The following is a 55437-nucleotide window of genomic DNA, read 5'->3' on the forward strand; positions in this document are numbered from 1 at the left end:
CGATAGCTGAGGACGCCACCAGGCAGCAGGTGGCTGACGATGGTCAACCAATGGCGCAACACAACCATTTCCGGGGGGCTGGCCAGGTTGCTGGTATAGACTCCCTGGTAGAGCTTGCGTAACTGCCCCGCGCTAGCTAACCGGAGAACTTTGCGGTCTGCCGCAGGGTCATCCTCACCAGTAAAGATAGTCTCTGGCAATGAAAGGTCGATTTTCTGTTTGATTCCCACGTCACACTTAACATACTTGTCTGAAATTCAACTCATTATTTCACAATTTGTCTGAAAAATGTATTAATCAGCAGATGAGGTTTGTCGGTTTCTAAGATGACTCAGCATAAACTGCTGGTCAAATTGTCTTGAAATCGTATGATTGAATCACTATTTGTCTGATTTATGTATTATTTTTCTAAAAAATGCGCATTTCGCTTATTTTCTAGCACCTGTTAATACATCACATAGAGGCTCAGTACCCTAAATACTGGGGGTCGGCCACAAAGATGTCGATATCCTTACTGGTGATGATCGTAGCGGAACATAAGCACCGTACCGCCGCCGAACGTCCAGAACGGATCCTGAAGACCTCCGATCGTTTGCGCCCCGTGTCCACTAGCGCCCGATTGACCTCATCGAGAATCAGCGGCGACCAGTGCAGCTTGATAACCCCCTGGTAGTCGAGGTAGATCAACAGCCCGCGCGTAGCGGCCGCGAACAGCGTATCAGCATCGGCAACGACAGGTATGCTCACGACGAGAGAATTTCCTCGTCCAGATCTTTGGACAAGAGCTTGAGCACCTTGGCCTGCCGCGTCCGTTCGGCTGCCTGCCAGCGGGTCACGGCGCTGCGCAGCACACGGCGCTGGTTACCGACCTTCTGATGCAATTCCACCGCGCCGGAGTCGATCAGCTTGGCCATGTATGGCCGGCTGACGTTGACGAATTGCGCCGCCTGCTCGGTGGTGAGAACCGGATCGTCGTTGTGAGCCGCCTTGTGATCTGTGGTTCGCAGTTGCACGGTTGCGCGGCCCAGCATTTCAATCAATTCTTGCGTGATGGCCTCGTCGGCTTCCTTGCTGAGCGTGACGTGGCGCCGGACAACGGACACGACAGGCTCCACGTCGAACGACAGTTCGAACACCGGCAGAGCACGCGCAGGCTCCGCGTGCACCCTGGCCGCCCGGCGGGGGGCCTGGGCAGTGCGCCGCTTGTCCGAAGGAGGGAAAGTTTGCTTGGTAGTCATGCTTGGAATGATAGCAGGAACTCGAAATTATCGAAACAGTCGAAACGCAATGAAAATCTTCCAGTAAAGCCGCGCTTGGGCCGCGCCCCCAACCGCCGATGACCTCGATTATCTGATCGTCCTTGCTTACCTCAAGGGCCAAAATGCAGGCATCAAGCGGCGCGGAAAGGCTTGGTCAGTTTTCCGGTCCGCGTGACGATGCCAGCGCGGTGGAGGAAGGACAAAGCGGCAGCTTTTGATGGCTTTCGCTGGAGCCTTGGTGCGCATGACGATTCCCCCCATCGCGCCAAAGCTAGAACCTGATCGCCACATTGGCCTTCAAGCCATGGTCGCGACCCTGGCCCGAAAGTTGGCCGGTATAAGCAAGACCGAAGGTTGCATCAGATGCGAGGCTTAGACTCAGGCCAGCCTCGACGACGGCGCTGTCGCGCGCAATCGGCGCTCCGGCAATTGAAAACGCCTCGCCCGCCGAGAAGGCATGTTTACTGGTGGGCGTGCGATTCCCGAACGCATGGCGCCATCCGGCCATCCCCGCAAGGGTGACGTCGAGACTGCCTAGCGCAAGGTGATGCGCGGCACGCATCCCCAGCGTGCTGAAGGTGACATCGGTGTTGCCGCTATTGCCCATCAGCGCCGCAGCGCCGCCCGTCTCGGTAACACGGCCGGTATGCAGGCTGACGTGGGCCAGATTGGCAAAGGGTTCGACACGGGTCTTGCCGACCTGCAGGCCATAGGCGAGCTCGCCGAAAACCTGGAAGGTGCCCGCCTCGTAATCGCCGGTCAGGCGCTCGTCGATGCCGGGGATGGCGACCGACCGGGCAGTATCGAGCTTGTGCCAGCTATAGGCCGCGCCCGTCCGGAAGGCGATATCGCCCCATTGTGTGCCGCCATACAAGCCCAGATGATAGTTATCGATTTTGGCGGAAGACCGGCGCGCATCGGCGCCAAGGCTCGCATGGCTGTAGCCGCCCAGCACCCCGATCCGCCAGTCGCCCGCCGGGCGATCGGCAGCGATTAATAAGCCGCCTGTCGAGCGATCAAGGCCGGCCGCATTGCCATTGCCGTCAGTCTCGCTCCAGGCGCCAAAGCCATGGGACCAGAACACCGGGCCGGCATAGTCCGCCGGGACTTGTGTTGGCGCCGAGCCCGACCCATAGGCCAGGACTGGGCCCGCCGATGCGCCCGCCTTGCCGAAGGCGGCACGCAAGCGGTCATTGGCCGCGTTGCGGATAAAGCGGCTATCTTCGATCAAGGCTGACTTGGCCGACGCATGGATCTCGCCGGACAAGGCGTCAAAACCGGCGCGAATGCGATCAGGCTGATCGGCCGAGCGCACGATGGCGTCATAGACCGGATGGGCAGCGTCCAGGCCCATGCTATCGATGCCGCCGGCTGTAGCGCTCTGGTTGCGGGTGAGCGCCGCCGATGCAAAACGACGCTCGTTGCGAGCCAGCTCCAGACCGATGGCGCCGGCGCCGTAGTCATACATCAGCCTGGGCGTGAGGAAAGCGAAGTCCGAGACGACCTCATCGAAGCTTCCTTCAAGCGCGGCAGCCGACAGAATGGTGTACGTTGAGCGCAAGCCGTAAGCGCCGTCGGCCCCGATATGGGCCACCGAGCCGCCGTTAAGCGTGGCTTTGCCGGTCACGTTGATCCGATCGCTGTCGGCGCCAAATGGGTTGACCTCGACGGCATAGATCGAGCCGGCCTCGAAGGTCAGGTCGCCGTCGACCGTCAGCGTGCCGATGGAGTTGCCCGGCGCCAGCGTGCCGCCCGAGGCGATCGCAACCTGCGAGCCGGCGCCCGCGCCCACGGTGCCGGAGCCGCCGAGTGTGGCGCCCGAGCGTACGGCGAGCGAACCGCCCAGCGCGCCGCCGCCCTCGCCCTTGCCAACGAGCAAGGCGCCACTGGCAAGCGTCGTCGTACCGGCGAAAGCCGCGCTATCGCCCGTCAGCAGCAAGATGCCGTCGCCGGCGAGCGTCAGCCTGCCATTGCCCGAGATCCGTCCGCCATAAACGGCGTTGGCAGCGTCGGCGAAGGTCAGCGCCGTGCCCGCCCCATCGAGCAGCACATTGCCGCTAAAGCGGGCGGCCGCTGTCTGGAGGCCGCCTTCGGCGACGGTCCAGTCCAGCGTCGATCTGCCGTCAAGGGCAAGAACGCCTGCCCCATCCTTGACCATGCCGCCATTCGCGCCACCCAAGCCGGTGATGTCACCGGCAAAGCGGGCGTCATCGGCCTGGATGAAGGTCACCGTGCCGGCATTGCTAATGTTGCCGGAGAGGGAATTCGCGTCTCCCAAAACCGATCCCTCCTCGACCCGCGTATTGCCATAGGCGTTGGCGCCGGCCAGCCACAACGCCCCAGCGCCGCGCTTGACGAGATCGCCTTGGCCGACAAGGTTGCGATCGAGATAGAAATCATTGGCGGCCTCGACGATATCGAAGCCGCCCCCGCGCGAGCCCCAGGCAATGTCGCGCGCGGTGTCGTTAAAATCCGTGCCGGTGACCTGTAGCACACCGCCATTGAAGGCCAGCGCGCCGTCCTCATGGCCCAGGTTGGCATCGTTCGAGACGGATAGCACGCCGCCGCTGATCGTGGTGCCGCCCGCATAGCTGTTGGCCCCGGAAAGAATCAGCGTGCCGGCTTCGGTCTTGGTGATGCCGCCCGCGCCGGTAATGCCGGCTGCGATCTCGGCGCGCTCGGCCAGGACACGAATCTCCGAGCCGCCCGCCGCCGTTTCCAGTGTACCGACCCCTTGCAGCCGAAAGCCCTCATCGACGAACTGCAGCCCCGCAAAGCGCTGCGCGCCCACGACGTCGATGACCCCGCCGTTGACGCCACCCGGCTCGTTCTTGAAAGCGGCATGGTTGCCCGCCCAGGCAACCGGCAGGTCGCCGCCCTGATTGAGCCACCGGGTGTCGGTGCTGTTCCAGTGTCCGTCCCCGCCCTGCCAGTGCTGCAGCGTGTCGTCTCCGAGCGATGCCGAAACAAAGAGATCGACCTTCCCGCCGCCCGCCTCGATCTCATACAAACCGGGAACACCATAAGGCACGGCGCCGACCTCCAGGCCGTTGTCGGTCAGTTCACCGCCATAAGTCATCAGGCGGTAGTAGCCCAGGCGCGCCGCGCCGTCCGATGGGCTGGCGCCTTGCGCCAGATTGAGGGTTCCATCCAGTCGAAGGTCGCCTGTTACAACGAGGCGATCGCTGCGGCCGGCGGCGGGATTGTCCACGGTCGCCGGCGCGCCCAGTTCGTAATCGAGGATCGCGCCCGATGAAAGCGCAAGATTCCCGTGCACCGTGAGCGCGCCGATTGCGTTACTGCCCGGCGCCAGAATGCCGCCGTCTTCGACCGTCGCGTTGCTCACAGTGCCTGAGCCGCCAAGCGTGGCGCCGGACTTGACGGCCACCTGCGATGAAGGCGCAATCGTACCGTCGACGATCAAGGCGCCGGCTTCGACGGTGGTCGCGCCCAAGTACGTATTGGCTCCTGAGAGTGTGAGCGTACCGGCGCCAGTTTTAGTAATACCGCCCAGGAAGCCACCCGCTATATCGCCGCTCAGGGTCAGATGGTGGCTGCCATCGATCGTTAACTTTCGCATGAGCTGAACCCGGTTGGCAAGCGCAAGATCCCCGCCGGCCCGCAGAACGCCGTTATCAGAAGATCCGCCCACGATTATCTGGCTCGATGAAAGTGCCTTGTCGTGCCCGACCTCGACCGCGGCATCGTTAATATATGTTTCACCCAAATAGATATTGACGCCATTGAGCGCCAGCGTGCCACCCTCTGCGTAAACCCCGCTCAAACCGCTGATTTGACCGTTCAACGTTAGCTTGCCGGCGCCGTCCTTTATGAGTCGGCCGCTGGAACCGGTGATATTGCCATCAAAGACGGTATTGGCGCTCTGACCAACATCGACAAAGGCGTCGCCCATATCGAGCGTGCCGCCGCCGCCCGAAAGCGACGACATCGCGCGGCCAAGGGCATAGTTTGCATCGGTCAGGTCAAGCGTGCCGCCATTGATGACATACACGCCATCGCTCACCCACGCTTCGTTCGTGCCCACGCGCAAGATACCGGCTTCGATGGTGGTGGCGCCCGCGTAATCGTTTTGCCCCGACAGCGTCAGGATGCCCTCACCGGACTTGGTCAAACCGCCAGAGCCTTGCAGATCCGCCCCGATGCCGATGTTATGGCCGTTGCTGTCGATGAAGGCCCCGCCCGCGCCGATGGCGACATCGCCGGACCTGACGTTGCGCAAGAAATCAGCTTCGTCGCCCGTTGCGCGCAGGATTCCACCGTCAAAATTGATGTTGCCATCGCCCGCGCCCACCTCCAGAAAACCCATGGCCAATGCTCCGCGCCGCCCATCCGAACCGGCAAGCGTCAGGTGGCCGATTCCGCCATAGCCCGTGACGGGAAGTCCACCCATATAGACATGGGAAGCCGTGACCAGCCCCCCATCTTCGACGGTCAACGTTCCCGTGCCGATATGACCCAAGGCGATATTTCCCGTCGCCGCCAGACTGGACCCGACTCCCGAAACCTGAGCCACGCCCACTGCGCCTGCGCTATTGGTACCCATCGTAATGCTGTCGCCAGCCGATACCGATGCGCCATCCAAAATGGCAAGTGTGCCTTGACCGACATTTCCAAGGTATAGGCGAGAGGCGTTATGCCAACTCGCCCCCTCGCCTATAACGGTGACCTCACCGACAGCACTGGCAAGATTGCCAACGGTTCCTTGCATATTGCTGACCTTGCCTGCGTTGCGAATCAGCAATTCGCCACTTGTGCCGCTATGGCCTATGGCCAGGTTTCCGCTGATCTCCCAGGGGCTGGGCTGTGTGCCGGCGCCGCCCCCCGCAGGGTCCGATCCATCGACGATTTCGTGCCCGCCGTTGTCAATGACTACGCTTTGCGCCTGTGCGGCGGGCAACACCGCCAGCGCCAAAGCGCATAGGCCGGCGCCTGCCGCCGCTTTGCGCCTGTCAGATCCTCGGGCATGTTCCGAAGCCACCTGATAGGTATCCCGCGCATGGTTAAAGACTATTCGGTGAATCCGATTCATGAACATCCCCAGCGACGTGATTCCTTACCCATCAATTGGAATCGCCACTATAAGGGCAACGGCATGCGCGGAGTCGTCGCTGCGTTTCACAAAAATCGTATTTGCATCCCAAAGGCGCGGCTCAGGGGAAGCGCGACGAGTCAGCGCGCCCCATTATCGATTCGAGGCCGCCCTCGCATCGCTCGGGCTCATGCCAAAACGTTTGCGAAACATGCGGCTGACATTGGGCCAGTCATAGAGGCCGCAGCGCTGTGCCAGGGCATAAATAGGCACATTGCGCGCATCCTTTTGAAGCAGGCGCAAAAACTGCTGAAGGCGAAGCTCGCGAACATAGCCTTGCACGGATAATTCATTGCCGTCGAAGAGCCGGTAAAGCGTGGAGCGCGAACAAGCAATCGCGGCCGCTACCGCGTCCGGATCGAGATCCGGGTCGGTCAGATGACGCCTTATGTAGCGTTGCGCGGCGGCAAACAGCCCCGCGCTAAATCGCTGCGTTCCCCGCCGTGTCATCAAGAAGGCGGCCTCGATCGTAGTCAGGGCAAACGACTCGGAGGCATCGAGCAAGGCGAGCTGTTCAATAGGGTCCAAGCCCGCTGCCATCCTGGGAAACTGCTGCAAATGATCGCGCAGCAGCCCGGCCAAGCGGGAATTGGCCAAGGCCGAATTGATCTGGGCCGGCGCGGGCGGCGTACCGGGAAACATCGATTCAAGCAAGGGACGGGAAAGATCGAGCTGGACGAATGCGTGCCGGGAAAGGCGCAGCGATGTCGGGTGGGACCCGTCGAGCAGGAAGAATCCGCCCTTGGTGATCGTCGCAGCCTCGCCGCCGTCATAGGCGCACTGCGCCTGCCCATCCAGCATGAGAATCAACGTCAACTCGTCAAACGACGCATTGCGGATGCTGCGTGCAGTCAAATGTGCGCTTAAGCCATCCGCTTCGGTATAGTGCATCTCGCCAGTCGCTGTGGCCAGCGAGGTGACTTTTGCCCGGAAATCCTTGCGCTGTTGCTCGCCGGGCGAGTCGACACTGAAGCTGCGGATGACGTCACTGACCCAGAAGTCGAAACGCGCGGCAGGCTCGACATCTTCGGTCGATATGTCCTGAAACAGACGCCGCTCAGGCCGCCCTTGCGAAAAGGAATGATGTCCCACAATGCCTTCCTCCCGACTTTCCTTTTTGTTAGTGGCAGGGTTTCAAATAGGCGCATGGTCGTCGCTGCGGCAACCATGCGCCCTCAAGGCAGATTGCTCAGTGCCTTCTATGTTTTCGGGGCATGATGCTTCAGCGACTCCGCCATGCGAGTCTGCCAGCCGGCTCCTGTGGCCTTCCACCGCGCTAATACTTCCGATGGCAAACGCAAGCTGACAGCCACCTTTGGGTTGTCCAGCTTCGGACGGCCGCGCTTGACCAGCTTGTCGCCCTGGTACAAGTCAGCTTTCTCAAAAAATTCCTCTGTCAATCCAGGCGCGTCATCCGGGTCAGCCCAGGTGCTGCGCGTATTTCGCCTGTTCGCGAGCATTTGCTTTCCTCGTACTGATAATGCGGCGTGCTCTGCCGCGCGGTGTCCAGATCAGAACGACCATGCGCCGATCAAGCACTCCGATGGTGATGAAACGCGGTTCGGGATACGGCAAGCGCGCGTCTTGTCCTCGTTGATTATTGTATATACGAAAAAATAGTGCGGTCAACAGTTCGGGAGCGTCCTAGCGGTAAGCTCATCTCGCCTGGCGGCAAATTCAGGCGCGGTTCTCTCCTGCTGACGGTAGATACTACCTGGCAAGGTGGGCGCTATACGTTTGCACCTGACCATCCAAAAGCCCCATGCAGGTACATGGCTTGCTCCATTATTCGCAATAGCATGGAGGTGCTGCATGAGGCTGCTACAACTGGGCACGACTCTTCTTTTTGCGCTCGCCCTGGTTCCCGGCGGGGCTCACTTGCTGGAGCTGCTGAGCAAGATGGCTCTGGGTCGCCATTCCTACCTGACCGTTCAGCAAATTTATCGCGGCTGGAATCTGCTGGGGGCAGTATTGATTGCGGCGCTCTGCGCCGGCCTGGCGTTGACGGCCATGTCGCGCCGGCAAAAAGCGCCGTTCAGGCTGGCCCTGGCGGGTTCAGCGCTATTGGCGGCCACTCTTGGCATCTTCTTCATATGGATTTTTCCTGTGAATATCGCCACCAGCAACTGGACGGTGGAGACCGGGAACTGGATGGAGCTGCGGCGGCAATGGGAATATTCGCATGCGCTCAATGCCGTGATAACTTTTGCCGCGTTGGCCTGCATAACGAGCTCATGCTTAGCCTGGAACGAGGAGCGTCGATAGCGACCGCTGTACTGGCGCGAATCTCACCCGCCAGTCCTCCAGAATTGCATACTTGCGTTTGCGTGCGCCAATTCTGGTCTGGACTGGCATATGGCCAACATTTCACTTGGCGTGCGCCGCCACGATGGTTTCGGCGATATTGCGCGGCGCTTCCGCGTAATTGCGGAATTCCATCGTGTAGGTGGCCCTGCCCTGCGTCGCCGAGCGCAGCGTGGTGGAATAGCCGAACATTTCGGACAGGGGCACGACGGCCTTGATGGCCTTGCCGCCGCCGCTGAGCTCGTCCATGCCCTGCACCATGCCGCGCCGCGAGGACAGGTCCCCCATCACGTTGCCCGCGTAGTCTTCCGGCGTCTCGACTTCCACGGCCATCATGGGTTCGAGGATCACGGGGCCAGCCCGCTTGCAGGCTTCCTTGAAGCCGAAGATGGCGGCCATCTTGAACGCCAGTTCGGACGAGTCCACATCGTGGTAGGAACCGAAGGTCAGATGCACTTTGACATCCACCACTGGAAAGCCCGCCAGCACGCCGGTCGCCAGCGCTTCGACCACGCCTTTCTCGACTGCAGGAATATATTCGCGGGGCACCACGCCGCCTTTTATTTCATCGAAAAACTCGAAGCCCTTGCCCTGCCCGTTGGGTTCGACCGTCAGCACCACGTGGCCGTACTGGCCCTTGCCGCCGGACTGGCGCACGAACTTGCCTTCGACATCCTTGACGGCCTTGCGTATGGTTTCGCGATAGGCGACCTGCGGCTTGCCCACGTTGGCTTGCACGCCGAACTCGCGCTTCATGCGGTCCACGATGATGTCCAGGTGCAGTTCGCCCATGCCGGAAATAATGGTCTGGCCCGACTCTTCATCGGTGCGCACCCTGAATGACGGGTCTTCCGAGGCCAGACGCTGCAGCGCGATGCCCATCTTTTCCTGGTCGGCCTTGGTCCGGGGTTCGATCGCCTGGGCGATGACCGGCTCCGGAAACTCCATGCGCTCCAGAGTGATGATGGCATCGGCATCGCACAGGGTGTCGCCGGTCGTCACGTCCTTGAGCCCGACGCAGGCGGCTATGTCGCCCGCGCGGATCTCGTCGACTTCCAGGCGCTCGTTGGCCTGCATCTGCACAATACGGCCGATGCGCTCCTTCTTGCCTTTGATGGGATTGTAGACACTGTCGCCTTTCGACAGCACGCCCGAATACACTCGCACGAAAGTCAGCTGGCCCACATAGGGGTCGGTCATCAGCTTGAACGCCAGCGCGGAAAACTTTTCGGTATCGCTGGGCCGCCGAATGATTGTCTGCCCGTCATCGTCCACGCCTGCCACGGCCGGAATGTCCAGCGGCGAAGGCATCAGTTCGACCACGGCGTCCAGCATGCGCTGGACGCCTTTGTTCTTGAAGGCCGAGCCGCAGAGCATGGGCTGGATTTCACCCGCGATCGTGCGGATGCGCAGCCCGCGCGTGATCTCCTGCGTGCCAAGGCTGCCCTCTTCCAGGTATTTGTTCATCAGCGCTTCCGTGGCTTCCGCCGCGGCCTCGACCATCTTTTCGCGCCATTCCCTGGCCTGCCCGGCCAGTTCCGCGGGGATCTCTTCAAAAGAATAGGTCATGCCCTGGGTCGCGTCATCCCAAAGAATGGCCTTCATTTCGAGCAGATCCACCACGCCCTTGAACTGGTCTTCCGCGCCTATGGGTATGACGATGGGAACGGGATGAGCTTTGAGCCTGTCCACCATCATCTGCCGCACCCGGAAGAAGTCGGCTCCGACGCGGTCCATTTTGTTGACAAAAGCCAGGCGCGGCACTTTGTGCTTGTTGGCTTGCCGCCAGACGGTTTCGGACTGGGGCTGGACGCCGCCCACGGAGTCGTAGACCATGACCACGCCGTCGAGCACGCGCATGGAGCGCTCGACCTCGATGGTGAAATCCACGTGGCCCGGGGTGTCGATGATGTTGATGCGATGCTCCGGCAGGCTTCTATCCATGCCTCTCCAGAAGCAGGTCACCGCCGATGACGTGATAGTGATGCCGCGCTCCTGTTCCTGCGCCATCCAGTCTGTGGTGGCGGCGCCATCATGCACTTCACCCAGTTTGTGGCTGGCACCGGTGTAGAACAGGATGCGTTCGGTCGTGGTGGTCTTGCCTGCGTCAATATGCGCGGAGATACCGATGTTGCGGTAGCGCTCGATGGGTGTATGGCGTGCCATGATGGTCCTTCTGGATAGCGGTCGCCAGGTTCTGTTCGCAAGCCTGGGCCGGACGATTGCCCGGCATTGCAATATTACCATTGTACGGGTATTATCGTACAATCAATTTTTAGCAGACCTTAAACTGCCGCCTTGAACTGCAGGCCTTAAACTACCGCCTCGATTGAAGGCTGCTCATGGCCATAGCAGAGAGGACCGAATGATTCCAAACCACCCTGACCGCGACCAGATCCGCCTGGAAAACGTCCTGATCGCGCTGGGCAACCCCTTGCGCCTCGCCGCCATCCGAGTGCTTGCCCACGGCACCGAGCACGCCTGCGGCACCGTGCTGCAAGGCATATCCAAGTCCACCATGACCCATCATTGGCGCGTTCTGCGCGACAGCGGCGTAATCTGGCAGCGGCCCTACGGGCGCGTGAACCTGTTGTCGCTGCGCCGGGAAGACCTCGACGAGCGCTTTCCCGGGCTCCTGGACGCCTTGCTGGAAGCCGTGCAGAAGGACTCGGTGACGGTGGGGGCGATTTCCAGGCATCTGCCCGAAACCGTGATTTAAGCCTTTATTTGTTTTACACTAGATCAGCTAACAAGGAGCCTTTGTCATGAGCACAGCCCTCTCCCCCATCGTTTCGGAATTCGAAACCGAAGAACAAGCGGCCAGCTATGATCGCTGGTTTTGTGGGAGAGTGCGGGCAAGCCTCGCCGATCCTCGTCCTAGTATTCCCCATGACCAAGTGATGGCTCGCATGGATGCCATCATTGAAAATGCAGAAAAACGGCAGGCGGAACAGGAATAAAACATAGCGCTTCCTAAAGGTAGTGACTACAAAAAATAAGCCTACTAATAGGCACATGCCTGGCATATGGCCTGAACAAGATGCTGAAGATCTCCTGGCTTTCCACCGCTACTGACGACCTAGCGGAAATCATCACCTACATTGCCGAGCGTAGCCCGAAAGCGGCGAGAAACCTCAAAGAACGTATTCAAGACTCAGTGCTGCCGGTAGCGGACCACCCCTACCTGTATAAACAGGGTCGCGTACCAGGCACGCGAGAAATCGTCACGCATCCGAACTACATCATCATTTATCGGATCACCCACACGGACATCGAAGTCATCAACGTCCTGCACGCTCGCCGGGAATACCCCTAAACTGGCCCGACCTCGGCAAGTATCTTATTGCTCCTTTTGCGCATGGAATGTCTATCCACGTCAGGGCGGCGATCTGATCCAGTGGCTGGCCCTGGCCCATATGGCCAGGGCCAGCCGCGGGCTCAGGAATGCATCTGGCCGTAGCGGCCGCTATTGAAATCCGCGATCGCCTGGACGATCTCGGCCCGGCTATTCATCACGAAGGGGCCATGGCCAACGATGGGCTCGTCGATAGGCTCGCCGCTGAGCAGGAGCAGGCTCACATCGGTGTTGGCCTCGATCGCCACCTCGCTGCCCTCGCGGTCGAGCTGCACCAATTGCGCTTCGCGCGCAACCTCGCTGCCATTGACCAGCACCGTGCCATGCAGCACCACCAGCGCCAGCGCGCGGCCCGCCTTCACACTGAACCGGGCGGCGGCGCCCTGGTTCAAGCGCACATCCCAGACATCCATAGGCGTATGGGTGCGCGCCGGGCCGGAACGGCCGCCGAACTCGCCCGCGATCACGCGCACCCTGCCCGCGCCGGCGGGCAAGTCCACCGAAGGAATGTCCCGATCCAGCAGGGTCTGGTAGCCTGGCTCTGCCATCTTGTCCTTGGCGGGCAAATTGACCCAGAGCTGCACCATTTCCAGCGTACCGCCTTGGCGCGTGAACGCTTCCGAATGAAATTCCTCATGCAGGATGCCGCCGGCCGCCGTCATCCATTGCACATCGCCGGGGCCTATGCGGCCGCCGGCGCCAGTGGAATCGCGGTGCTCGACCTCGCCCTGGTAGACGATGGTGACCGTTTCGAAGCCGCGGTGCGGATGCTCGCCGACGCCGCGCGGGCGCGCGGCGGGGGTAAATTGCGCCGGGCCGGCGTAATCGAGCAACAGGAAGGGGCTCAGATGCGCGCCGTGACTGGTGTAACTGAACAGCGAACGCACTGGAAAGCCGTCGCCCACCCAGTGCGGACGCGGAGCGCTGTAGATGCCGAGTATCTTTTTCATGCCTGTCTATCTCCTGTATGCCGGGCGGCTGTCGCCGCGGACCATGGATAAATGATAAACATGGAACGATAATCCCGGTAGAGGGTAATATTTGATCTCAGTGTCCCATTTGAAGAACGACCCCCATGCAAGACTTGAACGATCTCTATTATTTTGTACAAGTAGTGGAGCACGGCGGCTTCGCCCCGGCCGGCCGGGCGCTTGGGGTGCCCAAATCCAAGCTGAGCCGGCGCATCGCCTTGCTGGAGGAGCGGCTGGGCGCGCGCCTGATCCAGCGCTCGACGCGGCGCTTCACCGTCACGGACATCGGCCGGACCTACTACACCCATTGCAAAGCCATGCTGGTGGAAGCCGAGGCGGCCGATGAGGCCATCGCGCTGAGCCATGCCCAGCCGCGCGGCATCGTGCGCATGGCCTGCCCCGTGGCGCTGCTCGATGCGCGCATCGGCGACATGGTGGCCGCATTCATGGCCCAGTGCCCGCTGGTGCAGATCCATCTGGAGGAAACCAACCGGCGCGTGGACCTGGTGGGTGAAGGCATGGACGTGGCCATCCGGGTGCGCCCGCCCCCTCTGCAAGACAGCGACCTGGTGATGCGCGTCCTGTCCGATCGCGGCCAATGCCTGGTGGCCAGCCCGTCCCTGCTGGCGCAGTCGGGCGCGCCCCAGGCGCCTGCCGACCTGGCCCGGCTGCCCAGCCTGGAGCTGGGCGCGCCGCAAAACGAGCATGTCTGGAATCTATTCGGCCCGGATGGCGCGCACGCCGCCATCCATCACCAACCGCGCCTGATCACACGCGCGATGCCGGCGCTGCGGGCGGCCGCCGTCGCGGGCGTGGGCGTCGTGCAATTGCCGACGATGATGGTGCGCGAGCAGATCTCCCGCGGCGAGCTGATCCAGGTGATACCGGGGTGGGCGCCGAGGCGCGAGATCATACACGCGGTATTTGCCTCGCGGCGGGGCCTGTTGCCCTCGGTCAGGGCGCTGATCGATTTTCTGGGGGATCGTTTCAACGAACTCAAAGAGGATTGACATACGCCATCGTTCGCGTGCGGAAAGCTATGCGCCGCTTGCCAGGCCACAGGATAGGGTAAGAAAATAGCAGGCGCGCGGCGTCAATGGCCTGGAATATTTGTGCCCGGAATATTTGAAATGATGGAACTGGAACCGTTACATATTCGTATCAGCGTCAGGGATCAAACCCTGCGTCTCGCTGGCGCGGCACAGAAAATCTACTATCCGATTTCAACCGCCAGGCTGGGAGTCGGCTGCGGCTTTGGGAGTTTTCGCACGCCCACGGGCTTGCACAGAGTTCGAATAAAAATCGGGGCCGGCCTGCCCATCAACAGCATCCTGGCCGCCCGGCGACCGACAGGAATGCTGCTGGATGACGAGCTTCAGCATAGCAATCCCGGTCGCGACTGGATACTGACACGCATTCTTTGGCTTGACGGCCTAGAGCTCGGAATTAACAAGGGAGGACTCGTGGATACTTTGCGCAGACATATTTACATCCATGGGACTGCGGACGAGGCATCAATAGGAAAACCTGCGTCACACGGCTGTATCAGGATGCGAAACGCCGACCTGGTGGATCTATTTGACAGAGTACAGAACGGCGTGCAAGTCGTGATAGAAGCGTGATCTCAGCAATAACGGTTCGCGAGAAAATATATATTTATTCGACACATATGCCTCCCCAGTGCTATGCTGCAATGCAACATAACAAGCTAGAACCGTCGATTTTGATCCTGGAGACGAGACAAGGCCATCTCTTTCGAGACAGGAGGCACTATGTTCTTTTCAAGACAGGGCCGGCGGACCATCAACCTGGGTCTGCAAGGCGGGGGCGCCCACGGCGCATTCACCTGGGGCGTGCTGGACTATCTGCTTGAGGACGGCCGCCTGGAGTTCGAGGGGGTCAGCGGCACCAGCGCGGGCGCGATGAACGCGGTCATTCTCGCCCATGGCCTGCTCGATGGCGGCCGCGACGGAGCGCGCGCTGCACTGCACAAATTCTGGGACGCCGTGGCTGAAGCATTGCCCTTCGACATGGCGCTGCAGAAGGCGGATGGACAGACGGTGACCCTGGCCCCCGCGCTCAAGCTGTGGCTGCACTGGACGCAATATCTCGCGCCGCATGAATTAAATCCCTTCGACCTCAATCCCCTCCGGGACATCCTCCTGGAGCAAGTCGATTTCGAGCGTTTGCGCGCGCACAGCCCGGTCAAGCTGTTTATTGCCGCGGCCAACGCCAACTCGGGCAAGGTGCGGGTGTTTCGCGGGCCTGAGATCGGGGTGGACGCCATCCTGGCGTCAGCCTGCCTGCCCACGGTGCAGCGCACAGTGCAGATCGATGGCGAGCCCTACTGGGATGGCGGCTATGTGGCCAATCCCGCCGTCTTCCCCTTGTTTTATGAATGCGCCGCGAACGACATATTGCTCGTGCTGCTGACTCCGCTGAAACACCAGGGCACCCCTCGCAGCGCCGAGGAAATCAAGAACCGGATACTAGAGCTGGGCTTCAATGCGACTTTCCTGCGCGAAATGCGCATGTTTGCCTATATGCAAAAGCAGGCCCATGCGTCGCGGCTGCGTATCGGGTATTTCGAGCGGCGCATGGCCAGGGCGAATTTCCACATCATTGAAGCGGAAGCCACGCTAAGGGAACTGAAACCGGAAACCAAGCTGGCCGCCAGCAAGTGGTTCTTCGCCATGCTGCGAGACCTGGGAAGGGCCCAGGCGCAGGCGTGGCTGCAAGCGCATTACGCCGATATAGGCAGGAATTCCACGGTGGACCTGGCCGAACTTTTCTATTGACCACGAGCCTGAGCGCAAGCCTCGCCTTTCAGGGCGAGGTCAAGCGAGGCGGGACCAATGGGGCGCCGAAGGCGCCCCCGCGTTATGGCGAAGAAGCTCCGGCCGACAGGCCGGAGCTCTTGCGATTAAAATGCAGGCCACGATCAATACGAGCAGAAAAATGATAAACAAGAACCGCAGTGCAGGGCCCGAGGCTGTTGCCGCGTTCATTCGCGATATGCAACTTCCTTTCGCGGCAGGCCAGGATGCGCAGGCTGAACTCTATGTTTCCGCCAAGGCGGGCGATAAATGGCGATTGACGCGCGCCAGCCTGGCCGTCGACTTCCGCTACAAGGACGGCGCGCCGGAAGTCCACATAGCGTCAATCGGGCCGCCTTTCTACAGGGCCTACCAGCCGCTGGCCGGCACGCATTTCAGCTACGACACCTTGAAGGCCAAGCTATTTATCGAGGGGCATTTGAACAAGGGCAGAGGCGACCCCTACGTTATCTGCCTGTCGCGCTAGCTTCCCGCTCCAGGCCGCGGGAAGGCGACGCGGCGCCGGCGCTACTTGACTTCTTCTATGCTGCGGACTTCGGCGGAGTTCACCTTGACTTCCTTGCCGTCTTTCTCGTAGGTGACAAAGCCATCTTTCTTGTTGATTTCGGGCTTGTCCGCGGTCATGGTCTTCTGGCCATCGACCGTGGTGACCTCTGTCGGCGTCGAGCAGGCGGCAAGGGCGCCGCAGCCCGCAATCGCCACTATGGATAAGAGTTTCTTCAGGGTCATGATGGGGCTCCGGGGAATGATAGAACAGACACGGTAACAAGGCCGCGCCAGCGGCGTTGTAAGCTTGTGTCAGCGTCGGCCACAGAGTCCTACCCTCCTGCCCGGCCCGGATCGGCGCCCGGACCAGCGCCCCAGCCCCAAGGCGTCGAAACTTCAGGCCCGCGCCGCCTCGTAGCGGCGCGCCACCTCGGCCCAGTCGATGACGTTATAGAAAGCGCCGATGTATTCCGGCCGCCGGTTCTGGTACTTCAGATAGTAGGCATGTTCCCAGACATCCAGGCCCAGAACCGGCACATTGCCGGTCATCAAGGGGCTGTCCTGGTTGCCGGTGCTTTCGACTACGAGCTTGCCTTGCGGCCCGAGGCTGAGCCAGGCCCAGCCGCTGCCAAAGCGGGTCAAGGCGGCCTTGGTGAAAGCCTCGCGAAATGCCGCGATGCCGCCCAGGTCGGCCTCGATGGCCGCCGCCAGGGCGCCGCCAGGCTCGCCGCCGCCCTGGGGCGACATCACGGTCCAGAACAGGCTGTGGTTGGCGTGCCCTCCCCCGTTGTTGCGCACGGCGCCCCGCAGCGCCTCGGGCAAGGTGTCCAGCCGCGCTATCAGGGTTTCCACCGGCACATCTTCTGTCAGCCCCGCGCCTTCCAGCGCCGCGTTCAGATTGTTCACATAGGCCTGATGGTGCTTGCTGTAGTGGATTTCCATTGTCAATGCATCAATGTGGGGCTCCAGGGCGTCGTAGGCATAAGGCAGAGGCGGAAGGGTATAGGTCATGCAAAAGTCTCCAAGTGTGCTCCCCCAAGAGGAAACGAGTGTGCTCCCCAAGGGGAAGGTCAGTTGCGGCGGCGAACCCGCCGCCGCGTTCAGTTCGGTCGGGCCGCGCCGCCAGGCCACCACTGCAATGCGGCAGCCGCGGCTGCGCGGGGATGCGCCGGATGGCGCCGCAAGAAAGCCAGCAGCTCGGCATAGGTAACGCGGCTATGCTGCCAGGCGGCCTCGCGCCAGGCCTCGGCCACATCCGGGTCTAGCGCCTTGCGGTGCAAGGTTTCATGCGCCGCGCAGATATGGCTGGCCGCTGCTTCGGACTGCTGCAAGCGTTCGTGCAACTGCGCCAGATTGTGGTGCGACACCACCAGGGCGGCGACGGCCGCGCCCGGATCATAGGGCCGGCCCCAAAGCCTGTCGGCCAGTTGCAATGCCCGCCGGTACTGCGCCAGCGCGCCAGGAAAATCGCAGGATTCGTATGCCTGGTTGCCTTCCAGGGTCGCGCGGCGCCATTGCTCCATGGCCGACGCGGGCGCGCCGCGCGATGCCGCGGCATTCCAAGAAGTGATCTGGACCATGCCCCTCCCCGAAGCCGGCGCAGCGCGCCGGCCAATTAAGATATCAAATGATAATGATTTCTATTATAGAAAGCAATGGCGGGGTAGCGGCGCACTGGCGAGGCCTACGCGCAAAGCCACGGTCAGGGGCGCAAGGCGCGGCCGGCATCGGCCCGGTATTTTCAATTTTTACACCAGCCCGTGGTTCAAGAGCGACCGGCGCGCTCAGGATGATGTCCTGACTGCTGGCCAGTGGATTATCCTCGGGCCCGGGATGTTTGCGCCCGGCCTGGTCATGGCCGGGCGGCCTCTTGCGCTGAAAGGATAAAGTCAGATATAGATGATCAAGGCGATCACGGCAATAATCAGCAATACACGCAGAATCTGGTACACCGTGCGATTCCAGCGCTTCAAGCGCCGCCTGTACTGCCCCATCAGCCATGATATATGGAACAGCTTGTTCACCAGCCCGAGCTGGTCGCCGGCCTGGTTGGGCGAACTCGCGGCGGTCATGAACACCCGCGAAAACCAGCTGTTGAAGCGCTGCGCCCAGCGATATTTCAAGGGACGTTCGAGGTCGCAGAACAGGATGGTGCGCATCTGGTCGGTGGTGTTCTCGGCCCAGTGGATATAGGTTTCATCGAACACCACGCTTTGCCCGTCGCGCCAGCTGTAGCGCTCGCCGTCGACTTCGATAAAGCACCCGTCGTCGTTGGGCGTGGCCAGCCCCAGGTGATAGCGCAGCGACCCCGCGAAGGGATCGCGGTGGGGATTGAGCTTGCCGCCGGGCGGCAGCACCGCGAAAAGCGCGGCCTTCACCTGCGGAATGCCGCGCAGGATGCGCACTGTTTCCGGGCAGAGTTCCGCGGCGGAAGGATGCTCAGCGTCGTACCACTTCAGGTAGAAGCGCTTCCAGCCAGTCTTGAAGAAGGAATTGAAGCCCGCGTCGCTATTGTTTTCAGCGCTGCGTATCTTCTGCGCCTCGGCCAGATGCCGGGCCTCGTCGCGGATGATTTCCCAATTGTCGTCCAGCGCCTCCAGCCCGGTCATCTCCTTGGCTGGAATGTAGGGCCGCGACGATACCGCCGAAAACAGGTACATGAATACGTTGACCGGGGCCAGCACGGCGGAATGGTCGACCACCGTCCGGAAAAAGCTCAGCCGCACCTTCCCGCGAAAATATACATAGCTGATCGCCGCCAGCCACAGCGCGATGATGCCCCACTTGATCATGCTTGTTCCTTATTGCACAGGTAAAATGGCATAGTGCAATTCTACCCCGCGCGGCCGGCAAGTATCCAGCCGCCGCGGCATGATCGGCCTGCGCCGCGGGAAATCAGGCGCCTGCCGCCGCCACCTGATTCACGTCGCGCACCACTCCGGCCTCGATCAAGGCGTCGATCTCGGCCTGGCCGTAACCGAATTCGGCCAGGATCTGCAGCGTGTCTTCGCCCAGGCGCGGCGCGGCCCTATGGTACTGGGCCGGCGTGACCGACAGCTTCACCGGCATGCCGATGGTGCGCACCGGGCCCGCCGAGGGATGCTCCTGCTCGACCACCATGCCGCGCGCCAGCGTTTGCGGATGCGACAGCGCCTCGCCTATCGAATGCACCGGGCCGGCGGGCACGCCAGCTTCGTCGAAGGCCGCCAGCCAATGGGCGCCGGGACGGGTCTTCAGGATATCGCTCATGACTTCCACCAGCGCATCGCGGTTGCGCATGCGGTCCGCGTTGCGCGCAAAGCGCGGATCCTCGCACCATTCGGGATGGCCCAGCACCTGCGCGATGCGGGTCCAGTTCTTTTCATTGGCGCCGCCAATGACGATCCAGTCCGTGCCGGTGGGAAACGCCTGGTATGGCGCGGTCAGCACGTGCGAGGAGCCGGTGGCGCCCGGCGATTGGCCGGTGCCGAAATAAATCGCGGCGTGCCAATAGAGCTGCTGCAGGCTGGCCTCGAGCAGCGAGGTCTCGACGACCTGGCCTTCGCCGGTCTTCTGCTTGTGCTGATACGCGGCCAGCACGCCGAAGGCCGCCAGCAGGCCCGCATTGATATCGGCCACCGAGTTGCCGGTGCGCAGCGGCGGGCCGCCGGGCTCGCCGGTAATGCTCATCAGGCCGGAAAACCCTTGCGCGATCAGGTCGAAGCCGCCCTTGTCGGCATAGGGGCCTGTGGTGCCGTAGCCCGACACCGCGCAGTAGATCAGCCCCGGATTTTCCTTGCGCAGGGTCTCGTAGCCCAGGCCGAGCTTCTCCATGGTGCCCTTGCGGAAGTTTTCCGTGATGACGTCAGCGTCGCGCACCATGCGCAGCAGCACCTCCCTGCCCCGCGGGTTCTTCAGGTCCAGGGCGATCGCCCGCTTGTTGCGGTTGAGCATCAGAAAGGGCGCGGAGACGCCATTGATCAGCGGGTCGCGGTACTGGCGCGCATCGTCGCCGCCATCGAGCTTCTCGACCTTGATCACGTCGGCGCCCAGGTCGGCAAGCATCATGCCGCAGGTGGGGCCGGCCATGATCTGCGAAAGCTCGATCACGCGCATCCCCGCCAGCGCGCCGCGCTTGGCGGCGGTAACATCAGTATCATTCAAGTTCATGCCTTGTTTTCCCTATCGGCCTATGAATTCAGGCGTTTCCTTTTGCAGGAAAGCGCGGTAGCCGGCACGGAAATCTTCCGTATCGAAACAATCGAAAGCTTCGTCGCGCTCGGCGTCGGTCAGGTCGCCGCCGGCCAGCAGCCGGCGCACGAATTTCTTGTGCCAGCGCGCCACCAGCGGTGCGCCGGCGGCAATGCGCTCGGCCGTGCCGCGCGCTTCGGCGGCGACCTCCGCGTCGGCGACGACGCGGGTCACCACGCCCAGTTGCAGCGCTTGCCGGGCGTCGAAAATATTGCCTTCGAGCAGGACGGCCAGGGCGGTGGCCGGCCCCACCAGCCTCACCAGCGGGGCCAGTTCGGAATAGGACATGACCAGCCCGAGGTTTTTGATGGGCACCCCGAACCGTGAACTGGCCCCGCAGATGCGCACATCGGCCAGGCTGGCGATTTCCATGCCGCCGCCCACGCAGATGCCATGAATCTGCGCCACGACCGGCTGCGGGCAGTTGCCAATAGCCTCTATCGTGCGGCGCATCACTTTGCCGTACTCCACCGCTTGCGCCTTGTTCGAGCGCGACGTCTCGAATTCCGAGATGTCATTGCCCGGTGAAAACGCCTTTTCCCCGGCGCCGCGCAGGATGATGCAGCGCACCGCATCGTCCTGCGCCAGTTGCAGGAAATGCGAACCCAGGTCGCGCCAGACGTCTATGGTGAAGGCGTTCAGTTTCTCGGGGCGGTTGATCGTAATGGTCACGATCGCGCCGTCCCGATCGACGAGAAGCTGAGGCTTGGGTGCTATCGCTGTGTTCATATCGCTATTCCATTTTGTTGCGCGCTCAGGGCTTCTTCAAGCCCAGGTCAGCGGTGATGCGGCCATACTTTTCATATTCGCTCTGCACGAAGGCCTGGAAATCGGCGGGGCTGTCGGGACCCCCGCCCACCACCATGCCCTGATCGGCCAGCTTCGAGGCCACGCCCTTGTCCGTCAGGGAGGCCTTGAGCGCTTCGTCCAGCTTGGCCAGCACGGCGGGCGGCACATTGGCCGGCGCCAGCACGGCATACCACTGTTCCACGTCCATGCCCTTGACGCCGGCTTCGGCCAGCGTCGGCACGTCAGGCAGGGAAGCGGCCCGCTTGGCGCTGGTGACGGCCAGGGGACGCAGCTTGCCCGCCCTGACCTGCCCGATCGCGCCCGGCAGGGTGTCGAAATTCATGTCGACCTGGGCGCCCAGCAGGTCGGCCATGGCCTGGCCGCTGCCCTTGTAGGGTATGTGTTCCATCTGCGCGCCGGTGATCTGCGAGAAGCGCGCGGCGCTCAGGTGCTGGGGGCTGCCCATGCCGGACGAGGCATAGGTGTACTTGCCCGGGCTGGCCTTGACCAGATCGGTCAGTTCCTGGAGCGATTTGACATCGTTCTTGCTGGGATTCACCACCAGGATATTGGGCACGGAGCCGATGTAGCGCACGGCCGTGAAAGCCTTGACCGGGTCGTACGACACCGGCAGCATATAGGGGGCCGACACGGTGGACTGCATATTGGCCAGCAACAGCGTGTAGCCGTCGGGTTCGGCCTTGGCCACCATTTCGCCGGCGATCAGCCCGGACGCCCCGGGCCTGTTTTCGACCACCAGCGGCTGGCCGAGCACAGTAGACAAGTGCTGCGCAATGATGCGGGCCGACACGTCGGTGCCTCCGCCGGGCACGAAGCCCACCACCAGCCGCACGGGCTTGTGGGGAAAGGGTTCCTCGGCGCGCGCCGCGCCCGCCTGGACCAATGCCAATGCACCTATCAGTGCATAAAGAGTCTTTTTCATCGTTGCTTTGTCTCCGTCTTGTATTTGTTGCCGCTGGCAGTCATGCTCTATCATGAGCTCTCGACAAAATCGTTGAGTTAGTCTGGTATTTGGTATACCAGATACCACGTTATCTGTTTTATAACGAATGCGCACCTATGGATTTCCCTGATTTTCCCGCGGCAAGCTCGTCCGATCCGCTGCCCGACCCTCTGGCGATCAACCACCCCACCCTGGCGGCGGTGGTGGCGGACAAGCTACGCCAGCTCATCACCGACGGCACGCTCAAGCCTGGCACCGGCCTGAACGAACGGGACCTCTGTGAGCGGCTCAAGGTCTCCCGCACGCCCTTGCGCGAGGCCTATCGCATTCTTTCCGCCGACGGGCTGGTCAGCATCCAGCCCAAGCGCGGGGCCGTGGTCATCGAACATACTCCGGCCGATATTGAAAACATCTTCGACGTGATCGCGGTGCTGGAAGGCCTGGCCATACGCCAGGCGGCGCAGCGCGCCACCGACCAGGAATTGCAGGAAATCGCCTCGCTGCACGCCAGGATGCTCGAAGGATTCCGCAAGCAGGACATCAAGGCCTATTTCGTGGCCAGCATGGGCACGCATGTCGCCATCAGCCGGGCCGCGCACAATCCGGCGCTCGCCGCCGCCTATGAACGGCTGAATCTGCAGGTGCAGGCCCTGCGCTACAAGTCGAATCTGGACCCCGATGAGTGGAGCGCGGGCGTGGCCGACCACGAGCGCTTCGTCAAGGCGTTGCTCGAGCGCGACGCCGAGGCCGCCGAGCAGCACATCCGCGCCCACCTGGTCAACAAGAAGTCGTATCATCTCCAGGCGTCGGCTGCAACGGCTTGAGCGCCGCGCGCGGGCGGGAACGCCATATGCTGGATGCAAATGCCCGAGTCACCAAGGAAACCGCCATGACGACAAAACACACCCACCCCGCAGACCCGCAAAAAGACGATCGCGCCCGCGAAGACCAGAAGAGCCATGGCGACCAGCAGAATCGCAGCAAGAAGGACGGCCACACCAGCCAGGTGGGAAGCGGCCAGGATCAGCTCAGCCAGCGCAATCGCGGCCAGGGAGCGCGCCGCCCCGGATAGCGCTGCGCGAATGGCCGTCTAGCGCCAGGAGCGCCATTTCTGCGCCGATACCGTGGCCAGATAGGCGCCGACGCTCAGCGCCGAAATCCAGAAGCTGGTCGGCCAGTCGGTGTAGTACGCCAATGTGATGCCCAGCCAGGCCTGCGCCAGCGCCAATCCGGCCGCCAGGGCCACGCCGCAGCCCAGGCGGGCGGTCAGGCGCTGCGCCGTGGCCCCCGGGCCGACCATCAGGGTGAAGACCAGCAGCACGCCGACTATCTGTATGCTGGCAGCAGTGGCAAGCGCCACGATCGCCAGGAACAGCACGGAAATCAGCCGCAGCGACACCCCCTTCGCCTCGGCCAGTTCGGGCTGCAGGCTGGCGAAGACCAGCGGACGGGACATGGCCGCCAACAATAGCAGGCAGAGCGCGCCGATTATCCCCAGCATCCACAGCGTATCGGCATTGACGCCCAGCACGTTGCCGAACAGCAAGGCGGTGACCTGCGTCGCGTACGAGGTAAAAAAATGCAGGAACAGCATTCCCAGCCCCAGCGACAATGCCAGCACTGAGCCTATGGCAATGTCGCTGCCTTGCAGGCGGCCGCCCATCAAGCCCATGCCTATGCCTCCCAGCAGCGTCACGGCCACCAATCCGTCTATGGGCGCCAGCCCAAGCAAGGCGGCGCCCGTCGCACCGGCGAAACCGACATGCGACAGCGCGTGGCCTGCAAAGGTCTGCCCTCGCAACACCAGGAAAAAGCCCACCGGGCCGGCCAGCAGCGCAACCATGCCCCCGGCGAGAAAGGCATTGCGCATGAAATCGTATTCAAGCATGGTGGGCATGCGCTTCCTTTTCCACTTCGACCTCGCCGGACATCACGAAAATCCGCTCTTTGAGCCTGACCACATCGATGGGGGAACCGTATAGCCGCGACAGCACCGGCCCGGTAATGACTTCGTCCACCTTGCCCAGCACTGCCTGCCCGCTCCCGAGGTACAGCACCTGGTCGATGACGTTCAGCAGGGGATTGAGCTCATGCGCGCTGAACAGGACGGTAATGCCGAATTCCTGTTGTATGCGTTTGATCAGCTCGACCACGACACGCTGGTAATGCGGATCCAGGCTGATCAGCGGCTCGTCCAGCAACAATAAGCGCGGCCGGCCCAGCAGCGCCTGCGCCAGCAGCAGGCGCTGGCGTTCGCCGCCGGAGATTTCCGCCAAAGGGCGCTGGGCCAGGCCGGCGGCGCCGACCGTGTCGAGCGCCCATTGCACTTCGCGCATGGCGGCCTTGCCCAGCACGGGCAAGCCCCAGCGCTGGCCATTGCTGGCGCTGGCGACGAAATCCCAGCCGCGCAGCCGCAAGGATGCCACCGCGCCGCGCGATTGGGGCAGGTATCCAAGCGCCGCGTTGCCGCGGGTGGCCGGCGCGCCCAGCACCTGGACCGCGCCGCAATCGGGACGGACCAGGCCCAGGATGACGCGCATCAGCGTGCTTTTGCCGCCCCCGTTGGGGCCGAGCACGCCAATGAACTGGCCCTGCCCGATTTCCAGGCTGATATCGGACAGGACCGCGCGGCCGCTGAACGAGACCGTGACATGGCTCAAGGAAAGCACGCTCATGCTATTTTCCGGCTGATCCGGACAAGGCGCGCTGCGTGGCGGCGAGCTGGTCGAGCATCCATTCCTGATAGCTTTTTCCGGCCGGCTTGGTTTCGGTCACGCCCACGACCGACACCTTGTGGTCCAGAGCGATCCGCCTGGCCCGCTCGGCCGCCTGGTCCGACACCTGCTTGTTGTAGAACAGTATTTTGACCTGGGCGGTCTTCAGGTCGTTTTCGAACGCGGCAATCTGGCGGGCGCTGGGTTCAGTATCGTTCATGACCGCCAATTGGAACTCGCCGTTGCGCATGGCCAGGCCCAGCGCCTCGGCCATGTAGCCGAATACGGGCTCGGTGGCCGTGACCGGCGCGCCGGCGTATTGCGCGCGTATGGCCTGGATTTTCTCGTTCAATGGCTGCAACGAGGCAAGCACGTCCTGCAGGCGCCGCCGGTAGTCGGCCTTGTTCGCCGGGTCGGCGATTTCCAGTTCGGCGGCAATCGCTTTGGCGACCGCGGGCATCGTGGCCGGGTCGTACCATAAATGCGGATTGTCGCCCGCCTTCCTGCCGAGCAACTGGGCCGCCACGATGGTCTTGCGGCCGGGCGCTTTGGCCGCGGCCAGCAGCTTGTCCATCCAGGGGTCGTAGTCTATGCCGTTATAGATCACCAGCCGGGCCCCGCTCAGCGCTTTGGCGGTAGAGACGCTGGCCTCGAACAAATGGGGGTCCTGGTCGGGCTTGCTCAGGATGCTGGTGACGCGCACATGCGGGCCGCCAAGCTGTTCGGCGATATCGCCATAAAAGTTTTCCGCCGCCACGATGTTGACCGGCTGGCTCGCCGCGAAGCCAAACAGCGGCGCGCTGGCAAGCACGATTGCGGCGCCAAGGCGTGTCAATGAGTTCATTATTTCTCCAGTTCAAATATGTTATGTTATAACATCACGCACACTTCTTGTCATGCCTGCGCGACAAAAGCATGGCCGAATCCGCGCAATCCTTCCCCTGCCCCGGAGTTTGAAATGAAAGTCCTCTCGTCCCTGAAAGACGCCAAGAATCGCCACCGCGACTGCCAGGTCGTCAAGCGGCGCGGCCGCATCTACGTGATCTGCAAGTCCAACCCGCGCTTCAACGCCCGCCAGGGCGGCGCGAAAAACAAGAGGGCCTGAAGCCGGGAAATCGCAAGAAAGAGCGCCAGTTGCCGTTGCGGCAACCATGCGTGCGCCCGCCAGGAGCGAACATCACGATGAAAATATAACGCTCATAAACGGGAAAGCCATGAGCGCGCCTGGCCGCGTATACCGCCCCGGGCCGGGCCGCCTCGGCCAGCCTGGCAGTCGACTTCTGAGCCGCAGTCGACTTCTGAACCAGGGATCGCCGGCATGCGGCGGGGCGATGCGCCGCCGTGACAAAAAAATGTGAAGGTAAGCCACATCCGGCGAAAAAAACCGGCTGAATTTCTACGTAATAACCCTGCTCCACCGCTCCGCGCGCAGGCCTTCCATTCAGTAACTTTTAAGCTTCAAGATCTTCGCAAGCCGCATGGATGCTTGCTTTCAACTTCCTTTCATCCCATCCGCCAAGCCGCCAAACGCCTGCCTTGTCAACCTTACAGCTTGTTGACTGCCGTATTTGGATAGCCTATAAATGCCACGGCAGTTGAGTGTTTGTACCTTGTTGCAACCTACGACATATAGCATATAAAAGCCAGGAGACAAAAAATGAAAAGCAGCACGAAGGAAGTCAGCACAGCGGGTCAAGGCAAGTCCTCGCGCCGGCAATTTCTGGGCGGGGCGGCTGCGGGAACGGCAGCCGTGATGTCGATGGGGTTTCCCTCCATTGTCAGCGCGCAAACTCCGATCAATTTCCGATTTCAGAGCACATGGCCGACGGTCGATATCTTCCATGAATACGCACTGGATTTCGCCAAGAAAATCAATGACATGACCGGGGGAGAACTGAAAATAGAAGTGTTGCCGGCGGGCGCCGTCGTGCCGGCTTTCGCCCTGCTCGACGCCGTGTCCAAAGGCACGCTGGACGGCGGCCACGGGGTGCTGGGCTACAACTACGGCAAGCAGAACGCCCTGGCGCTGTTCTCGTCCGGCCCGGCGTTCGGCATGGATGCCAACATGATCCTGTCGTGGCACAAATATGGCGGCGGAAAGGAACTATTGGCCAAGCTGTACGATTCCATCGGCGGCAATGTGCAGTCCTTCCTGAGCGGCCCGATGCCGACGCAGCCTTTCGGCTGGTTCAAGAAGCCGGTCACCAAAGTCGAGGACCTCAAAGGCCTGAAATTCCGCACCAACGGCCTGGCCATCGACCTGTTCACCGCCATGGGCGCCGCCGTCAACGCCTTGCCGGGCGGCGAAATCGTGCCGGCGCTGGACCGCGGCCTGCTGGACGGCGCCGAATTCAACAACGCCACCTCCGACCGCCTGCTGGGCTTTCCGGACGTATCCAAAGTCTGCATGCTGCAAAGCTTCCACCAGTCATCGGAAACCTTCGAGATCATTTTCAACAAAGACAAGTATGCCGCCCTGCCGGAAAAAATGAAGGCCATCATCGCCAACGCCGTCGAGGCGTCCTCGGCCGACATGTCGTGGAAGGCGGTCGACCGCTACTCGCAAGACTACATCAAGCTGCAAAAGGAAGACGGCGTCAAGTTCTACAAGACTCCCGACGCCATCCTGCAGCAGCAGCTTACCGTGTGGGACCAGATCGTCGCCGAGAAAAGCAAGACCAACCCCATGTTCAAGGAGATCGAAACCTCGCAAAGGGCGTTCGCCGCGCGCGCCATGGCGTGGGACATGGACACCAACAACAACCGCCGCATGGCCTACAACCATTACTTCGGCCGGAAAGCGGCCCCCAAGAAGAGCTAAGCCGCGGCTCTGTTGCGTTGAATGCCACCCGTCGCAGGGTGGCGTTTTGATCGGCTGCCCAGGAGCGGACCAGGTTCTGGCGTCGCCATCCGCCCCCCCGCTGCTATTCCCCAGCAAGGTGAATCTACCATGCAGAATATTTTGCTAACTATTGACCGGGTGAACACCTGGATCGGACAGCTGTTCGGCTGGTTCGTCCTGGTGTTGACCCTGTTCGTGACGTATGAAGTGTTTTCGCGATACGCGCTGGGCGCGCCCCATTCATGGGCTTTCGACGCCATGAACATGATGTATGGCGCCCTGTTCATGATGGCGGGCGCCTACACCTTGTCCAAGAACGGGCATGTGCGCGGCGACGTGCTGTATGGCTTTTTCCCGCCGCGCCTGCAGGCCGGGCTGGATCTGAGCCTTTACATCCTGTTCTTCTTCCCGGGCGTGATCGCCCTGTGCTGGGCCGGCTACAACTATGCCGCCGAATCGTGGGTGATCAGCGAGCACTCCACCATCACGGCCGATGGCCCGCCCATTTATCCGTTCAAGGCCATTATCCCGCTGGCCGGCATCACCCTGCTGTTCCAGGGCTTCGTGGAAGTCGTCTACTGCATAGAGTGCCTCAAGCGCGGCAGCTGGCCACGGCGCGACAAGGACGTGGAAGAAGTCGACGTCGACAAGCTCAAGGACCTGGTGCAGGTCGACCCGGACATGGATGAACTCGACAAAATCGTCGTCCAGCAACAAAAGGGAAACCATTCATGAGAAAAGAAGTCTGGTTTGGCCTTTCCATATTGGCCGCAGTCATTATCGCCCTGTTCATATTAATGCCGGCGCCGGCGGACATCACCAACGGCCATCTCGGCCTGCTGATGCTGGGCCTGATCGTGGTGACGATCATGCTGGGCTTTCCCACGGCCTTCACCCTGATGGGCATGGGGGTCATGTTCACCTATCTGGCCTACCGCAACATGGGAACGCAGATAGCCATCGAACAGACGCTGGACCTGATGGTGCTGCGCACTTACGCCGTCATGACCAATGACGTGCTGATCGCCGTGCCCCTGTTCATCTTCATGGGCTACCTGGTCGAGCGCGCCAACCTGATCGAAAAGCTGTTCAAAAGCCTGCACCTCGTCATGGCGCGCGTGCCGGGATCCCTGGCCGTGGCGACCGTGGTCACCTGCGCCGTATTCGCCACCGCCACCGGCATCGTCGGCGCGGTGGTCACGCTGATGGGCCTGCTGGCGCTGCCGGCCATGCTCAAGGCCGGCTACAGCGTCAGGCTCTCGGCCGGCGCCATCACGGCCGGCGGCTGCCTGGGCATCATGATCCCGCCCTCGGTATTGCTCATCGTCTACGGCGCGGTGGCCGGCGTATCGGTGGTCAAGCTGTACGCGGGCGCCTTCTTTCCCGGCATCATGCTGGCGGGCCTCTACGTCGTGTACATCATGGTCGTGGCCAAGCTCAACCCCAAAATAGCGCCGCCGCTGTCGCAGGAAGAGCGGCGGGTCACCCTGCCGGAATTCGCCGAGATCGCCAAGCGCACCATCAGCAACCGGGTAGTGCCAGGCCTGATAGGCGCCATCAAAGGCAAGCGCAACGCCGCGGTGCCCATGAGCACGCTGTTCAACAACCTGGCCATCGCCCTGATTCCCGCCCTGGTTTTCGTCGCCGTCATGGGCCTGAGCTACAAAATCGTGACGGCGCCGTTGCCGCAAGCCGCGAGCGGCCTGGTCGAAATGGGATTCAGCGGGCAATCGGACGGCAGCAGCCATTTTGAAAGCGGCGGATTGCAGGAGCCGGAAATCGAAGGCGGCCTGGCCGAACCCGAGGCGGCAGCCGCCAGCGCGGAACCCGACGAGCCCGAAACCGCCGGGGAAGCAGCCGCGGCCGAACCCAACGAAAGCCGGCCTGCGCCCCTGACGTTCTGGATCCTCCTGGCCATAGGCACTGTCGCATTCGCGATTTTCTATGCCTTCTTCACCTTTGCGCGGCTTGAGATCTTCAAGATGCTGCTCAGTTCCTTCTTTCCCCTGGCCATCATGATCCTGGCGGTGCTGGGCAGCATCGTATTCGGCCTGGCCACGCCATCCGAGGCCGCGGCGATGGGCTCCTTCGGCGGCATACTGCTGGCGCTGGCCTACCGGCGCCTGAACCTGGCAATGATGAAGGAATCTGTCTACCTGGCGGCCAAGACCAGCGCCATGGTGTGCTGGCTGTTCGTGGGCTCCAGCATATTCTCGGCCGCCTTCGCGCTGCTGGGCGGACAGGAAATCATCAATACCTGGGTCATGGGCATGGAGCTCACCCCCGTGCAATTCATGATCCTGGCCCAGATCGTGATCTTCCTGCTGGGCTGGCCGCTGGAATGGACGGAAATCATCGTGATCTTCATGCCCATCTTCCTGCCGCTGCTGGCGCACTACCAGATCGACCCGCTGTTCTTCGGCCTGCTGGTGGCGCTGAACCTGCAGACCGCCTTCCTGTCGCCCCCGGTCGCCATGTCGGCCTTCTATCTGAAGGGAGTGGCGCCGCCCCACGTGACGCTGAACCAGATCTTCGCGGGCATGCTGCCCTTCATGGGGATACAGATCATTGCCATCGTGCTGCTGTACCTGTTCCCGGCCATCGGACTGTGGCTGCCGCGGGTGCTGTACTAGGGTGGCATGATAAAAAAGTGAAGTTTTACTAAATAAAGGGCTGGTTTCAAAAGGAACCGGCCCTTTTTTTCACTTGCCAATTCTGCGGGGAAAATCCCCCGTACCCGCATCGGCCTGGACAGGCCGACTATGGTACTACCCACAGCTTGAATAAGAACAAACTTTTTTGTATTATTCTCCCAAATTGGGAGGACAAGCTTACTATGCGAGTTATTGCCAAAAGCGCCTTGAGAAAATTTTGGCAACAACCCCCGCATAAAGACGCCCAAGGCCCCTTGGAAAGCTGGTATGAAGAAGCCATCAGCGCTTCATGGGAATCGCCTCAAAGCATCAAAGACCAATACCGAAACGCGAGTATCTGTGCTAATAACAGGGTAGTGTTCAACATAGGCGGAAACAAATACCGTTTAGTCGCAGAAGTGCAGTATCGAGCGGGTATTGTCTGGGTGAAATTTATTGGCACGCATGCTCAGTATGACCAAATCGACGTGGAGACCATCAATGAATATTAAACCCATCCGCAACGACCAAGACTTGCAGGCTGCCTTCCGCCGCCTTGAGGCTATTTTCCAGGCCGGCCAAGGCAGCCCTGAAGCCGACGAAATGGAAATACTGGTGACGCTGATCGAATCTTACGAAAATAAAAACTACCCCATCAGCCCAGCCGACCCCATCGAAGCGATCAAGTTCCGCATGGACCAGCAGGGCCTCACTCCCCATGACCTGCAGGAATATATAGGCTCCAGCGGGCGGGTATCCGAGGTGCTGAATCGCAAGCGCCCGTTGAGCCTGGGCATGATCAAGCGCCTGCACGACGGCCTGCATATTCCCTATGAAAGCTTGCTGGCCGGCGCCGCCCGCTGACTCGGCAAGACGAATGACTGCGGCATCAAACCGCAATATCTTTGACCTTCCTGGGCCGGCCGCCCAGCTTTCCGTTCTCGCGGGCGGCAGCAGCTTTTGCCCCTGTAGACGCCTTGCCGCCCCGCTTGCCCATTTGGGCGGCCATCCAACGCTCTGTGCCCAGAAAGCCTTCCAGCAGAGCAGGAAGGTATATATCCGCATCCAAGCGCGGAAAGTGAATACCTAAGCCGGACGGCGTGATTTCGACATCGGCCAGATCGATCGGCCGAGCGTGCTCCAACCCTTGCACGTCGCTGAGCGGGAAAGCCAATTCCAGTCCAGACTCAAGCAAAATAACGATACGGGCAGTTTCAACGTCGTAGCGGATCGAGATCGCGGATGGAATAGCGGCTTTCGCTGTCGCCGCACGTTGATTTGCCGCCTTGATCGTAGCTTCAGTAATGTCCATGTATATGCCTCCACGCAGTACACAGTGCTGCCAAGTTACCGGCCAAGGCATTGACGATCCTTATCAGTTCCTTGGTAGAAAATCCATAGTTCTCGCGCAATTCTGGTGGCCCTTTTGGACAGTGCAAGCTAAATACGGCTTCACAGCCGCTACCGATAGTATGGACATGCGCTGGACGGTGATCGTTGGGATAGATAACGACTCGCGTTCCATCGACAGCGAGTACTGTAGGCATTATAGCAAAACCTAAGCGTTTGGGTTATTCGGAAGAAAGGCATGAGAGGCATGCACGCTTTACGTCATGGCTGCTCTCGCCGCCTCGGCCAGAAAACCACTACGGGTCTGATGATGCCGCGTGGCGTATTCATCAATTTTTGCGAGCAAGCGGCGTGGCGGCCCGCGCTCCAGTCAACGCAGTGCGGCGTGGAAAAAATAGTAGCGGGCTTAAGTTTTGGCAGAGCGATTCAACTCCCTGGCGTTCGCCTTGCGCAAGCTGATGGCGCGTCCTACCGCCTGGAAACGGGTTTCAGCGTAGTGATTCCGAGCGTCAACGGTAATGGTAGCGGAGATAGCCCTAGCCCACATAACTGTCCGGGGGAGAAGTATGTAGCTGGCCGCATCGCTCCTGCGAGACAGGATCCTCATCCACACGTCGAAATCCAGGCCAGCGGCCCTAAAGTTCCCGGCCTCGCCGCCGTTAATGCCTGTGAACAGGAAGAAACCGGCTTTGCTTTACTGCGGTACATAGGCAGCAATACAGCACAGAACGGGCTTTTTTCTTCTTGGCAACCAGGCGGAGCAAGATTCGCCGTTTTATTTCCATTAGGAGTTTTCCATGGCTGTTATTAACACCAACTCGCTTGCCCTGATTGCCCAAGGCAACCTAGCTAAATCGCAGTCGGCTCTGGGCACTGCCATTGAGCGTCTTTCCTCTGGCCTGCGCATCAACAGCGCCAAAGACGACGCCGCCGGCCAAGCCATCGCCAACCGCTTCACGGCGAACATCAAGGGCCTGACACAGGCCACACGTAACGCCAACGACGGTATCTCGGTTGCCCAGACGACCGAAGGCGCGTTGAACGAAATCAACAACAACTTGCAACGCGTCCGCGAATTGTCGGTCCAAGCAGCCAACGGCTCGAACTCCGACTCCGACCTGCAATCGATCCAGGAAGAAATCACCCAGCGCCTCGACGAAATCGACCGCGTATCGGCTCAAACCCAGTTCAACGGCGTCAAAGTCCTTGCCCAGGACAATAAGCTGACGGTCCAGGTCGGCGCCAATGACAATGAAACCATCTCGATCAACCTGAAACAGATCAACGCCAAAACACTGGGCCTGTCGGGCTTCAATGTATCCGGCAAGGTCGAAGTACCCAACAAAGAAGCATCGCTCAGCGACGTATTGGCCGCCGGCGGCAGCAAGGTTGGCGACAATTATGACGTCGTTACGAAATTCGATGGCGTAAAAACCTCCGAAGCCTTCGCGCGCCTGGCCGATGGCAATACCGTTGCCGTAAATAACGGCACAGCCACGACAACCTATACTTACGACGCAACGACGGGGAACTTCAGCTACGACGACAGCGCTTCGGCTGCCGGCGTGGGCACGGCTACGGCAGACTTGGCAGCGCTGGTCACTGGCGTCAAGGCTGAGATCGGCACGGGCGCGAAAACCAACGTCAGCGTGACAATCGGCGGCGAAACGCACAATGGCATCAACATCGCTTCTGACGGCAAGCTGACCGCCAGCAACGGCGACGCGCTGTTTGTGAAAGACGGTGTTCTGACCGCCAACAGCGGCACCGGCGCAGTAGCCGCCACATTGGACAATGTGATCGAGACCATTGCGCGTGAACAAGACGCAAGCATCACGGTGGGTGGCAAGACATACACGACTACGGCAGCGGCTACCGCTGCTGTGACAGGCGTAATCAGCTTCGAATCGACCATCAGCAGCGCTGACCTGCAGAACATCATCAAAACCAATACTGGCGGCACCACGACCGTCACTCTTGGCGACTCGGTGATCGGCGGCGTGATCGACCTGGGTGAAGACGGCGTATCGACTGGCACCTTCGTCGACTCCCGCACAGAAAGCGGCAGCTTCACGACGGATTCCCAAGTCACCAGCTCTTATGCCGTGGACGCTGACACCGGCGCCGTCACCGTCGCCACCGGCGACAACAAGGGCGATGCCGTATACCTCAACTCGGCAGGCAAGCTGACCACCAGCAAGACCAGCAAAGGCGATGCCACCGCAGACCCCCTGGCTACCCTGGACAAGGCCCTCGCCCAAGTCGACTCGCTGCGCAGCGAGCTGGGTGCCGTACAAAACCGCTTCGAATCGACGATCGCCAACCTGAGCAACACGGTGACCAACCTGTCCACCGCCCGCTCGCGCATCGAGGACGCCGACTACGCTGTTGAAGTGTCCAACATGACCCGCGCTCAGATCCTGCAGCAAGCGGGCACCTCGGTATTGGCTCAAGCCAACCAGGTTCCCCAAACTGTGTTGTCGCTTCTGCGCTAAGCAGTACAGCAGGCTGCGCCCAAACAGGGCCAGCTTGCGCGTAAGCCCCCGCCCATGGCGGGGGCTTTTTCATGCCGCAACCGGCACAGTAAAAAAAGCCCGCTGTTTCGCGCTTTGCTTTCAGCCATTTTTGGTACGCTTGAACGCTACATATCGTTTTCGCTTCGGAGCCCTCTTGAACACCACAAACCCAATTACCGGTGACAGCGCCTTGCCTTCCGACGCGCGGCAGACCAGTGCAAGTTTTTTCTACACGTCGCCCGGCCATCTTCGCGCCGCCGCTCATCTGTACGGAGTATCGAGCGTTCCCCTGGAGGCCGCGCGGGTCCTTGAGCTAGGCTGCGGCGCAGGGGGCAATCTGCTGCCTTTTGCCCTGGCGTATCCTGACGCCAGGGTGGTCGGCATCGATATGTGGCCCGATGAAATCCAGGCCGGACGCCAGGCCATACAGGACTTGGGTGTGAAAAACCTCGAACTGCTGGCGCAGCCTTTTACCGATATCGACCAGTCGCTGGGCGAATTCGACTACATCATCGCGCATGACGGATTTACCTGGGCGCCGTCCGATGTGCGCGCGGCCATTATGCGCATCTGCCGCGACAATCTGTCCGCCCAGGGGCTAGCCTACATCAGCTACAACACTTACCCCGGCTGGAAAGCGGGCGATACATTGCGCGATGCAATGCAAATGCATACTCACAGCGCCCAAACCGCGGCCGAGGCCCTGGGCGGCGCAACCGCAATGCTGACGCTGATGTCGGACGGCCTGTTTGAGGGCCATCCACAAAAAGCCGAGATCCTTTCCGCCATAGCGCGGATACGCGAACACCCGGAATACTATTTGAATAGCGATTTCCTGCAGGCGTCCACTTCCGCGTTTTACTTTGTCGAGTTCGCGGGCGCGGCTGGCGAAGGGGGGCTCAGCTATATAGGCGATGCCCTGCCCCACAATGAAATATCATCCATCTTCGGAAAGAACGTCCAGCTGAACCACAGTCTCATGGCCATCGGACAGCCCAAGGTCATGCGCCAGCAATATCTGGACTTCGCAATGGGCCGGCAATTTCGCAGAAGCCTATTCATCAGGCAGGAGCGAACCGACACGATTCTTTCATTACCGGATCTCGGGCGGTTTACCGACCTGCGCTGGGCCGCCAATTTTCAATGGGTGGGCGCAAGCCGCAAACAGACGATCAGCCACGCCACCTTCATCAACCCTAAGGGCATCAAGGTCGATCTGGACAACCCCTATGCCATCCATATTCTTTCCGCCCTGGACGATGCGTGGCCGGCGACGCTCAGCTACGCCGACCTCGTATTCTGCACACAGCAAGTCGATGTCGAATGCGCTGACGAGCAACAGCATACCAAAGCGGTCCAGCGAGCGCTGGAATCGCTGTTCGAGAAAGGCATATTACGATACAGCCTGGGCGCCGGCCCCTATGACCAGGCCCGGAACGCGAACCTGGCTTTTATTCCATGCGTGAGCGCCGCGCATCTTGCCGCACAGCCAACGGCATGTGAAATAGCGACATTCAATCTTTGGCACGATACCCAGACGATAAGGCTTACCGGCAAACAGCGGGAACTGCTGGCCATGTTCGACGGCGCGACCAATATCGCGGCGCTGCACGACAATGACGCGGCTGATCCGGCAGCGCTGATCTCGGTCGTCACCATCCTGAAACGGCTGGGCGCGCTTATTGGCTGCGATAGCGCCTGGCTTGCCTACTACCAGGCCCAGTTGAAGAACGCCAAAGGAACGCGGGAGCAAAAACTCGCCGCCGTCGGGCCGCTCTTCGTCTATGCCAACGTCTTAAGCCGATGCGATGCAGCCAATCCGACCACCCGTCAGGGCAAGGCCGGGTATGGCATTCATTCACGGAAAGCGGAAGATACCGCCCCGAGTCCTTCTCAGCAACAGCTCAAGCACATCCTACAGCTCAAGAAGCAAGGAAAGCTTGCGGAGGCGGCGGACAGCGCGCAGCGGCTCACCGAGAAATTTCCCGATCATCCATCGAGCTGGAACATGGCGACCATTATCGCTATCGAGTCAAACCGGGTCGATGACTGCTTTGAATTCGCCCTCAAGGCAATCGCCCTGAAACCGTCGGCATCCAATCCCTACGCGCACCTTAGCGCTTGCCTCAACCAGACCCAGATGTGGGTCGATTCACGCCTGAATGCGGCGCGCGCTCTGATCCTCGATCCTCAAAACGCCGACGCCTGGAACAACATGGGCAACCACTACCGTCATTGCACGATGCCGGCCCAGGCCCGGATCTGCTACCAGCATATGGTCAACGTGGCGCCCCACAGCGCGATTGCCTCCGCCAATCTCGCCAACGTATTGGGCGATCTCGGCAATATCAAAGAAGCCGTGGAGTGGAATGAGAGAACACTCAAGCTCGAACCCAACAACTTCAGAATTCTAAGCAATCAACTTTTCACCTTGAGCCAGTCGGCCGACATCAGCGCGGAACGCTTTGTCGAGGCGCACCAGGACTATGGACGGCGGGTAGAGGCGTTTGTGCGCAAGATACCCAAGCTATTGCACACCAATATCAAAAACACCGATAGGCCGCTGCGGCTGGGGTTTGTCTCCGGGGACTTGTATGACCACGCGGTTGCGAACTTTATCGAACCCATATGGCAGCATATCGATAAAACGTCGTTTGAAATCTATGCATACCAGGCATCTCCCGTGCACGATAACGTCAGCAGGCGTCTACGCGGCTATGTGAAGGAATGGGTTCCTGCAAGCACCATGAGCGATGAAGCGCTGGCGGCACGCATACACGCAGACGCAATTGACATTCTTTTCGATCTTTCGGGGCATACAGGCCATAACCGCCTGCCTATGTTCGCCTTAAAGCCAGCGCCGGTCCAAGTGAGCTGGATAGGCTACCCCGCCACGACGGGCCTGACCGCCATGGATTATTATCTGAGCGACAATCACTTCGCTCCTCCGGCCCTGTTCGAGAATCAATTCACCGAAAAACTGGCGCTGATGCCGATATCCGCGGCATTCAAGCCTTGGCCCAACAGCCCCGAGGTGAACGGCCTGCCCGCCATGTCGAATCCTTACTTCACGTTTGCAAGCTTCAACCGGATGAGTAAAATCGGAGACGAAGTCTACCGCCAATGGGCGCGAATATTGGATGCCGTGCCGACGTCCAAATTCATGCTGGGAAATGTATATGACGGGATACGAAAAGAAGTCACTGCTCAATTTGGCAAGCATGGCATTGGCCCGGAACGGCTGATTCTTAAAGACCGGGCAACCATCCCGGACTATCTGCGACTGCATCATCAGGTGGATTTGCTGTTGGACACCTTTCCATACAGTGGCGGCACCACCACTCTTCATGGCATGTGGATGGGCGTGCCGACGGTTACCCTGACAGGAAATACCATACCGCGCCGGACTACCAGCGCTATTCTTTCCCAGGTCGAGCTGCACGGCTTTACAACGACAACGCTGAACGAGTATATAGATACCGCTATCTCGTGGAGCCAACGTACAGATGAACTGTCGGCTCTCAGGCAAGGTATGCGCGAACGCATGTTAACGCGGCATTCCGCCGAATTTGTTACCAAACACCTCGAAATCGCCTTGCATCAGATGTGGGAAATCTGGTGCGCCGGGGAGAAATCCAAAAGTTTTGAAATCGCGAAACAACCAATGAATTGACTTCCTGGCCTTATCGATTCAAACAAAAAAGGATATAAAGCGACTCAATCGAACAACTGCGGCATGAGCATACCCCAGCGTCTCGAAGCGATAGCAACAATGCCCACACGATTCTTTGAGCGTTCGGATAGTAACGACCAACGAGCGCCCTGTGGAGTTTGTAGCCGTAATCGGAACAATAGGTTCTCACCCAAAACTGGTGGGAACCTATGACACACAAAAGCAAAATCTATAGACAAGTGCCGCAATCTTTCGCGCCGGCGGTCTAGTCGAGGCCTTGCACAACTGTGAACGTGACCATGACGTTCACCTAGATCTACTGGACAAATAGCGCCGCGAATACCTGCTAGGCAAGCTGGTCAGTGAACTCATGTGGGCACGTACCGAATCGGGCACTATGCAGGCGCAGGCAATTAAAGCTGTATACATAAAGTATCACCAGCCACAAACGCAGTTTTAATGGCGCGCTCTTGTAGAAGCTCATCGCCGGCCTGTTTCGGCCCATCGCCAAAGGCCCATAGATAATCATCCACCAACACCCAGCCACCCTTTTTAACTAGAGGTACCCAGGCAAGGATATCCTGTTTAATTTCTTCATATTTGTGATTGCCATCTATGTGCAAAATCGAGATACTTCCACAAACTGGTGTGGCACCGAACTCATCTGATTGAATTAGGCCAGCCGACGCAGCAAGCCGATATTCACTCAGGGCTAGCATGGATGAATTTCGTATGTAATTTACGTTATGAAACGAGCCCACTGAGGCAATGAAGCCGAGAAACACTTGGTCCCAGTCGAGCTCCTCACCGGCCTGATTAACTAGCTTGGCCGCTATACCTTGATCCCGACTTGATTCCGCCTTCCAGGGATCAATGCAAATCACTGTCCCCAGATTATGCCATTTTGCGAGCCAAGCCAAAGCGAATGCTGACCTACCGTAATACGATCCAATTTCGATCACGTCGCCCTGCAATGATTGCCTGGCAATATGAGCCAAAAGACTAAGCTTGCAGTCATCGCTCTGACCAGGGATCCGATTAAAAGCCAGATGAAGATTCGCGTAGAGATGTGGCGAAAGGGGTGCCGCCAATTCCTCGGCGGACATGTTTAGCCCGAAAATACACGACTCCGCCCACTCATACGCTACATCAAACGGTTTCTTGTCCATCGCAATCGGCGATTCGTTGCAAACCTTGAACTTCACAGAAAACCCATCGTCTTGGCTCAAAGATTGAAAATATGACCATATCGTCGCGTGAGGCGTAAATACTTGTGTGATCCGCTCGCGCTTCAGCAAACAAATGAATGCATCATTAAATTTCGGATCTGTAATGTATGGTAAATGAACCACATCTTCACTCCGCTTTGCCGACTCCATGATATCTGATGTGGCCATGATCACTTTTAAGCCGAGCTCACGTGCTGTTACGGCGAACGCGACGGACTGAGCCATATCTATAGGAAAAACGAGCACAGATGATAGGGTATTCAAAACTGCTCCCCCTGCTCGCACATTAAAAAAATACTGGAACATAAATCAGGATACTGCTGACCTAGTTTGTAACATCCCTCCAAATATTCTTCAGAGATGATGTCTGTATTTAGCAGTCTATCCCACTGAAAATTGGCGAATGCTTTGAAAAAAATACCGGAGCGATGGACAACTTTCAAACCTGCAGCCACGGCGTCGCGCTCGAGCGTATCCAAAGAATAGGTGCAACGATGACCGTGTTCTGCTTCGTCGGGAGTAACGGCTGCGTTATGAGTGATCAGTCCCATTTTTACGGCAATCTGCCGCGATGGCGCATTCGCATTGGGACAAGCCAGAAAAAAACGTCCTCCTTCCGCTAGCCATTCGTCATTGATCCGTTTCAATATCTCGATCGGTCTATCAATGTGCTCCAGCACGTGTGTCATGACAATATTGTCGTATCGCTTAGGGAGCACTGCCTTTTCAAAGGTCGAATTGATGAACTTTACTTTATCTCCGACCCTTTTCCTTGCTTCAGCGATAGCAAGATCCGAAGCGTCAACGCAGGTTATGTCATCAAAATAAGGTTGAAACCTGCGAGTAAAATCTCCCTTGAAGCTTCCCAATTCGAGCAAGCTTCCTTCATTGAAGAAAGGCTCGAACGATTTAATCATGCAAGGATGTATTACATCAAAATCAAAACTATAGGCATATTTATGGGAATTCGTATCTTTTATTTCAGTGTTGTAATCGCGTTTGAACTTCATGTTAACCGCCGCTATTCAAATATAGAACCATCGTAATGAATGCTTCGTCCGAGCTATTCTGAGCGAAGCCAGCTTTTTTATATAAATGGATGGCAGGCGAATTTCCGTGCCCTACTTGAAGATAGATCTTATGCATACCCGAAGTTATCGAATATTCAATGCATTGCCTTAATAAGCTTTCCGCAATCCCTCTGCCCCGCCATGTTTTATTTACACTGACGCTCGAGATATATGTCGTATCAATTACCTGACTATTGCAATATGCAGCTACAAGCCCCGCTAGCGAGCCAGCCGACCACGCTTCAAACCTAGTGGCATTTATCGCCAGTTTCTGCGAATAATTATTAATTTGAACTCTGTCACTCAAGGGTGGAACGAAATCAGTATCGCAAACGGTCAGATGTTCCGCAATCTGGCCCACATTAGCTTGATTCAACATAAATTCCACGCCCATACTTAGGTGTCCCAAACCGCCAGTCCAAAACCGTAGCGGCCAAATTCATTGCCGTTATAAAGAAGATAAATTTTCCCGTCACATTCAAAAACGTGGGGATAGCACAACATGTCGGAATCCCATTCACCCGGCTCTCCATGTACAAGCGGATTCTCGCTCCCCCTGGTCCAGGTCAGCAAATCGCTGGACCAAGCATGCCCAATTTTGTAACCTCGATCCCTATTTGCTCGGAAGTCAAAGGATTGGCGGTAGCAAAAAAACATATGATAGAGGTTATCAACTTTAATGATCGTCGGCAGAGCTTGACTCTCTTCTTTACCGAGAAAATCCGGAATAATTTGTCGCGCTTCTTCTTTGGTCCAATTGATTCCATCTCGAGAGACTGCGTGACCAATCTTATATGTACGGTCCGCGTTCTCTTCCGAGCCGAATATCTTCCAACCGGTACCGAAGATGTACCACATATGAAATATTCCATCGACGATTTTTACAAAACCATCACCCACGAGGCATGGCTCATGCAACGAGGCGGATAATACAGGGCCATCGCCCAAACGCTGGAAGGTATAGCCATTGTCACGGCTGATGGCCAAGCCAATTCCGGTATCGACCGATACCGACACTCTTCTATTCCATCCGCACGTATAACCGTATATCGCATCGTCGTGGCGCAGCACATTCATGGGAAAAATTCCATGCTCGTCAAAACTGCCAAGCGTACCGAGCGGAATAACCGTATGGTCAGATACCCGAATCACATCACGGAAATTCTTTCGCATATCCACAAAGGCAACGTGGCTAAGATACTTACCATTACTCTTGTCCACCGCGCGAGTAGAAAAATAGATACGCACAAACTCATCAAATACCAATACTTGTGGCGACTGCGCAAAATGTGTGCAGCCGTTTGGTAGCCTATGATGTGTAGGGTCAAATATTTTCCCGAGTTTTGTCCACTTCATAATATCCATTCGCTACTCTAGTTTCCCATCTAATACAGCAAGGCCAAAACCCTCCCGGCCAACTTGATTGCCCAGATAGGCCAAATAGGTCTTTCCATCCAATTCGAACACATGCGGATAACTAACCATTTCCGAGTCCCATCCCACTTCCGATACGTCGATGCCTGCTTTCGCATCGTCGCGTATCCAGTCAATCAAATTGAGGCTAGATGCATAGCCTATACGGTAACCTCCTTCTTTACCGCGATAATGTGCGCTATGGCGATAGCAGAAGAACATATGGTATTTACCATTTGCGTAGAATACATCCGGGCTAGCTTGTGCTTCGTCCTCCTCAATACGGCTCTCAACTAGATCTTTATTGAGCTTAGTCCAGTGAAAGCCATCCGACGACGAGGCCATTCGAATTTTATAGACAGGTTCTGGCCGACCATCGACAACCTTCCACTTGCGTCCCGCTATGTACCACAAATACCAAACCCCATTAAAATTCCTGATCTTAGGGCCGCTCATTATAAATGGCTCATCCAGCGAATATGATATAATCGGGCCGTTACCCATTTTGGTAAAGGTATTACCATCATCTTGACTAATCGCCATTCCAATGGCTACATTAAATGGAACGGATTCACAGCGCGTCCAACCCGCATAATAGGCACGCACTTCATCACCATGCCGTATAACCGAAATAGGGTAAGTGCCAAACTCGTCGAACTCGCCCACGCCACCTAATGCAAGGATGGGAGTTTCACTAACTCTTAAAATATTGAACAGATCATTGCGATCCAAATCCACAAAGGCGGAATAGCTTACGTATCGCCCCGATTCGTCCGCAGGTGGGCGGCAAGAAAAATATATCCGTATGAATTCCTCGAACACCAATACGGCAGGCGCTTGAGCAAACTCTTTTAACCAGCTGCGTTTCTCCACAGTCTGGGGCGTAAATACTTTACCTAGCTTTATCCACTTGAACATGGCTCAGATTAATTCATAATTTGTTAAAATATGGGATTGAATCTTATCAAGTGAGTTGAACATCAACACATCAATAATTGACAACCATGGTAAAAATTCTTCATCGAATTGAGGATATTCAAAATATTTAGTTTGGATGAACTTCAGTTCGATATTCTCATGTTCGAATGTTTCTTTTGAATATAGGTCTATGCCCCCAATAGGGTTCACATAGGTTCTTGCATTAACCGCTTTGCATAAGGCGAGTACTTTTTCTTTATTTTTCAAACTATGGTCGATAGCTATATCGGAAGATATTTTGATATTTGTTTTAATATCCAAATGCTCACATATCTGAGAAATAGAATGGTGCAAAAAGCAAAACAAGTTAGTGTTCTTGTACTGCACAATCCCCTCGACGAGTGGAAATGTCTGCTTAAAATATGGAGCATGCATATATGCATCTCGCAATTGATTAAGTAATTTTTGTCGATTAAAATCTACAGCCAGGTGTCGATCACGTATGTCAAGATAGTCTGAATCTTTTTTCAAAGCTAGCGAAAATGTCGCATCTTTTCCCCCTCGTAGGATGCGATTTCGATTTATCCAGCCTTTTTTTGTATATTTAATATTGTCATATACAACGAACAGGTCCACGGCTGCTATTAATTGAAAATAGCCGATATAAGGAAAAAAATACGGCTGCATAATGGCCAACTTCAACTTGCATCCTCCGAAGCAGTAATTGCGCGAGTCGCTTTCATTTTCACTGGGCTGCGATAAAACGGATAATATGCTCAACCACCGACATGTCCAGATCGGGATAAATCGGGAGACAAAGCACTTGCTGAGCCGCGTTCGCTGCGACCGGAAGATTGCTTCTATGGGCCGAGGACAATCCTCGATACATTGGAAAGTCCGATATCAAGGGATGAAAATAGCGGCGGGAATGGATACCTGCATCTTTAAGGCCATGGTATAGGGCGTCACGGCTGAGCGGATACTCGTGGCCCACGAGTATCGGGAAGTAGGCATAGTTCGCCCGTTTCTCTCCCGCGTCATTCAGGCATCGGATCCCTTTTATGCCTTCGAGCAACTCACGGTAGGTCCGATCGATCTGTTTTCTTCTCTCGAGAGCCTGATCTATATAATTCAGTTGCAGCAATCCCAACGCCGCATTGACCTCGCTCATCTTCCCATTGATGCCTGGAGCTACCACGGTAACTTCATCGACGTAGCCAAAATTCTTCAGTTGATCGATGCGTAATTTGGTCTTCGCATCCGGGCATATGATGGCGCCGCCTTCAAAGGTATTGAAGACTTTGGTCGCATGGAAGCTCAAAGCGCTCAAGTCGCCGTGCCGCAGTATGCTGCCTCCGGCATCCCGCACCCCAAACGCGTGAGCGGCATCGTAGATGACACGCAAGTTGTAATTGTCAGCAATCTTCTGGATCGCCTCGACGTCGCAGGGATGTCCGTAGCAATGCACCGGCACGATTGCCGTTGTCTGCGGGGTGATGGCGGCTTCGATCTTTGCGGGATCGAGATTGAAAGTATGCGGGTCGATATCGACAAATACCGGCTTGATGCCATTCCACAGCAAAGAATGGGCTGTGGCGACAAAAGAGTATGGTGTAGTGATGACTTCGCCCGTTATGCGCAGGGCCTGCAATGCGGTCAAAAGCGCAAGAGTGCCGTTGTTGAATAGGGCGATATGCTCCACACCCAGATATTCGCACAGCGCCTCTTCCAGTTGGCGATGCATCGGACCGCCATTGGTCAGTATCTTGGTGTCCCAGATCTGTCGCAGGTAAGGAATAAATTCCTCCAGCGGAGGCAGATGAGGCTGAGTAACATAAATAGGACGATCGGATATCGCGCAGCCGTCATCTGCAATAGCAGGGGTGGCTATTGCCAATTTATTCATATCTTGTCCAATACGCCGCGTAGCATCGGCACTCAGCCCGAGTTGATTAAAGTAGATTCGTCCCATAGGGGCACCATAGGGCCAGCATGGGAGCCCCTTGTTGCCGCCACGTAGCCAACCTTGCCATGAGGACGTTTTTCGGCCGGCTAGCGCTGAAATGAAAAATTTAAATTCTCGCAAGCATAGCAAGGAGAATGGCCGTGCAATCTACGGAACTAAGGCAGTATCTGGCGGGTTAAATGGGGATATTGCTGCGGCCTCTGTCGTTGCACGAAGAATTATCAGCCGCCACGTCCTCGAAGTAACCAGCATGTAGCGCATCTCGAATCATGAGCAAAAAATTTCTCATATGGCTGATGCGGGCCACAAAAGCGGACAGCAAAACCAAGGATGCTTTAGCCGAAGATCTACGCAAAATCGGCGTCACCACGGCGGGTATCGGTTATGTGAGCATCGTCATGCCGCAAACGAATATCGCTATTGGCGCCGGGTCGATTCTTGTGATATCCGGATTTACATTTTGGCTGCTAGGGCTCGTGTTTACCCGCAGATGATCCGACGGAAATATAAATCAATGAGCATGACATTCATTCTCGTAACTGCCGGCCTGCTTATTGGCCTTTTGGCTGTCGCCAGCTACGTGTTTTACTTTTCGGACAGAATTCATTCAGACGAATCGGAATAGTGATCCGTGCGCGAGCCGCATCAGCCTTGATCTACAACACCCAGTAGTTTTTCAACCAGACCAGCGGCCAGAATGCGGCCGGTCAAGTCGGATACCACGACTCGGAAATGTCGCTATCCAGTCATGAACCGACTTCATTTTGGGCTGAGTCCATGAAAGAATTTCGCATCCCGGCTCCCTGGCAGAGGCGAAACGAATGAAGCCGCGGGAATATACGCAGCCTCTCATCCGCAATTGGCGCGCACCACCACGTTATCGCTGTTCAATTGCAGGTTCAACCGCCCCGCCATGTATTCCCTGGTAATCACCTGGCCCGGGCGCAGCACTCGCACCGTTTGCGCGCCCGTGGCTTGCAGCGCTTCCTGTTCAAGCGCGGGCGTGATGCTGCGGCCGAATACGACGTGGGCCGGTTCAGCGTTGCAGGCCCCGGCGGCGACTGCCGGGGCGTTGGTATCGGGGGCGGCGCATGCGGCAAGTCCAGCCAGCAGTGCTGCCGAAGCAAGGGTGCGGATCATGTCGGCTCCTGAAGCGGCGGGCGGCCCGGGGTGGCGCCCATATCGGCCATTGTGCCACGATGGCGCCCTGCCCGCCTTTCCTGCGCCATGACAACCCGGCAGCGCGGCCAGTCAAGTATGATGGGACACGCCGCCGCGAAGCCGTCGATGCGCGCGCCGAAGTCACCCATACGCCTTGCCACGAAATAAGGATGTAAAAGCCATGACTGAACTGGAAAACGAAATACTCAACGCGCTGGAGCCGCTGCTGGCCCCCTATCTGGAAAAGTTGAGCAGCCACAAGTTCGACGTGCGGCCGGGGCTGGTCGAAGTCAAATGCCAGCAAGATGAAAGCGAGCTCACATGGGCCACCCTGCTGCGCATCGAGGTCATTCATGCCGACAGGCAGGTGCATATACGCAGCATCAGCACCCCCGGCATCATGAAAGGCCAGGGTTTGGGGAAAATATTGATCAAGGCGATATATATAGCCGCCAAGGCCCGAGGCTATGAGGTTTTCGTCACCGATATGACGCCAGGTTTTTACCAGCGCCTGTTGCGCCGGGGTGCCCGTTCCTGCAGCGAGGAAATGGTCCAGATCAACGACGATACCGTACTGGCGTAATCAGTTTTTCGCGAGGCGCCGCCGGAAAATCCTGACGGATAAACAGCATATTCGCGTCTGGCGTCCGAGCCAGGAAGAGCCATATATTTATTCTTTTCCGAATATCATATTATGGCTCTTGACACCATAGGTCGGCCGTGGCCTAATGACATGAAAGCGGTCTTGATACGCCGCAGCCGTATCGCCTTTCGATCAGGCTTTATCGAGATGGTTGTCTGGCAGTTGCCACGTCCCACTCCGCCGTCACAGCATTCTTACAAGTACCGCTTGGCATATGTAATAAATGGTAGGCGTGTCGTTGGCTACGATAATGAGCGTGGCAAAGGCGATCACAAGCATATCGGCGGCATCGAACTGCCCTATTTGTTCATTAATCCGGATCAATTGATTGCTGACTTTCTTGCGGATATTGAAGGAGCAGAGCCATGAATGACAGAACTTTGCATGTGAAGGTGGGAGAAGACCCCAAGGCCGCCCTGGCGCAGGTCGCCAGCACCATGAAGGCGCTGGATCGCGGCGAAACGCCCGCGCCATACTTCAGCGTAGGTTTCGCCAGCGTCGGGCAGTTGTTTGCGGTATTTACGCCGCGGCGCTGGGAGCTTCTGGCCGCCCTGCGCGAATTGGGACCGCTTTCCATCGCGGAACTGGCGCGATCGCTGGGCCGCGATTACAAAAATGTGCACAACGATGTAGAAAAATTGACTGAATGGCAGGCCATCGAAAAAGACGAAAAAGGATTGGTGTCTGCGCCTTACTCGGAAATTTCGGTGGATGTGTATTTTCCGGAACGGCAGGCCGCATGAAAAACCGGGGCGGCCAAGGTCCAAGCCCTGAATCGCCGGGATATGAATGGATAAAGTAGCAGAGCTCCGGAAAGCCAAGCGGCGCGCCGTCGCGTGGCTGCTTGTCGCGGCGCTTGTGTTCGTAGTCATGCTGCTGGCTCCCCGGAACTTCTGGACCGGCGCCATCAAGGCCATGGCCGAGGCGGCCATGGTGGGCGCCCTGGCCGACTGGTTTGCCGTTGCCGCGCTTTTCAGGCGCATTCCCATTCCCTTCATTGCGAAGCATACGGAAATCATCCCCAGGAACAAGGACCGGATCGCCGACAACCTCGCCGCCTTCGTCCGGGAGAAGTTCCTGGATGTTTCCTCCATCGTGGGCTTGATCAGGAAGCACGACCCCGCGCGGCAGATAGCCGACTGGCTGAACGCCCCCGCCAATGCCGACCAGCTGGGCGGGCATATCGCCAAGCTGCTGCGCGGCATCCTGGACTTCACCGACGACGTCAGGATACAGGCCTTCATCAAGGACGCGATCCACGCGGTCATCGATAAAATCGACCTGTCGGCATCCGCCGGCTCCATACTGGACAGCCTAACCAAGGACGGCAGGCACCAGGACTTGCTCGATCAAAGCATCAGGCAATTGACGGCGCTGCTGAACAGGCCCGATACCCGCGATTTCATCTGCAGGCAGATTGTCCAGTGGATCAAGCGCGAACACCCTCTCAAGGAAAAAATGCTGCCCACGGAGTGGCTGGGCGAGAACGGCGCGCAACTGATCTCCACCACCGTCAATGCCCTGCTGGATGACGTCATCAATAACGACGAACATGATTTGCGCAAGGAGTTCGATGGCTACGCTCACAGACTGATAGCCCGGCTCAAGCACGATCCGGACACCATGCGCAAGGCCGAGGAAATCAAGCAATATCTGAAAAACGACGCGGCGCTCAATGCCTACATCAATGAGCTCTGGGGCGCGATGCGCGGCTGGCTCAAGCGCGATCTGGACAGCGCCGATTCCGTTCTGCACGCCAAGGTCGCCGCGTCCGGGCGCTGGATAGGCCAGGCGGTAGCGCGCGACGAGAACCTGCGCGCCTCGCTCAACCTGCACATGGAAGATGCCGCGCAGCGCATGGCGCCCGACTTTGCCGCATTCCTGACGCGGCACATCAGCGATACCGTCAAGGGCTGGGACACGCGCGAAATGTCCAGGCAGATCGAACTGAACATCGGCAAGGATCTGCAGTACATCCGGATCAATGGAACCTTCGTGGGCGGCTGCGTGGGACTGGTGCTGTATCTGCTGTCGCTCCTGCCTGCCGTCCTGCGCTGACGCCCTGGGCACTACAATTGGCCGATGGCTGGGTGCATATCCACACGGTGGGATCCCATCATCATTTCAGGCATCCCGCCAAACCGGGCAAGGTCACCGTGCCACATCCTGGCAAGGATCTCCCCCTTCCTACAGTGCGCAGCATTTATCGACAAGCAGGACTTTAAGAGAAACGCTTATGCTTTATCCGATCTATGTGCATAAAGAACCCGGCAGCGCCTATGGCATCATTTTTCCGGACTTTCCGGGATGCTTTTCCGCCGCCGACCATATTCGTGATATAGCCGCCAACGCACAGGAAGCCGTTGAGGCGCATTTTCTGAACGACGCTGATTCGATTCCCCGGCCATCATCACCAGAACATTGGGCGGCCAACGCCAATTATGAGAACGGATTCTGGATGATGGTCGATATTGATGTCGACGGCGCCAGCCACGCAAGCCTGGGGCAGAATAACGCCGCTTCATCAAACTGCTGAACTGACCGGCAAACCATCAGGCGACCGGCGCCTGGCTGGCTCGGGCCTGGTCAAAAACAGGACTGTACCGCTACCTGCCAAGTGACTTGCCTGCCTGCTACATCGCTTCGATGGCCGGATAGAACTCGGTGTTTTCTTTCTGCATGCGGCCATGCAGGGTTTTAAGGACTACATTCGCTTCAGCCCTGAATTGTTCGGCTTTTTCGGCGATGATGGCGGCGGCGGTCCAGCGGCGGGAAAAGGCAATATAGGCGTTGGCGATGCCTTTCATATCGTCCTGGTATGCCCGGCCCATCTCGGCCAGGCGCGCGTCCGGGCCGTTCTGCAGGGCCGGGTACAGGATGCGGTCTTCAATGGCCAGATGCAGTTTGACTACGGTGCTCAGCGCCACGACCGCCCGGGCGATTTCGTAGGCGTGCTCTTTTATGCCGGCGTGGGCGAATTCGCGCAGGCTGGCGATGCCGTCCAGTATTTCCACGTGCTGGTGCTTGAAACGCTCGATATCCATGGAACTTCCCTTTTGAATGTTGCTGAATGCTTCTTTTCTTAAAGATGTATATTAAATACATCTTTAAGAAAACGCAAATCCCAAAATGGGTGCGGCGCGTCGTCTACAGCAGCGCCTGGAACTCGGTTTCGCCGGGGTTCTCGTGCCAGTTGTCCTGTGCCAGGGCGGCGCGGATGCGGGCCACGGCTTGCGAGCGCAACTGCGATACCCTGCCTTCGGTGATGCCCATGACCGCGCCGATTTCTTTTTGGTTCAGGTCCTGCTCGAACTGCAGCGACAGCAATAATTGCTCGCGTTCGGGAAGCGCCTTGATGGCCAGGGTCAAGGCATTGCGCAAGCCTTGCGACACCAGCCGGTTCAGCGGATTGGCCCAATGGCCTTGTTCATCGTTGCCGGCGCCCTGGCCGTGAACGCGGTCCAGGGGATGGGCGGCATCGTCGCCGCCACGGGTCAAATCCTCGTAGTGGATGATTTGCACGCCGCGGGCCTCTTCCAGCAAGTCCTGGTACTCCGCCAGCGGCATGCCCAGCTCCTCGGCGATTTCCGCCTCGGTGGCCGGCCGCAGCAGGCGGTGGCTGAGCTGGTGTATGGCTTGCTCTATGCTTTTGGTTTTGCTGCGCACGCTGCGCGGCAGCCAATCCTGGCTGCGCAGTTCATCGAGCATGGCGCCGCGTATGCGCGTGATGGCGTAGGTTTCGAATTGCGCCTCGGCCGTCTGCTGATAGCGCCGCACGGCGTCCAGCAGGCCCATCATGCCGGCTTGCATCAGGTCGTCGAGCTCCACGCTGGCGGGCAGCTTGGCAATAAGCTGCAGGGCCAGGCGGCGGACCATGGGAGCGTACTGTCCGACGAGGCGGTCTTCGGAGCTAGGCATGCGGGATCGATAAAACAAACATACAGAATGCCTATTGTGACTGCCCTTGGGCCCGCACGGAGGGATGATCAGCCGGGCATTTTATTGCCTGTTCCCCTTATTGGGGTATACCCGGGGATTAAAGATTCCTGAATAGCTGCCGTTATTAAGCATATATGAGGCGCATGGCTTGGAGGTTACGCGGCCGCTGGCGCTGTACCCAACAACTTTCAGGAGCCACGAGATGGTCAACCCCATAGGCGCTAATCCCGGATCACTGCCTTTTGTTCCCGCTGCCGTCGACCTTGAACGCCCGCTATCGATTCCCGAACCCGCCGTGCAGGTGACGCCGTCCGGGGAAGCGCTGAATAGCGGTGGCGCCGCCACGGCGCCGCGCCAGCCGCAAGATGCGGACGCAAACCCCAATTCCCTGGAAAAAGCCCTGGAAGACGTCAACGACAACATGAAGGCCTGGGCCACCGGCATGCGCTTCGACGTCGACCCAGACGCGCAGCGCGTCGTGGTTTCCATCATCGACAGCGCCACCGGCGAAGTCCTGCGCACGGTGCCCAGCGATGCGGTCATACGGGTCGCCAAGATGATAGTCCAGTTGCAGGGTCAAGTGGTGAACACCAAGGCCTAGGGCCTGGCTTATAGCGCAGCTATTGGGGTAAACGCCTAAAAAGCATGAGCTTATCCCCGCTATCGCAAGCATTGAATCGTATTAATCTGCAGCATAATAGCTGCACTCGGAGTTCTTCATTATTATGGCTATTTCATCTATCGGCGTCGGTTCCGGTCTTCCCCTGAGCGAACTGCTGGAAAATTTGCGCACCAACGAAGAGTTGTCGCTGGGCCTGATCGAATCCAGGGCCACCGCGGTACAAAACCGCCTGTCCGGCTACGGCACCATCAAAAGCTCCATCGAAGCGCTCAAGACAGCGTCCGATGCCCTGGGCAAGGCCGAGACTTTCGGCGCGCTGAAAACCACCGTCAGCGGCGACGCCTTCACCGCCAGCGCGTCCGCCAAGGGCATAGCCGGGCAATACCGCATCGAAGTCCAGGAATTGGCGACGGCGCAAACCTTGACCAGCGCTGGCCAAACCAATCGCAAAGCCGCCCTGGCCGATGGTAAAGTCGGCATTGAAATAAAGCTGGCCGGCAACGCCGCCAAGACCTTGACGCTGGATTCCGCCGACACCTCGCTGGAAGGCATAGCCAAGGCCATCAACAGCGATTCCAGCCTGGGCGTAAGCGCCACGCTGATCAATGACGGATCGGTTCCGCCCAAATCCTATCTGTTGCTGACCGCCAAAGAAACAGGCGAAAAAGCCTCGATTGAACGCATCACCGTTACCGACGCCGGCGCCGGCACCGACGTCACGGCGCTCCAGAATACTATCGGCTTCGTGAAAGGCTCGGGCGGCGCTCCCAACACGGGCGCCCTTACCGAACAGGCCGCCAAGAATGCGAGCCTGCTGGTCAACGGCATACAGATCACGTCCCAATCCAATACCGTCGAAGACGCCATCGATGGCGTGACGCTGACGCTGCTCAAGAAGAATGAAGCGGGCAGCGCGGACACCTTGTCGATCACCAAGGACGACAGCGTCGCGTCCAAGGCCATCAATACCTTCGTCTCGGCCTATAACAATCTGCAAAGCATCATCAAGACCCTGACCTCGTACGATGTCGACAATCAGAAGAGCAGCGCGCTGACCGGCGACAGCCTGGCCCGCAATGTGCAAAGTCAGGTGCGCGGCGCCTTGAACGCGGCTGGCACCGGCGCAGTCCGTACCCTGGCCCAACTCGGTATCACCACCAGCCCCACCGACGGCACGCTCAAGGTGGATGATGACAAGCTCGCGGCGGCCTTGAAAGACAACATGGTCGACGTGCAAAGCCTGTTCGCCGGTGAAAACGGCATCAGCAAACAGTTGGGGGCTGTCGCCGATACCTATGTGAAAAGCGGGGGCCTGATCAACTCGGCCGCCGACAGCATGACGGACACCCTGAAGCAGATGAACAAGCAATACCAGGCCGAGTCCGACCGTATCGACGCTAGAATGGAAAACTATCGCAAGCAATTCACCGCCCTGGATACCGCCATGGCGCAGATGAATTCCGTCAGCAGCTACCTGACCCAGCAGCTCGCCATGCTGAGCAATTTGAACGACCAATCATGACCTACGCTTCTGCACGCGGCCCGCGGCGGCAACATTCCATCCAGGCCTATGCCAATATAGGACTGGAAACCGAAGTGCTGAGCGCCAGTCCGGAACACCTGATCACCTTGCTGTTCAACGGCGCCCAGGCGGCCATCCTGAAAGCCCGGCTCCATATGGAAAGCAATAATCTCGAAGGGCGCGGCATGGCCATATCCAAAGCCATCGATATCGTCGACTCGGGCCTCAAGGCCAGCGTGGACCGGGAATCGGGCGGCGAGCTGGCCACCAACCTGGTCGCCACCTACGAATTGATCATACGCAATCTGCTTCTGGCCAACCTGAATGCCGACCTCGAAAAACTCGCGCTGGCCGAGCGCCTGCTGATCGATATAGGCAGCGCCTGGCGCGCCGCCGTCGACCCCCGCATCGAAGCCGAGGCCAGTCAAACAGCCTAGGCCGTTATACCGAACGCATACCCCTAGTCTTTAACCTTTAAATATCATATGCTTGCCTGACCAACCTTATGCAAGCGCTTTTATCTTCGCCACCTCAATCCGCCCTAGACCGCCCCATGATTTTACCTATGAGCCATTCCTCGTCCATTTTGCGCCAGTACGAAATCATAGCCGGCATTTCCAGCAGCATGCTGGTGGAAGCGCGCGCCAACAACTGGGACCGGGTGGTCGCCCTGGGCGAGCAATACCAGGACGCCGTTGAATCCCTGCGCGCCATGGCCACGCTCAGCGATGAAGACCGCCAGGCGCGCAAAGACTTGCTGACCAAGATTCTCGATGACGACGCCCATATCCGCATGCTGGCGACGCCCGAGCTTGGCCGCCTGGGAATGCTGCTGGGCAATATGAAACGTCAGCAGACCGTCTTGCAGGCTTATTCCCATACTGTCTCGTAATCATGAGCATAGGCGGCCCCTCGGCTCTGGGCACCCTGTTGGTGCACCGGCTTGATTCCGTTCTGGGCACGACATTATCTCAGCAAGCCAACCTGGTCACCGGGGCGCGCCCGGACGCGGTAACCCAGCCGGGCAACCCCGAGCGGCCCGACGCCGCCCAGAACGAAACGCATCGCCAGCCGCGCGACAGCGTGGACCGCGCCACGGCGCAAACCGAACAGCAAGCCCGGCAGGCGATAGCCCGCGCCAAGCTGGATGCCCGCACGGCCGAATTGCTGGCGGCCCGCAGCGCGCCCAATACCAGCACCACCCGGTCGGCCCCGACCAGCCTGGGCCATGCCGCCAGGACGATATTGGCGCTGCTGGCGAACTATCCGGACCAGGATGCCGCGGTGCAAGGCAAGACGCCCTTGCTCGGCTCCCAGCCACGCCTTGCCGACGGCGCCCTGGCCGGCGGCGGCGCCGCGAACAATGCGGCGCGTTCCGACGCCGCCGCGGGCGCAAGCCGCGGCCTGAACAGCCCAGCGCCCGCAAGCGCCGGCACGGCCGGCCCGCTGGGCGGGCCGGCCGCCACCTCGGCTGCCGCCGCGCCGGCCTCAACGCAGGCCTCGGTGCCCGCCCAATTGGCGCAGGCGCTGGCGCAGGCCTTGCAAAGCAGCGGCATATTTTACGAATCGCACCTGAATAACCTGGCCTTCGGCAAGCAAAGCCTCAGCCAGCTGCAAATGGAGCCGCAGGCCCAGGTGGCACGCGGCGCGGTGGACGGCGCGGCGTCCGGCAACAGCGCAGGCGCCGCGCCGGCGCCGCCTAGCGCCTCCCATGCCCTTCCCCCCGCAGGCGCGGATAGCGCCAGCGCCGCGGGCCAGGGCCAGCGCGGCGAAACACTCCCTGGCCAGAACGCATCCGCCACTGCCTCCGCCGCCGCGCCGGGCGGCGCCAATCCAGGCGGCGCCGTGCCCGTGCCCGGCCTGGACCCGCAAACCCATCAACTGGTGCGCCAGCAACTGGAAGTGCTGGCCAATCAAACCTTTGCCTGGCGCGGCGAAGCCTGGCCCAATGCACCCATGGAGTGGGAAATCAATCGCCGTGAACCGTCCAGGGAAGACACCGATCTGTCGCCCGAAACCGAGCACTGGGCCACCCGCATCAATATCCAGCTGCCAGTGCTGGGCACGGTCCAGGCCAGGCTGACGCTGGCCGGACAGCAAGTGGTCATGCATTTGATTGCGCCGGAATCCTCGGCCTTGCTGAGCGAACATGCCGAGGCCTTGCGCGGACGCTATTCCGCATTGGGCCTGCAGTTGAGCCAGCTGTCGGTTGCCGACAATGCCTGGAACGCCGCCGCCGGCGGCCGGCAAGACGGCGCGGCGAACCCGCCGGGCGCTGGCGCCGATAACGGCTCCAGCTCATGACGGCCGGCACGCACGCCCTCGATGATGGCCGGCCGGTCGCCGTCGCCATTAGCTACGACAAGCAGGACGCCGCGCCGCGCGTCGTCGCCAAGGGCTATGGCACGCTGGCCGAAACGATTATCCGCACAGCCAGGGAAAACGGCTTGTATGTACATGAGTCGCCGGAGCTCGTAGGTCTATTGATGCAAATAGACCTCGACGCCCACATTCCCCCGCAGCTGTATGTCGCCATCGCCGAACTGCTGGCCTGGCTATATGCCCTGGAGGGCGGCAAGGGCGAAGAATTGCTGATGAATCGGCCAGCTGCTGGCTAGGCGCGCGAAGCGCCCCGCAAAACCAGCCCTATACCGCCATGCTGGCGATTTCCTGATAGGCGGCAACCAGCCGGTTGCGCACCTGCACGGTCGCCTGGAAGGCAATGCCCGCTTTCTGCATGTCTATCATCACATCGTTGAGGGCCACGTCGGGCGCGCCCAGCTGAAACGCGCGCGCCTGCGCGGCCGAACTGTTCTGCATATCGGACACGCGTCCCAGAGAACGCGCCAATTCCGCGGCAAAGCCGCCCGAGTCGGCCACAGCGCCCGCCGCAGGCGCCGACGTACCCGAGGCCGCCTGCG

The 55437-nt window shown here is 59.0% G+C and carries 61 protein-coding genes and 3 pseudogenes (1 of these 64 only partly in view); 32 read left to right on the forward strand and 32 right to left on the reverse strand.

Annotated elements, in window-relative coordinates; all coding sequences use genetic code 11:
• From BUB23_RS27195 to BUB23_RS27430, 7 genes and pseudogenes are all read right to left on the reverse strand, one after another.
• Positions 1-230: pseudogene (locus tag BUB23_RS27195) on the reverse strand (Fic family protein); the annotation flags it as partial.
• A 238-nt stretch (positions 231-468) separates the two neighbouring features.
• Positions 469-586 (reverse strand): annotated as a pseudogene (locus tag BUB23_RS27700) (nucleotidyl transferase AbiEii/AbiGii toxin family protein); the annotation flags it as partial.
• Positions 587-743: 157 nt separating this feature from the next.
• Positions 744-1238 carry a helix-turn-helix domain-containing protein gene (locus BUB23_RS18800; RefSeq protein ID WP_073106125.1) on the reverse strand — a complete coding sequence of 165 codons (495 nt, stop codon included), beginning with the start codon at positions 1236-1238 and terminating at the stop codon, positions 744-746.
• A 292-nt stretch (positions 1239-1530) separates the two neighbouring features.
• Positions 1531-6309, reverse strand: a complete 4779-nt coding sequence (locus tag BUB23_RS26500; protein WP_178372350.1) for an autotransporter domain-containing protein — start codon at positions 6307-6309, stop codon at positions 1531-1533.
• A gap of 153 nt (positions 6310-6462) precedes the next feature.
• Positions 6463-7461 carry a helix-turn-helix domain-containing protein gene (locus BUB23_RS18835; RefSeq protein WP_073106129.1) on the reverse strand — a complete coding sequence of 333 codons (999 nt, stop codon included), beginning with the start codon at positions 7459-7461 and terminating at the stop codon, positions 6463-6465.
• Positions 7462-7568: 107 nt separating this feature from the next.
• A complete protein-coding gene (locus tag BUB23_RS18840) occupies positions 7569-7829 on the reverse strand; it encodes a BrnA antitoxin family protein (protein WP_073106131.1) in 261 nt (86 codons plus the stop codon).
• A complete protein-coding gene (locus BUB23_RS27430) occupies positions 7789-7908 on the reverse strand; it encodes a BrnT family toxin (protein ID WP_342743862.1) in 120 nt (39 codons plus the stop codon). The genes BUB23_RS18840 and BUB23_RS27430 overlap by 41 nt, the downstream gene beginning before the upstream one ends.
• A gap of 273 nt (positions 7909-8181) precedes the next feature.
• Here BUB23_RS27430 and BUB23_RS18850 point away from each other — a divergent pair, with 273 nt between their 5' ends.
• The gene (locus BUB23_RS18850; RefSeq protein ID WP_073106136.1) at positions 8182-8634 is read left to right on the forward strand and encodes a DUF1772 domain-containing protein; all 453 of its coding nucleotides are present in this window, start codon (positions 8182-8184) and stop codon (positions 8632-8634) included.
• 102 nt (positions 8635-8736) lie between these two features.
• Here BUB23_RS18850 and fusA read toward each other — a convergent pair whose 3' ends face one another.
• On the reverse strand, positions 8737-10839 hold the full coding sequence (fusA, locus tag BUB23_RS18855) for an elongation factor G (RefSeq protein ID WP_073106138.1): 2103 nt from the start codon (positions 10837-10839) through the stop codon (positions 8737-8739).
• A 199-nt stretch (positions 10840-11038) separates the two neighbouring features.
• Between fusA and BUB23_RS18860 the strand changes: the two genes are divergently transcribed.
• The 3 genes from BUB23_RS18860 (at position 11039) to BUB23_RS18870 (ending at position 11989) form a co-directional block, all read left to right on the forward strand.
• Positions 11039-11392: an ArsR/SmtB family transcription factor gene (locus BUB23_RS18860; protein ID WP_073106140.1), complete on the forward strand. Its 354-nt coding sequence runs from the start codon at positions 11039-11041 to the stop codon at positions 11390-11392.
• 46 nt (positions 11393-11438) lie between these two features.
• Positions 11439-11633: a type II toxin-antitoxin system RelB family antitoxin gene (gene relB / locus BUB23_RS18865; protein WP_073106143.1), complete on the forward strand. Its 195-nt coding sequence runs from the start codon at positions 11439-11441 to the stop codon at positions 11631-11633.
• Between the two features lie 80 nt (positions 11634-11713).
• Positions 11714-11989, forward strand: a complete 276-nt coding sequence (locus BUB23_RS18870) for a type II toxin-antitoxin system RelE/ParE family toxin (RefSeq protein WP_073106145.1) — start codon at positions 11714-11716, stop codon at positions 11987-11989.
• A 122-nt stretch (positions 11990-12111) separates the two neighbouring features.
• On the opposite strand, the gene BUB23_RS18875 is transcribed toward BUB23_RS18870, so the two are convergent.
• Positions 12112-12978 carry a pirin family protein gene (locus tag BUB23_RS18875; RefSeq protein WP_073106148.1) on the reverse strand — a complete coding sequence of 289 codons (867 nt, stop codon included), beginning with the start codon at positions 12976-12978 and terminating at the stop codon, positions 12112-12114.
• A 125-nt stretch (positions 12979-13103) separates the two neighbouring features.
• Here BUB23_RS18875 and BUB23_RS18880 point away from each other — a divergent pair, with 125 nt between their 5' ends.
• From BUB23_RS18880 to BUB23_RS18895, 4 genes are all read left to right on the forward strand, one after another.
• On the forward strand, positions 13104-14009 hold the full coding sequence (locus BUB23_RS18880) for a LysR family transcriptional regulator (RefSeq protein WP_073106151.1): 906 nt from the start codon (positions 13104-13106) through the stop codon (positions 14007-14009).
• 120 nt (positions 14010-14129) lie between these two features.
• Complete coding sequence (locus BUB23_RS18885) at positions 14130-14621, forward strand: L,D-transpeptidase (RefSeq protein ID WP_084136127.1); 492 nt, start codon at positions 14130-14132, stop codon at positions 14619-14621.
• Between the two features lie 150 nt (positions 14622-14771).
• Positions 14772-15797, forward strand: coding sequence for a patatin-like phospholipase family protein (locus BUB23_RS18890; RefSeq protein WP_073106154.1), 1026 nt, complete (start codon positions 14772-14774; stop codon positions 15795-15797).
• A gap of 160 nt (positions 15798-15957) precedes the next feature.
• On the forward strand, positions 15958-16302 hold the full coding sequence (locus BUB23_RS18895) for a hypothetical protein (RefSeq protein ID WP_143161048.1): 345 nt from the start codon (positions 15958-15960) through the stop codon (positions 16300-16302).
• Between the two features lie 41 nt (positions 16303-16343).
• Here BUB23_RS18895 and BUB23_RS18900 read toward each other — a convergent pair whose 3' ends face one another.
• The 7 genes from BUB23_RS18900 to BUB23_RS18935 all read right to left on the reverse strand — a co-directional run bounded on the left by BUB23_RS18900 (position 16344) and on the right by BUB23_RS18935 (position 22284).
• The gene (locus BUB23_RS18900; RefSeq protein ID WP_073106166.1) at positions 16344-16565 is read right to left on the reverse strand and encodes a YgdI/YgdR family lipoprotein; all 222 of its coding nucleotides are present in this window, start codon (positions 16563-16565) and stop codon (positions 16344-16346) included.
• Between the two features lie 153 nt (positions 16566-16718).
• Positions 16719-17333, reverse strand: coding sequence for a superoxide dismutase (locus BUB23_RS18905; RefSeq protein ID WP_073106172.1), 615 nt, complete (start codon positions 17331-17333; stop codon positions 16719-16721).
• A gap of 89 nt (positions 17334-17422) precedes the next feature.
• Entirely contained in the window at positions 17423-17902 is a 480-nt protein-coding gene (locus BUB23_RS18910; RefSeq protein WP_143161049.1) for a hypothetical protein, read from the reverse strand.
• 309 nt (positions 17903-18211) lie between these two features.
• Positions 18212-19114, reverse strand: coding sequence for an aspartyl/asparaginyl beta-hydroxylase domain-containing protein (locus BUB23_RS18920; protein ID WP_073106189.1), 903 nt, complete (start codon positions 19112-19114; stop codon positions 18212-18214).
• 103 nt (positions 19115-19217) lie between these two features.
• Entirely contained in the window at positions 19218-20417 is a 1200-nt protein-coding gene (locus tag BUB23_RS18925; RefSeq protein ID WP_178372356.1) for a CaiB/BaiF CoA transferase family protein, read from the reverse strand.
• Positions 20418-20483: 66 nt separating this feature from the next.
• Complete coding sequence (locus BUB23_RS18930; protein ID WP_073106197.1) at positions 20484-21281, reverse strand: enoyl-CoA hydratase/isomerase family protein; 798 nt, start codon at positions 21279-21281, stop codon at positions 20484-20486.
• Between the two features lie 25 nt (positions 21282-21306).
• Complete coding sequence (locus BUB23_RS18935; protein WP_073106201.1) at positions 21307-22284, reverse strand: Bug family tripartite tricarboxylate transporter substrate binding protein; 978 nt, start codon at positions 22282-22284, stop codon at positions 21307-21309.
• A gap of 137 nt (positions 22285-22421) precedes the next feature.
• On the opposite strand from BUB23_RS18935, the gene BUB23_RS18940 reads away from it, so the two are divergent.
• Both BUB23_RS18940 and BUB23_RS18945 read left to right on the forward strand, forming a co-directional pair.
• Positions 22422-23129 (forward strand): GntR family transcriptional regulator, encoded by a 708-nt coding sequence (locus tag BUB23_RS18940; protein WP_084136128.1) that lies wholly within the window; start codon positions 22422-22424, stop codon positions 23127-23129.
• 65 nt (positions 23130-23194) lie between these two features.
• Positions 23195-23377, forward strand: coding sequence for a hypothetical protein (locus BUB23_RS18945; RefSeq protein WP_073106577.1), 183 nt, complete (start codon positions 23195-23197; stop codon positions 23375-23377).
• A gap of 18 nt (positions 23378-23395) precedes the next feature.
• Here the strand turns inward: BUB23_RS18945 and BUB23_RS18950 are convergent, their stop codons facing one another.
• From BUB23_RS18950 to BUB23_RS18960, 3 genes and pseudogenes are all read right to left on the reverse strand, one after another.
• On the reverse strand, positions 23396-24193 hold the full coding sequence (locus tag BUB23_RS18950) for a metal ABC transporter permease (RefSeq protein ID WP_073106580.1): 798 nt from the start codon (positions 24191-24193) through the stop codon (positions 23396-23398).
• A 1-nt stretch (position 24194) separates the two neighbouring features.
• Positions 24195-24980 (reverse strand): annotated as a pseudogene (locus BUB23_RS18955) (metal ABC transporter ATP-binding protein); the annotation flags it as partial.
• 1 nt (position 24981) lies between these two features.
• Positions 24982-25863: a metal ABC transporter solute-binding protein, Zn/Mn family gene (locus BUB23_RS18960; protein ID WP_073106211.1), complete on the reverse strand. Its 882-nt coding sequence runs from the start codon at positions 25861-25863 to the stop codon at positions 24982-24984.
• Positions 25864-25977: 114 nt separating this feature from the next.
• On the opposite strand from BUB23_RS18960, the gene ykgO reads away from it, so the two are divergent.
• The 6 genes from ykgO (at position 25978) to BUB23_RS18990 (ending at position 31358) form a co-directional block, all read left to right on the forward strand.
• Positions 25978-26124, forward strand: coding sequence for a type B 50S ribosomal protein L36 (gene ykgO, locus BUB23_RS18965; protein WP_073106216.1), 147 nt, complete (start codon positions 25978-25980; stop codon positions 26122-26124).
• Between the two features lie 552 nt (positions 26125-26676).
• Positions 26677-27840: a TRAP transporter substrate-binding protein gene (locus tag BUB23_RS18970; RefSeq protein ID WP_073106221.1), complete on the forward strand. Its 1164-nt coding sequence runs from the start codon at positions 26677-26679 to the stop codon at positions 27838-27840.
• Positions 27841-27969: 129 nt separating this feature from the next.
• Complete coding sequence (locus tag BUB23_RS18975) at positions 27970-28596, forward strand: TRAP transporter small permease subunit (protein WP_073106225.1); 627 nt, start codon at positions 27970-27972, stop codon at positions 28594-28596.
• A complete protein-coding gene (locus BUB23_RS18980) occupies positions 28593-30494 on the forward strand; it encodes a TRAP transporter large permease (RefSeq protein ID WP_073106230.1) in 1902 nt (633 codons plus the stop codon). Before BUB23_RS18975 ends, BUB23_RS18980 begins: the two co-directional genes overlap by 4 nt.
• Before the next feature lie 146 nt (positions 30495-30640).
• Entirely contained in the window at positions 30641-31006 is a 366-nt protein-coding gene (locus BUB23_RS18985; RefSeq protein WP_425439561.1) for a type II toxin-antitoxin system HigB family toxin, read from the forward strand.
• Positions 30996-31358: a helix-turn-helix domain-containing protein gene (locus BUB23_RS18990; RefSeq protein ID WP_073106235.1), complete on the forward strand. Its 363-nt coding sequence runs from the start codon at positions 30996-30998 to the stop codon at positions 31356-31358. Before BUB23_RS18985 ends, BUB23_RS18990 begins: the two co-directional genes overlap by 11 nt.
• Positions 31359-31383: 25 nt before the next feature.
• Here the strand turns inward: BUB23_RS18990 and BUB23_RS18995 are convergent, their stop codons facing one another.
• Positions 31384-31806, reverse strand: coding sequence for a DUF2442 domain-containing protein (locus BUB23_RS18995; protein WP_073106237.1), 423 nt, complete (start codon positions 31804-31806; stop codon positions 31384-31386).
• The gene (locus BUB23_RS27880) at positions 31793-32041 is read right to left on the reverse strand and encodes a DUF4160 domain-containing protein (protein WP_073106240.1); all 249 of its coding nucleotides are present in this window, start codon (positions 32039-32041) and stop codon (positions 31793-31795) included. Before BUB23_RS27880 ends, BUB23_RS18995 begins: the two co-directional genes overlap by 14 nt.
• A gap of 50 nt (positions 32042-32091) precedes the next feature.
• On the opposite strand from BUB23_RS27880, the gene BUB23_RS27435 reads away from it, so the two are divergent.
• From BUB23_RS27435 to BUB23_RS19020, 3 genes are all read left to right on the forward strand, one after another.
• Positions 32092-32655 (forward strand): hypothetical protein, encoded by a 564-nt coding sequence (locus BUB23_RS27435; protein WP_245801322.1) that lies wholly within the window; start codon positions 32092-32094, stop codon positions 32653-32655.
• Positions 32642-34339 carry a FliC/FljB family flagellin gene (locus tag BUB23_RS19015; RefSeq protein WP_073106249.1) on the forward strand — a complete coding sequence of 566 codons (1698 nt, stop codon included), beginning with the start codon at positions 32642-32644 and terminating at the stop codon, positions 34337-34339. The genes BUB23_RS27435 and BUB23_RS19015 overlap by 14 nt, the downstream gene beginning before the upstream one ends.
• 211 nt (positions 34340-34550) lie before the next feature.
• A complete protein-coding gene (locus tag BUB23_RS19020; RefSeq protein WP_073106252.1) occupies positions 34551-38033 on the forward strand; it encodes an O-linked N-acetylglucosamine transferase family protein in 3483 nt (1160 codons plus the stop codon).
• 413 nt (positions 38034-38446) lie between these two features.
• Here BUB23_RS19020 and BUB23_RS19025 read toward each other — a convergent pair whose 3' ends face one another.
• Genes BUB23_RS19025 through BUB23_RS19055 form a run of 7 tightly spaced genes read right to left on the reverse strand, consistent with a single transcriptional unit; the run spans position 38447 to position 44569 of the window.
• Positions 38447-39526, reverse strand: coding sequence for a class I SAM-dependent methyltransferase (locus BUB23_RS19025; protein WP_178372353.1), 1080 nt, complete (start codon positions 39524-39526; stop codon positions 38447-38449).
• Complete coding sequence (locus tag BUB23_RS19030; RefSeq protein ID WP_073106258.1) at positions 39523-40272, reverse strand: class I SAM-dependent methyltransferase; 750 nt, start codon at positions 40270-40272, stop codon at positions 39523-39525. Before BUB23_RS19030 ends, BUB23_RS19025 begins: the two co-directional genes overlap by 4 nt.
• Position 40273: 1 nt before the next feature.
• Entirely contained in the window at positions 40274-40711 is a 438-nt protein-coding gene (locus BUB23_RS19035; RefSeq protein ID WP_178372354.1) for a GNAT family N-acetyltransferase, read from the reverse strand.
• A 17-nt stretch (positions 40712-40728) separates the two neighbouring features.
• On the reverse strand, positions 40729-41697 hold the full coding sequence (locus BUB23_RS19040) for a glycoside hydrolase family protein (RefSeq protein WP_084136131.1): 969 nt from the start codon (positions 41695-41697) through the stop codon (positions 40729-40731).
• 3 nt (positions 41698-41700) lie between these two features.
• Entirely contained in the window at positions 41701-42663 is a 963-nt protein-coding gene (locus tag BUB23_RS19045; protein WP_073106263.1) for a glycoside hydrolase family protein, read from the reverse strand.
• 3 nt (positions 42664-42666) lie between these two features.
• Positions 42667-43365, reverse strand: coding sequence for a WbqC family protein (locus tag BUB23_RS19050; RefSeq protein ID WP_073106265.1), 699 nt, complete (start codon positions 43363-43365; stop codon positions 42667-42669).
• Positions 43366-43408: 43 nt separating this feature from the next.
• The gene (locus tag BUB23_RS19055) at positions 43409-44569 is read right to left on the reverse strand and encodes a DegT/DnrJ/EryC1/StrS family aminotransferase (RefSeq protein WP_084136132.1); all 1161 of its coding nucleotides are present in this window, start codon (positions 44567-44569) and stop codon (positions 43409-43411) included.
• A gap of 329 nt (positions 44570-44898) precedes the next feature.
• Here BUB23_RS19055 and BUB23_RS19060 point away from each other — a divergent pair, with 329 nt between their 5' ends.
• Complete coding sequence (locus BUB23_RS19060) at positions 44899-45123, forward strand: hypothetical protein (RefSeq protein WP_073106268.1); 225 nt, start codon at positions 44899-44901, stop codon at positions 45121-45123.
• A 355-nt stretch (positions 45124-45478) separates the two neighbouring features.
• Here BUB23_RS19060 and BUB23_RS19065 read toward each other — a convergent pair whose 3' ends face one another.
• The gene (locus tag BUB23_RS19065; protein WP_073106271.1) at positions 45479-45769 is read right to left on the reverse strand and encodes an I78 family peptidase inhibitor; all 291 of its coding nucleotides are present in this window, start codon (positions 45767-45769) and stop codon (positions 45479-45481) included.
• A 202-nt stretch (positions 45770-45971) separates the two neighbouring features.
• Between BUB23_RS19065 and BUB23_RS19070 the strand changes: the two genes are divergently transcribed.
• From BUB23_RS19070 to BUB23_RS19095, 6 genes are all read left to right on the forward strand, one after another.
• A complete protein-coding gene (locus tag BUB23_RS19070) occupies positions 45972-46373 on the forward strand; it encodes a GNAT family N-acetyltransferase (RefSeq protein ID WP_073106274.1) in 402 nt (133 codons plus the stop codon).
• 150 nt (positions 46374-46523) lie between these two features.
• Positions 46524-46802, forward strand: a complete 279-nt coding sequence (locus BUB23_RS19075; protein WP_073106601.1) for a toxin-antitoxin system TumE family protein — start codon at positions 46524-46526, stop codon at positions 46800-46802.
• Positions 46799-47176, forward strand: coding sequence for an HVO_A0114 family putative DNA-binding protein (locus BUB23_RS19080; protein ID WP_073106278.1), 378 nt, complete (start codon positions 46799-46801; stop codon positions 47174-47176). Before BUB23_RS19075 ends, BUB23_RS19080 begins: the two co-directional genes overlap by 4 nt.
• 46 nt (positions 47177-47222) lie before the next feature.
• Complete coding sequence (locus BUB23_RS19085; RefSeq protein WP_073106281.1) at positions 47223-48491, forward strand: DUF445 domain-containing protein; 1269 nt, start codon at positions 47223-47225, stop codon at positions 48489-48491.
• A 32-nt stretch (positions 48492-48523) separates the two neighbouring features.
• Positions 48524-48658 (forward strand): type II toxin-antitoxin system HicA family toxin, encoded by a 135-nt coding sequence (locus BUB23_RS19090; protein ID WP_425439564.1) that lies wholly within the window; start codon positions 48524-48526, stop codon positions 48656-48658.
• A gap of 11 nt (positions 48659-48669) precedes the next feature.
• Entirely contained in the window at positions 48670-48969 is a 300-nt protein-coding gene (locus BUB23_RS19095) for a type II toxin-antitoxin system HicB family antitoxin (protein WP_073106287.1), read from the forward strand.
• Positions 48970-49066: 97 nt separating this feature from the next.
• Here BUB23_RS19095 and BUB23_RS19100 read toward each other — a convergent pair whose 3' ends face one another.
• Entirely contained in the window at positions 49067-49477 is a 411-nt protein-coding gene (locus BUB23_RS19100) for a hemerythrin domain-containing protein (protein WP_073106290.1), read from the reverse strand.
• A 103-nt stretch (positions 49478-49580) separates the two neighbouring features.
• Positions 49581-50351: an RNA polymerase sigma factor FliA gene (locus BUB23_RS19105; protein ID WP_073106293.1), complete on the reverse strand. Its 771-nt coding sequence runs from the start codon at positions 50349-50351 to the stop codon at positions 49581-49583.
• 223 nt (positions 50352-50574) lie between these two features.
• Between BUB23_RS19105 and BUB23_RS19110 the strand changes: the two genes are divergently transcribed.
• The 6 genes from BUB23_RS19110 (at position 50575) to BUB23_RS19135 (ending at position 55134) form a co-directional block, all read left to right on the forward strand.
• Positions 50575-50973, forward strand: a complete 399-nt coding sequence (locus tag BUB23_RS19110; protein WP_073106296.1) for a flagellar protein FlaG — start codon at positions 50575-50577, stop codon at positions 50971-50973.
• Positions 50974-51097: 124 nt separating this feature from the next.
• Positions 51098-52516: a flagellar filament capping protein FliD gene (fliD, locus tag BUB23_RS19115; protein WP_073106299.1), complete on the forward strand. Its 1419-nt coding sequence runs from the start codon at positions 51098-51100 to the stop codon at positions 52514-52516.
• A complete protein-coding gene (fliS, locus tag BUB23_RS19120) occupies positions 52513-52953 on the forward strand; it encodes a flagellar export chaperone FliS (protein WP_073106301.1) in 441 nt (146 codons plus the stop codon). Before fliD ends, fliS begins: the two co-directional genes overlap by 4 nt.
• A gap of 128 nt (positions 52954-53081) precedes the next feature.
• On the forward strand, positions 53082-53408 hold the full coding sequence (locus BUB23_RS19125; RefSeq protein WP_073106304.1) for a flagellar protein FliT: 327 nt from the start codon (positions 53082-53084) through the stop codon (positions 53406-53408).
• Positions 53409-53410: 2 nt separating this feature from the next.
• On the forward strand, positions 53411-54820 hold the full coding sequence (gene fliK / locus BUB23_RS19130; RefSeq protein ID WP_073106308.1) for a flagellar hook-length control protein FliK: 1410 nt from the start codon (positions 53411-53413) through the stop codon (positions 54818-54820).
• Entirely contained in the window at positions 54817-55134 is a 318-nt protein-coding gene (locus tag BUB23_RS19135; RefSeq protein ID WP_073106310.1) for an EscU/YscU/HrcU family type III secretion system export apparatus switch protein, read from the forward strand. The genes fliK and BUB23_RS19135 overlap by 4 nt, the downstream gene beginning before the upstream one ends.
• Before the next feature lie 28 nt (positions 55135-55162).
• On the opposite strand, the gene fliE is transcribed toward BUB23_RS19135, so the two are convergent.
• A protein-coding gene (gene fliE / locus BUB23_RS19140; protein ID WP_073106313.1) for a flagellar hook-basal body complex protein FliE crosses the window boundary here: on the reverse strand, positions 55163-55437 show its 3' portion. 58 nt of this gene lie beyond the right edge of the window; the window shows 275 of its 333 coding nt (coding positions 59-333); its start codon lies off the right edge, out of view — the gene reads right to left on this strand; it ends in the stop codon at positions 55163-55165.

Source organism: Pollutimonas bauzanensis (genome assembly GCF_900129885.1).
Lineage (GTDB): Bacteria > Pseudomonadota > Gammaproteobacteria > Burkholderiales > Burkholderiaceae_B > Pollutimonas > Pollutimonas bauzanensis.

Coding starts and splice junctions, on each gene's coding strand:
- BUB23_RS18800 (WP_073106125.1), bottom strand. CDS start 1,238: ATGACTACCAAGCAAACTTTCCCTCCTTCGGACAAGCGGCGCACTGCC.
- BUB23_RS26500 (WP_178372350.1), bottom strand. CDS start 6,309: ATGAATCGGATTCACCGAATAGTCTTTAACCATGCGCGGGATACCTAT.
- BUB23_RS18840 (WP_073106131.1), bottom strand. CDS start 7,829: ATGCTCGCGAACAGGCGAAATACGCGCAGCACCTGGGCTGACCCGGAT.
- BUB23_RS18850 (WP_073106136.1), top strand. CDS start 8,182: ATGAGGCTGCTACAACTGGGCACGACTCTTCTTTTTGCGCTCGCCCTG.
- fusA (WP_073106138.1), bottom strand. CDS start 10,839: ATGGCACGCCATACACCCATCGAGCGCTACCGCAACATCGGTATCTCC.
- BUB23_RS18860 (WP_073106140.1), top strand. CDS start 11,039: ATGATTCCAAACCACCCTGACCGCGACCAGATCCGCCTGGAAAACGTC.
- relB (WP_073106143.1), top strand. CDS start 11,439: ATGAGCACAGCCCTCTCCCCCATCGTTTCGGAATTCGAAACCGAAGAA.
- BUB23_RS18870 (WP_073106145.1), top strand. CDS start 11,714: ATGCTGAAGATCTCCTGGCTTTCCACCGCTACTGACGACCTAGCGGAA.
- BUB23_RS18875 (WP_073106148.1), bottom strand. CDS start 12,978: ATGAAAAAGATACTCGGCATCTACAGCGCTCCGCGTCCGCACTGGGTG.
- BUB23_RS18880 (WP_073106151.1), top strand. CDS start 13,104: ATGCAAGACTTGAACGATCTCTATTATTTTGTACAAGTAGTGGAGCAC.
- BUB23_RS18885 (WP_084136127.1), top strand. CDS start 14,130: ATGATGGAACTGGAACCGTTACATATTCGTATCAGCGTCAGGGATCAA.
- BUB23_RS18890 (WP_073106154.1), top strand. CDS start 14,772: ATGTTCTTTTCAAGACAGGGCCGGCGGACCATCAACCTGGGTCTGCAA.
- BUB23_RS18895 (WP_143161048.1), top strand. CDS start 15,958: ATGATAAACAAGAACCGCAGTGCAGGGCCCGAGGCTGTTGCCGCGTTC.
- BUB23_RS18900 (WP_073106166.1), bottom strand. CDS start 16,565: ATGACCCTGAAGAAACTCTTATCCATAGTGGCGATTGCGGGCTGCGGC.
- BUB23_RS18905 (WP_073106172.1), bottom strand. CDS start 17,333: ATGACCTATACCCTTCCGCCTCTGCCTTATGCCTACGACGCCCTGGAG.
- BUB23_RS18910 (WP_143161049.1), bottom strand. CDS start 17,902: ATGGTCCAGATCACTTCTTGGAATGCCGCGGCATCGCGCGGCGCGCCC.
- BUB23_RS18920 (WP_073106189.1), bottom strand. CDS start 19,114: ATGATCAAGTGGGGCATCATCGCGCTGTGGCTGGCGGCGATCAGCTAT.
- BUB23_RS18925 (WP_178372356.1), bottom strand. CDS start 20,417: ATGCGCGTGATCGAGCTTTCGCAGATCATGGCCGGCCCCACCTGCGGC.
- BUB23_RS18930 (WP_073106197.1), bottom strand. CDS start 21,281: ATGAACACAGCGATAGCACCCAAGCCTCAGCTTCTCGTCGATCGGGAC.
- BUB23_RS18935 (WP_073106201.1), bottom strand. CDS start 22,284: ATGAAAAAGACTCTTTATGCACTGATAGGTGCATTGGCATTGGTCCAG.
- BUB23_RS18940 (WP_084136128.1), top strand. CDS start 22,422: ATGGATTTCCCTGATTTTCCCGCGGCAAGCTCGTCCGATCCGCTGCCC.
- BUB23_RS18945 (WP_073106577.1), top strand. CDS start 23,195: ATGACGACAAAACACACCCACCCCGCAGACCCGCAAAAAGACGATCGC.
- BUB23_RS18950 (WP_073106580.1), bottom strand. CDS start 24,193: ATGCTTGAATACGATTTCATGCGCAATGCCTTTCTCGCCGGGGGCATG.
- BUB23_RS18960 (WP_073106211.1), bottom strand. CDS start 25,863: ATGAACTCATTGACACGCCTTGGCGCCGCAATCGTGCTTGCCAGCGCG.
- ykgO (WP_073106216.1), top strand. CDS start 25,978: ATGAAAGTCCTCTCGTCCCTGAAAGACGCCAAGAATCGCCACCGCGAC.
- BUB23_RS18970 (WP_073106221.1), top strand. CDS start 26,677: ATGAAAAGCAGCACGAAGGAAGTCAGCACAGCGGGTCAAGGCAAGTCC.
- BUB23_RS18975 (WP_073106225.1), top strand. CDS start 27,970: ATGCAGAATATTTTGCTAACTATTGACCGGGTGAACACCTGGATCGGA.
- BUB23_RS18980 (WP_073106230.1), top strand. CDS start 28,593: ATGAGAAAAGAAGTCTGGTTTGGCCTTTCCATATTGGCCGCAGTCATT.
- BUB23_RS18990 (WP_073106235.1), top strand. CDS start 30,996: ATGAATATTAAACCCATCCGCAACGACCAAGACTTGCAGGCTGCCTTC.
- BUB23_RS18995 (WP_073106237.1), bottom strand. CDS start 31,806: ATGGACATTACTGAAGCTACGATCAAGGCGGCAAATCAACGTGCGGCG.
- BUB23_RS27880 (WP_073106240.1), bottom strand. CDS start 32,041: ATGCCTACAGTACTCGCTGTCGATGGAACGCGAGTCGTTATCTATCCC.
- BUB23_RS27435 (WP_245801322.1), top strand. CDS start 32,092: ATGCACGCTTTACGTCATGGCTGCTCTCGCCGCCTCGGCCAGAAAACC.
- BUB23_RS19015 (WP_073106249.1), top strand. CDS start 32,642: ATGGCTGTTATTAACACCAACTCGCTTGCCCTGATTGCCCAAGGCAAC.
- BUB23_RS19030 (WP_073106258.1), bottom strand. CDS start 40,272: ATGAAGTTCAAACGCGATTACAACACTGAAATAAAAGATACGAATTCC.
- BUB23_RS19035 (WP_178372354.1), bottom strand. CDS start 40,711: ATGTTGAATCAAGCTAATGTGGGCCAGATTGCGGAACATCTGACCGTT.
- BUB23_RS19040 (WP_084136131.1), bottom strand. CDS start 41,697: ATGGATATTATGAAGTGGACAAAACTCGGGAAAATATTTGACCCTACA.
- BUB23_RS19045 (WP_073106263.1), bottom strand. CDS start 42,663: ATGTTCAAGTGGATAAAGCTAGGTAAAGTATTTACGCCCCAGACTGTG.
- BUB23_RS19055 (WP_084136132.1), bottom strand. CDS start 44,569: ATGAATAAATTGGCAATAGCCACCCCTGCTATTGCAGATGACGGCTGC.
- BUB23_RS19060 (WP_073106268.1), top strand. CDS start 44,899: ATGAGCAAAAAATTTCTCATATGGCTGATGCGGGCCACAAAAGCGGAC.
- BUB23_RS19065 (WP_073106271.1), bottom strand. CDS start 45,769: ATGATCCGCACCCTTGCTTCGGCAGCACTGCTGGCTGGACTTGCCGCA.
- BUB23_RS19070 (WP_073106274.1), top strand. CDS start 45,972: ATGACTGAACTGGAAAACGAAATACTCAACGCGCTGGAGCCGCTGCTG.
- BUB23_RS19075 (WP_073106601.1), top strand. CDS start 46,524: ATGAAAGCGGTCTTGATACGCCGCAGCCGTATCGCCTTTCGATCAGGC.
- BUB23_RS19080 (WP_073106278.1), top strand. CDS start 46,799: ATGAATGACAGAACTTTGCATGTGAAGGTGGGAGAAGACCCCAAGGCC.
- BUB23_RS19085 (WP_073106281.1), top strand. CDS start 47,223: ATGGATAAAGTAGCAGAGCTCCGGAAAGCCAAGCGGCGCGCCGTCGCG.
- BUB23_RS19095 (WP_073106287.1), top strand. CDS start 48,670: ATGCTTTATCCGATCTATGTGCATAAAGAACCCGGCAGCGCCTATGGC.
- BUB23_RS19100 (WP_073106290.1), bottom strand. CDS start 49,477: ATGGATATCGAGCGTTTCAAGCACCAGCACGTGGAAATACTGGACGGC.
- BUB23_RS19105 (WP_073106293.1), bottom strand. CDS start 50,351: ATGCCTAGCTCCGAAGACCGCCTCGTCGGACAGTACGCTCCCATGGTC.
- BUB23_RS19110 (WP_073106296.1), top strand. CDS start 50,575: ATGGTCAACCCCATAGGCGCTAATCCCGGATCACTGCCTTTTGTTCCC.
- fliD (WP_073106299.1), top strand. CDS start 51,098: ATGGCTATTTCATCTATCGGCGTCGGTTCCGGTCTTCCCCTGAGCGAA.
- fliS (WP_073106301.1), top strand. CDS start 52,513: ATGACCTACGCTTCTGCACGCGGCCCGCGGCGGCAACATTCCATCCAG.
- BUB23_RS19125 (WP_073106304.1), top strand. CDS start 53,082: ATGAGCCATTCCTCGTCCATTTTGCGCCAGTACGAAATCATAGCCGGC.
- fliK (WP_073106308.1), top strand. CDS start 53,411: ATGAGCATAGGCGGCCCCTCGGCTCTGGGCACCCTGTTGGTGCACCGG.
- BUB23_RS19135 (WP_073106310.1), top strand. CDS start 54,817: ATGACGGCCGGCACGCACGCCCTCGATGATGGCCGGCCGGTCGCCGTC.